Raw genomic sequence first — 57,671 nt, 5'->3', positions numbered from 1 at the left:
CAAACCTTCATACGCTTCGGCTGCTTGTTCCGGAGCCATCACGTGACTGATAAGCGGTTCCACATGCAGCTTATTTTGAATCATGAGTTCAAAGATAATTTTTGAGTTGCGAGCCAAAGAATGTTTCAGATGTGTATTGGCTTCAACCGGATAACGCCATTCATGAGCACCTTTAAACGTAATGCAGCCGTTATCAAAAAGATGGCAGTAGTTTAAAATATCCGTGACATTGGTGTTATATTCCCCTCGCGGGCTCCCAAGAAAAATAATTTCTCCAAGTTTAGAGATCAATTCAAGACTATTCACTCCAACTTGAGGAACACCGGTAGCTTCGATATGCGTGGAGACACCAACTCCTCCAGTTTTTTTCATTACATATTGCTTTAAGCTATTCTTATCACCGTTATGCGTATCCGTAATCCCACAGCGCTCAGCATTTTTCTTTCGCTCAGGTGACAAATCGATCGCAATTACATGTGCCCCTTGCAGTTGGGCCAATTGTGCCGCCATATTACCAACCAGCCCCAGTCCCGTGACACTTACAAAATCGCCCAATTCGATGTCGGATACACGAATGGAAGTCGCTGCTATTGTTGCCATACGGGTAAAGGGAACCCATTTAAGATCAAGATTTTCAGGAACTTTCAGGAAAATGCCCCGAGTCGAAACAACTTGATACTTGGAGTGGTCGCCGTAGTGAAATACAATATCCCCTTTTTCAAACGAATGCTGCCCATTGCCTACTTCGACAATTTCACTGACTGCAGCGTAGCCTGGCGTTTGGGGCATAGAAAACCAGAATTCATTGCCGGATAAACAAGCTAACTCTGTTCCAGGGCTAATTAAAGTGTATATCTTTTTAACCAGAACTTCTTCAGATGATAACGGCTGATGAGTGTATTCCTCTTCAATCAATTCAACCTGCCACGGACCAGTAAAAACGACTCGTTTATTTTGCATGATTACACTCCCTTAGTTAAATTCCTCTTAATTGTAGTCTCATGAAAATGGAATGTCTTTGGCTAGGAATCCGATTATTTGTTGTAGTATACGGATTTCGATGATTTTTTCATTAAGGTTCAGCCACAAACAATGAAGCTATCGTTGCTGTTCTCTCTAAGCAACAAAAAAAGACCTCTGACAAATTCAAAGGTCCTCCACTTTAAGTCAACCTCTTCCTGTGAGTATGGATGTTTAGCTTCGAAGCAATAATGGGTGAAGTTTTTCCTTTAACCAAATGATCGAGTTTAATCTCGGCACACCATATTCATATGCCGTATCGTAGCAAGGAATACCCGATTGTTCACACGAGAGCGTTATCATGCAAGATTAAATCCATCCTATTCAGCAGCAATGCCCAGATATTTGTATAATGCAGAGGCCATTAACTTATGTCCATGTTCGTTAGGATGAATGCTATCATTCATTAGCATCAGATGAGTGTTCGTATTTCCATTGACGTGAGCTGCCCATTCTGCACATAAATCACAAAGGGGTGTTCCAGTATCCGCAGCCACCTCACGAATAACAGCCGTGTATGCCGGATAATCTTTCCTCAATGTCACTGCACCTTCAACTACATTGTAATCCAGCATATTCTGTGTAAGCAGCAACACTTCGCTTCCTGACGATGCGATGTGATGAATAATGGTTTGTAGATTTTGTCTAAAATCATCAATGGTTACTCTTGCTGAATCATTCATTCCGATCATGACCATCACAAGATTCGGTTTAAACCGCAGTGCATCCCGCTCCAGCCGCTCTATAAGCTCCACTGTTGTATGTCCACTCTTCCCCGCATTTACAACCATCGAACGCCGACCATACTGCTCCATCAATCTCTCGGTTAGTTGTCCAACATAGTTCAGCTTGCTATGCAGGTGATAATTCTGTTCCGTAATAGAATCGCCAATGCACACTATTAAAGCATGTTCGCCATTGGCGAGCTTCTCCATCGTTATCAGCATATCGAATCGCTCCTTCAACTTGATTAACAACCATATTTGCACCTAGAATTCATTCACAAAAATACCGTCGCTCGGATGGCTTCGCAAGGGAGACGACGGCTAATCGCCTTCCATGCGTCGCGAACGACGGTATAGTTGACAGAATGATTTGACTTCTAAGCCCGCTGCTCGATGCAAATTTGTCTAATAAAGGGCACTAGCCATTTCTGACCTGCTGAATTCAAATGCACTCCGTCATTTTGATCTGTATAGTTATCACGATACAGCTGTCCATCGTGCAGAGTAGCCTCTGCAGTAATGGCATTCACATCCAAGTAACCTGTATCTAGCTCGACACTCATCTCATGAACGGCTCTCACATAGTTCAGCAGTCTAGTCTGACTTGCCTGTGTACCCGCAGAGTTCGTCTCCGTTACAATAAATGGAGGACTCATCAGCAATATATAGGGTGCCGCATTTCCTCTTTCGTGAGCAGAGACTCTAATTTGACGAACGATTTCACACAAGTTGAATTTGAACTGGTCTAATGAAACAGCTGGCTCTTCCTTCCCCTTATAGATGGCATGGTCATTCGTTCCCAGCATAATCGAAATAAATTGCGGCTGGTGCTGTAGGCATCTTTCTTCCAGCTTATCCAGCAGGTGAAGCGTGTTCCAACCGCCTATGCCGTTGTTGATCATTCTGCGGAAGCCAAGCGTCTCCCGCTCCTCCAACAGCCATTCCATATAAACCTTGACATTATTTCGATAGGCAGTAATAGAGTCGCCTAGTGCAACATAGGTTCTATCCTTCATGCAGAACCGCACTGCTTTTAATAGACTTTATTTGCAATCCCCCGCCTGCTTCGGCCATATGCAAACGTGCATAGGAAATACCGCGGCCTTGCTCTAACTGAGGAAGAACGCCGACACTCTCTCCATTTAGGAGTACATTGGCATGCTCTTGGCGGCAATCCCACTTTATTGTCATTTCTGCCCATTGATTGCTTTCGAGCTTCTTAGTTGTTTTCAGTGGGTAATAAGGTCCTTCATTCATGTATTGGACATGTATACTGCCGTCAGAAGTAATCTGAAGTCGGAAATGTCCTCCCTGCCGGTCACTTGGCTTCAGGAACGATTCGGATACAGAGAGATAACAACCGCCAAACTGCTCCTCCAGTAAAAGCATGAAAGTCACGGCACCTTGCTCGGAATACGGGAAATTGCGTGTCAAGCCAACGCTCGTCTCCGCTGCCTCTTTCTTCAGCCTAACCATCTTATCATGGTCAGTCTGCTCAACTATGACACCATCGTTTGTTACAGAAGAGCCCTTGAGGTCATCTTCCCAGTTCTCAAGCTGCTCCCTCTCGCCAACCCACTCCGGGTCGATCTTCACAAGCTTGAAATCTACGGTTCCCATCCAATCACGCAAATGAACGGACAAGTAACCTACCAGCACATTTCCATCCCCTAGCTCAGACAGCCAAGGATAACATACGCTATGATTCTCATGCTCTTCCTGACTCAAATGAACAATTTCCCGATAACCGCTCCATTCGCCATCATGATCGCGGATCGCCGCTACGAGTGATTGACGAGAGTAGCTGACACCATGACTAATCGGCTCACACTTGCTGTGATTCCAGCACATCAGCAACCGATCATCCTTCAGACGGATAATGCCTGCCGGAGCGTTAGAAGCAAAAAACCGCGTCGGCTCGGGAACGGACCACGTTTCACCCAGATCTGTGGAATACGATTCATAGAGTCGACCGGTCTGCGTACGAATAATCATCCAAACGCGGCCATCCGGCAGCTCCACCGTTACAGGCTCGACCGAACCCGATTCCAATGCCCCTCCACCGTTATCAATAACAAGATCCGCATGTGCATTGCGCCACGTAAAGCCCTGATCATCGGACAGGATTACCTCACTGACAAAGCACGCAGATGTTCGATTCGACAAGTACGAAAAGGGCATTACAATCCGGCCACTAGACAATTGTGTAATCGCATTCAACGAGCCTGTGTAACTGTGGCCATAGTCGATCATGTCCGGTCCTTCCCAAGTATGACCGTTGTCTCGGGAATAAAGATGGTACATGTCGATCTTTCTTTCCCGATACGGAATATCATTATCCCAATTTTTCAGAATAAATCCATAGAGATGTACGGTACCATCTGTTGTTACTAGAGGTGCATGATCCAAGTCGATCATTTTTATCGCTCCGGGCTCTGCTGCAAATTCAAACGCCAGCTCAGGATTACCCCAAGTGAGTCCATGATCTGTTGATCTGCGTACATAAAGTCGCTGAGGGATAGAGATATCCTTCCATTCATTCGGCTTCTTGCCGACCGTATAAATGGATAATACCGTTTGATCCGGTAGAGTTACGAAAGTTCCTAACTTTCCTGAAAAGTTGATCGGTGTTGGCGATTGTGCTGGCATCTCAGTTACATCTCCTTCACGCAATGTATCGTTATTTCATTACTCCGTATATATGTCACTAAGCAACACTTTTGTCATTTTCAAACGAGCTAAGCAAATGCCATCCTCTGGCTCTCCGGCGCAATAAGCAAGGAGTACAGCATCAGAGGTGAAGTGTATGGCCGTATAACAATAACCGCCATTATCTTCTTCCGTCTGTATGGCGAAATGATTCGTCCATGTTTTACCTTCATCCTGGCTGATCGCACCTACGAGGGGCGCTCTTCCCCAAGAATGCGTTCCGATTTTTCGCAGCTGATAGTTCGGAATCGGATTCCATACCGCAAGCAAATGACCATTTGATGGATTACGCTTGACACTCAAGGGCGATACCGGGGATGTGAATTGTGAAGGAACAGCCTCAGACCATGTTTCTCCCCCATCGACTGAGAAGCTCTCATATTGTCTGCCAAGATCGGTTCTATGGTACATCCACAGCGCCCCGTTCTCCAGCTCAATGATGCCAGGCTCCTGCAGACCGCTGCGGGTGTGAGGGACAGTGAGCGAGCAACTGTTAGTCGCTTCACGCCATGTCACCCCATCATCGTCGGAGATCATGACATATACCGTTCCTCGAGAATCAAAGGAACCCCACTTGATTGTATCCGTTGTACGCATTTTATGAAGTGCGGCAGGCACAAGTAGCCGACCAGATGACAATCGAACGACTCGATCGTTGTTCACAACGTAATATCCAAGCCCAGGCACGCAGCACACAGGTTCGCTCCAGGTAAGCCCCTCATCGCTAGAACGGAACAAATGCAGTCTAGCGTCATGCCATCCACGCCTAATAACGTAAAACAAGCCGATATCTCCGTTTTGCATGCGCAGCAAGGAGACACTCATAATATTTAAAGCCCCATGACGATCGGGATGATCGATCACCCTTTCATCCTGCCAGGTTTCACCGCCATCAGTAGAAAATACTGCGATGATACAGGCCTTGGCATCGTCACTATGGGATTCTCCGATAAAGCGGCTGTACACGAACATGATTCGCCCGTCTTTTAAATCAAGAAAAGCGCCCTCGCTATTCCGCGGATTGTTCACGCCTGGTCTATAATCCAGTACAGGATAACCTTTCTTCTTCATATCGACCAACATATCAATACCCCTCTTCCTTAGTTTGGAACAGCATTCGCTAATGGTCCTAACCCTTATTAACCTTTAACAGAACCAACCATTACCCCTTTAATGAAATGCTTCTGCAAAAACGGATATACGCAAATAATCGGAAGTGTCGTAATCATAATAATGGCACCTCTCAATGCTTGCGGAGTCGCTCTTTCCTCCATGTTGACCAAGAGGGAGGTGTCTAGATCCTGATTTGTCATCGTTAGTACAATTCTTCTCAGCAGAACTTGAACCGGCATCAAATCTGAATTTGTAATATAGATGGTTGCATCGAACCAAGCGTTCCAGTGATTAACGCCGTAGAAAAGTCCGATGGTCACAAGCATAGGCATACTGAGCGGCACAATGATACTGACGAGCACTCTGAATGGAGAAGCACCGTCAATCGTTGCGGACTCCTCCAAGCTTTCAGGGATTTCCTGAAAGAAGCTCTTCATGATGAGAAAGTACCACGCACTAATCAATGATGGAATGATCATGGCCCAGAACGTATTCGTTAAATGAAGGAATTTCATTAATAAATACGTTGGCACAAGTCCACCGCTGAATAACATCGTAATAAATATGAGCGTAATGAAAACACTGCGGCCCGGAAGTGTCCTTCGAGAAACGCCAAATGCCAGCATTGCAGTAAATAGAAGGTTAAGAGCTGTACCGATTATGACTCGCATAATCGTAATTCCATAAGCTTTATATAAGGTAGATCCTTGACTCAATAGTGTTTCATAGGCCGTAAAATCTAGCTTCTCTGGAATGAGAATAAAGCTGCCCCGTCTAATCAACTCTTGTTCACCGACTAACGAGGTAGATAAAATAACAAAAAAGGGAATGATAAACAACAGAGCAAAGAAAACCATCAAGCTGTAGTTAAAGTAATTAAAAATTCTTCCTCCTGCCGATTCCTTCAACCTACATCACCTACCATATTCCTTCATGTCCTAGCTTTTTAGCTAGTCTGTTAGCCCCAATGACTAAAATCAGAGCAATAACTGCTTTAAATACCCCAACTGCCGCAGCGAATGAGTATTGGAGATCAAGCAATCCTTTACGATATACATAAGTATCAATAATATCGGCCACTTCATAAACTGGCGGAGAATAAAGCAGGAAAATTTGTTCAAAGCCAGCATCTAAAATATGACCTATCTGTAAGATAAATAAAATAACAACAATAAAGCTGATACTAGGAAGCGTAATGTTCCACATCTGCCTAAAACGTCCTGCGCCGTCTACTTTCGCGGCCTCGTAAAGCTGTGGGTCTACGCCAGCAATTGCAGCGATGTATATGATACTGCTCCAGCCCACCTCTTTCCATATACCAGATGCCACCAGTACGGTGCGGAAAAATTTTGTATCTCCTAGGAACATAATCGGTTCCATGCCTAGTCGTTGCATCAAACCATTGATAAAGCCCCCATCCGTCGTCAGCAAGACGGTCACCAGCCCTGCCAATACAACCATAGAAATAAAATGAGGCAAATAGGAAATCGTCTGTATTGTATTTTTAAAGTATTTGTTTTTAATTTCATTTATTAACAATGCTAAAATAATCGGTGCCGGAAAACCAAATAGCAGCTTATATGCGCTAATCGTCAATGTGTTTCCTATAATATTCCAGAAGTAATATGAATTGATAAATGCTTCAAAATGCTTCAATCCTACCCATTCGGCAGAAAAAATACCACTCAAGCCATCAAACGGAGATATATCTTTAAATGCAATTATAATGCCATACATCGGTCCATACTGAAAAATGATAAAATAAAGCATTCCTGGGAGTATCAATAAAAAGTACAGCTTATGTCTTTTGATGCGACCCCAAATAGAGCTATTCAAATGCGAATCAACTCACTTCCATTAAGCTTCTCTTGCATATGTTCTTACTAACTACAATGCCGCCTCTGTATGCATGTGGAAAGAGGCGACATTGCGGTTAATTAATGTTTGTTCTATTGGTTCTTCAACGCGTTATATTCTTTCGTATACACTTCAATCCATTTGTTAATTCCGGCATTTTCAAGCTGGCTCAAGAAATTAGGATATTCGCTCAGCGGTCTTGCGCCCATAACAAATTTCGTAACCTCTTGTTCAATCATTCTTTCGATATCACTCAACGTAGGTACTTGTTCACCAATTTTCGCTTTGTCAAACAAATAGCTAACATCGAAGGTTCCTTCATATTTTACCTTTTCAGTTTCAGTCAAGTACTGTGCAAAGAAAGGTCTAACCCATTGGTCATTACTTTTCGGATCCTCTTCGCGGAATTGTACCGTCATTGCAAAAGAGAAGCCTGTCATAAATTCGCCTTGATAATCCTGATTGATTCTGCGATAAACACCTTTTTCTTTGTCTGTCCACTCCCAATGCTTTCCTGGAATTCCCCAGAATGCAGTCAAGTAGTTTTCAACATCGGATAACAGCCAATCCAAATAACGCATAGCGCCTTCCGGGTTTTGGGAATTTTTACTAATCATTGTACCGCTTTTGCCCACTGTTCCGACTAACCGCCCATAACCCTTAGGTCCTTGAATATCAGCGGTAACATATTCTGCATCGGGATCAATTTCCCTAATCATCGTTGTATTTGCCAAAGTACGAGAGTGCCATGTAGCAGCCACGCCTACACGATTGGACCGTACAAGCTCGATCACCTTCGTCGCATCCGTTGCAAAGGATTCACGATAAATATAGCCCTTCTTATACCAATCAGCCATAACAGTGAGGAACTCCAGGTAACCTGGGTGCTGGACAGTAGGTCTCACATTACCTTCTTCATCTATCCAGTTTCCATAACCATTCTCCATGAATAGCCCAGACAGCACCGCATTCATTTCATTGAAGGAGGTAATCATCGGGATTGTCTCCCCGTTGCCTACCGGATCCTTCTCCTTGAATGCTTTCATGACTGCTTCCAACTCTTCGAGATTCGTCGGTACACCAAGGCCTACTTCTTCGAGCCAGTCCTTACGAATCGTTATTGCATTCCCTGCCATTGGCGGAGATACAGGCGTCGCCCATTGCTCTCCGTCTTTCTGCAGTGCTTCCCACGAAGCTTCAGACCAGCTGTCAGGCCATACGCCAGTAACGTTCGACCCGTATTTCTCCAGCAATTCATTAAGAGGGTATGCCGCGCCATTGGCTTGATGAAGATCCATAGAACCTGTGAAAATATCAAGCGGCTCGTTACCAGCAAGAAGCAAGTTCAGACGATCTGCTTCCGATCCCTTAGGCGGGACAATTTCAATAACCTCAACGCCAGATTTCTCTTTAATATATTGGCGTACTTCTTCAAGAGCTTCTTTCTTGCTTAGATCAACAACATTACCAAGATGGCCATAGTTTGCATACACATACACTTTACCGTAATCCTTTACACCATTACCTGCGTCGCTATCACTGCCTGTGTTTGTGCTGCCAGTGCTTGCTGAAGGCTTCGGTTCATTATTATTAGAGGAACAAGCCGCTAGCAATGAGCCAAGCATACATAACGTGAGTAATAGCAATCCGATTTTTTTTGACATATTAACCCTCCTAGATAGTGTATGACACATCCCTCCTGGGCGCTGAAGCAAGTATTTAAGCGCTTACATATCGGGCTCAGGGTAAGATTGCTTGATTCAAATTATAGGCTTTAAACGCTTCTATTGGATATGCCTCAATCTTTACAAACATATAAAAATTATGACTTTTTAGCGTTATTACGCGCTTTGTGACCATTCTAAAAATATAAAGGGAGATTTCCGGATGGAAATTTCCCCTTCATAGTATAATCGCTCATCGTTGATTCAAGTAAGCTGTAAAAGATTATCCCACTTCATTGTCCTCTAAATCATTTGCAAGCCGATTCATAAGCTTGCGGTAATCCCCAGGAGTCAATCCCGTATGCTCCTTGAACAGCTTAATAAAATAATTTGTTTTGCAATAACCCACCTGCTCCCCAATCTCCTTAATCTTGAGATTCGTTTGAGAAATAAGCTGTTTGCTCCGAGCAATTCGAACTTCTGTTAAAAACTCCAGGAAGGTTACTCCCTGCTCATCTTTGAAAATACGGCTCAAGTAAGAAGGATTCAATCCTAATTGCTCAGCCACATTCGGGAGAGTCATCGTTTCACCACAGTTGTCGTCTATCATTCGCAACACCTGTTCAATATGTCGATTTTTCTTGTCTCGGACAGCATGAACCAAATAATTAGACAGCTTCGTTATGAGCTCATCGAACCAGCTTGTAATTTCAAACCAGTTGTTCTTTTGATGGAGCGAATTGAACAGATTCCCTTCTTCCTCCAACAGATCATTCAGATCAATCCGTATATCATTGGCCATCTTGACTAATCTGTTCAGTAATTGAACTAACGCATGCTTCATTTGGTGATAGTAAACTTGCCCCTCATGTGATTTGATATCATGAATGATTTGATTCAAAATTTTCCTCGACTGAGTTAGATCACCGTTAATGAGGGCTTGAATCAATATTTCCTCTTTGTCTTTAGGGTAATTAAAAACAGGTGTCCCGGTCATGCGAACGTCCTCGATATAGACAACCTCGCATGAGCCCGCCATTCTCCGATACCAGAGTGCTTCCTTCGCCTGCTCATAGCTGTGCGGCAATTGCAACATGTTCTCGCAAAATTGTGCAATACCAACCGTACAAATGATGCCGAATTTCGATTCCACCCTATTAATAATAAGCTCTGCCAGCTTGAAGTTTTCCTGCAATTCACTCTTTTCACCATTAAAGAGTACAATGATTTGATTTTCAACAATTTCCATTACGATATTAGGACGATTCGAAGGCAAGCTTTGCTCCACGTAATTAATCATGCGCAGCTTATTCAAGCTTTTTTCTTCTTCACCAGCGTTACGATCATGGAAATCCTCAATTAACATTAACCATACGTGAATTCCACTATATTTAAGCTCAAGCTCAAAAAAAGCCATTTTTTCATTCATTTCATCCCTGCTCAAGCTATGGTCATGTAGCAAGGTGTATACAAATTTCTCCTGATTTGCTGGCAGGCTTTCTCTCAATTTCTGTTGCAGGCTTTTACGGTCCTCCATAATTTCTTCAAGACTACCTCGAATCAAACGAAGTTCAGACCAATGTGAATTTGCTTTTTTACCGCCAGACTCGAAATTATGATGAATAAAATCGAGCAAATGGCGAATTGGATTGTATATATTTCTAGTTGCCGCGAAGATCAACAATCCGATGGCCACGACAAGAATGGAGCAGGTAATTAGAATCATATCTCCGATCCTGGATACGGCAGCGTAGACCTCATCAAGTGATGTGATCGTAACAAACTTCCAACCCAAGCTATTAGATGATTGTATGTTGATCAATACCGTTTCGCCACGATGCACATATTCAATGGAACCCACATTTCCCATTTTATGAATTTGTGTCAGCATAGCTTCATCCACAACCTCATGACGTGTTTGATCCTGGTCATGATCTTGCAGAAGCATCTTCCCACTGGATGAAAGTACAAAAAAAGTATTGCCAGGTTTACGTTCAAGCTTGCTGACGAATGCATGCGATAATGCTTCAACATCCAAATTCACAACAACATAATTGTTACTTTTATCCAACATACGTGTGCTGGAAACAAACACCATTGGAATAACCGTTTTATAGCTATGATCTTTTGCCTTAGCAAGCCTGGGCTCCATTATCGTCGGAAAATATTGTATAGATTGAATATCCTTGTCCCAATCCAAATCATAGAAGAGATTTTTTTTAAATTGCATCTTATCGGAGGTAAGTATCATTTCTTTATCACTGTCATACATATACACGGAATCAATATATTCATTAGAGCCTTGAAGCTTGCTTATTGTCTGAATTAACCGTTCCTTTGTTTGGATGTAAAAATAAAGTCCAGGTAAATCCAATGAGCGGTACTCTCCCGACAAGGACTCATAGTAATTTCCTCTAGGATAATTTTCAAATTCTTTCAATGCAGTATCAATGGATAGTTGGCGAAACTGATTGCTGATTTGTCCAATCATAAATTCCATTGTATTGGCAGTCTGCTGGATATGCTGCGAATTGGCAGCTAGAAGCTCTTCCTTCATGGAAGAACGAATATTGCGATCTAGGATCGTCCCGATAATAAGCAGCGGCAGCAAGGAAATAACAAGAAAAAATGAAATTAGCCTGATTAGCATTACGCGCTGCTTGGCTTTAGAAAGTAAGCGCTTACGGAACATAACATTAATCCTCCTATAAATTTCCATTTTGATACTCTTCATTATCAATCTTATTTAGTCATATCCCCTTATTTAACAATATTATAGTAAACCACAATATATCATTTCTATTTCATCAACGTCAAACCTTATAACGAGGACAAAAAATGACTCCTGTACCCTACAGGAATCATTCATTAAGTTTTCGTAGAGTTTAACTCCCATTCAGCATATAGTTGGTATCAATCTTAAAAATAGCCTTTCTAGCGTAGCCTGGTTGTTTATGAGCACAGCCTGGGCGATGAACATCATGGGGCAAGGTCACAATGAACTCACCCGCACGCAACTTGAGATGCGTCTCATTGTTCAGCTCATTATAAAGCAATGCATCTTGGTCAGATAAATCCTGTGTAATTACTAATTCCTTCGCGTTGCGAGTGAATCCGATGATCTCTTCACCCTCGATGATGTAATGAATATCTGTGTAGCGGAAGTGCCTCTCAGCCTTTCGCTCAGATGCATCCGTTGTGTGCACTTCTCCGATATTGACATAAAAAAATTCACCATCCAGCTCCACCCTACCATTAGGCATAGCAGACCAATCCGTTGCCTGTATGAATGCTAATGCTTTGCGAATGACTGGCGGATACAAATGCTGCTCTCGCTCAAAATCCTTAAGATCTCCAAATATCATTTATCCTACCTCCTTAAATTCGTCTAAGCCCGCCATCTAAGTCATCCATTAATGTTTGAATATCCTCTAGCCCTACAGACATCCGTATAAGTCCCGTGCCTAATGGCAAGCCTGTTGCTTCAGAGAACAGCTCTTGTATAGGTATACCGCTGATCAAGCTTTCAAATCCGCCCCAGCTAGGTCCCATTTCATATAATTGAAGACCTCGAAGCATCGTATGGATCTGATCATAGGTCCGGTCAACGATAAAGCTCATGACTCCTGAATAACCAGAGAGCTGCTTCTTGCCAAGCTCATAATCAGGATGGCTATTCAAGCCAGGGTACAGCACACGTGTCACCTTCGGATGCCCTTCCAGGAAATTAGCCATAATTAAAGCATTTTCTTGATGCTGCTTCATCCGTACTGGAAGTGTTCGCAAGCTGCGTATAAGCAGCCAAGCCTGATGCGGATCCATAATGGCCCCGAGCATCTCTCGTTCCCTAACACGAATATGATCTATTCTAGATTTCTTACCCACAATAATGCCGCCTAATATGTCACTATGACCGCCCAAATATTTTGTTGCCGAATGGATAACTAAATCGATTCCATGCTTTAATGGATTTTGAAACAAAGGTGTCGACCAAGTATTATCTATCGCTGTTATGATGCCACGCTGCTGTGCAAGCTTTGCAATTTCAGTCAAGTCCTGCATAGAAAATATAAGCGAGGATGGACTTTCCAAATAAATAAGCTTTGTATTGAATTGAATCGCTGCTTCAAACTGTTCTACAGTTCCCTTACTGATGTAAGTTACACTAATGCCAAATCGATTCATGTATGCATTCAATAATGCTCTTGTTCGCGGATACACGCTGCTTACACAAATGACATGATCATCCTTAGACAATGCATGAAAAATAGCAGCACTGATAGCAGCCATACCGGATGATAAACAAATCGCCGCTTCGCCTTCCTCTAAAGCTGCGATTTTTTGTTCAGCAATTTCAATAGTTGGATTGGAGGAACGTGTGTATATATAGCCATGATCCTTTGTTTTGTTCGTGAACAGAGTGGTTTGGAATATAGGAGGTACGATCGCCCCGTGAAAGCGATCATAATCATCCCCATGATGAAGGCATATGTGATGTTTATCCATTACGCAAATCTATCGCTTTCCATAAATCTTTTCCCTCACTCGAAACTACGTTGTCATAATCTTGTGTAATGGCGCAAATTACGCCACCCTTATCGACTTTAGGCATTACGGTAATGCCAATCATAATTCCATCCTGAGGTGAAATTACTTTCTCCTTGATCTCACCAAATAAACCATAGATGATACCTATCAAATCTCCAGCCTTTACCTCGTCAAGAAGCTTAACCGACGGGATAAAAAAGCCTTCTTCCTTACTCGTTACAGATAAATCAAAATTCCCATCGCCATATAGCCTATACTTTATCTCTGGACAAGCTTCCTCCGACAACCAAGCCTCCGGCTCCCGCAGCATCTCAAGATGATGAAGCAGTCGGTAGGTCCCTTTCCGATATTGCTGTTGTCCTTCTATACATACTCGGCGGCCACCTTCTGTCTCCGTATACAGCCATGGAATTCCTCTATCCGTAGCACGCGATACCGTTCGACCAGGTCCTACAGTTGAGTGTGCCCATATCGTATCCACTCCGAATGCTTCTGCAGCTGCTCTCGAGCGTCTTCCATGCTCATGTTCGTCATTGTGATAATATCCAGCCAAAGTCGGTACAGATGCAATCATGCCGCCACTATGAAAGTCAAGCAGGAAATCTGCCTTAGCCAGCAGCGTTTGATCTAGATGCCATGCAAGTCGTTGTGTATAGGTTCCCTCTGGGCTTCCAGGAAATTCTCTTGCCAAATTACGTCCATCTAATGGTGTTTCTCTGGATATTCCTTCGTACGATAGCTTATTCGTAATAGGCACCATCAGTACGGTTCCATTTATTTTTTCTGGAGTCAGCTCATGACATAATTCAATGACAGTTTGAACGCCATCATATTCATCACCATGTACAGCTGCTAGTATAAGCAGTGTAGGGCCTGCTGAAGCTCCCTTTACTACTCGTAATGGAATCATTGCTTCTACATCCTCAGCCGTCTCAAAGGTTAGCTGCCAGTTGCTGCACGACCCCGGAACGATCTGGTCTGGATTAAAATCCTTAACCGAAATGGTATTTGTCATCTTAGTCCTCCACTAAATTAGCTTTAATTGCTGCATGAACGCTTTCACTTTTTCTTGCTGCTCTGCGTTTAATGCAATCGTATAATCCGGAGCAAAGTTGCCTTCGAATCCCAGTAGGTTCATGGCATGTGTAAAGCCGCCAAAAACACCTACACTGACAAATAGATCACGAAGGTTCACAATATCATCCAATGTTTTAGACGCCGCTGCCATATCATGATTTGCCAGATGATCATACATCTGTATATTTAATGGAGTTGTACAAGAAAACATACCGTCTAGCTGTCTATTCAGTCCAAAACTATAGGCGGTATCGAACACATCAAGTCCGCTGAATAAGATGGAGAATTGCGGATCAACCTCGCCCTTCTGACGCTCTAGCATTCTAGCTGTTGGCAAATCGCCTGTTTTGATACCTGCAATGTTGCGATGAGCCATTAACTGCATGGCCGTATCTACTGTAATTTTCGTTTTGGTTACACCTGGCAAATCATACAAATAGACAGGATATGGAGACTTATCAGCCATTTGTTCAAAAAAGGTTTTCACTTCTGCTTGATTCATTCCAAAGTAGAAAGGAGTAGTTGCCACCACACCGCTAACATGCAAGCCGTTAAGACTTTCAATACGGTCAAGCACCCTGCCAATCGAATTATCCATTACACCAACCATGACCGGCACTGTATCCTTCGCAGCCTTAATTGCAATGGAGGCAATCTTGACATATTGCGATTGCCTCACTTGAGCTTCAATTCCCATCGAACCCATAACTAGAAGACCTGATGCTTTACCACGAATTTGATCCTCCACGTGAAGGGTCAAGCTTGATTCAATCACATTGCCCATTTCGTCTAGCGGTGTCCCAAGTGCGGGATAAAATCCTTCTCTCATTTTTGTCTCTCCTTTAGAAGTTTAATTTGCATGATAAGTGATTTAAACGATGCTCTCTGGTATGATTCCAGCATCAAACTGTTTAATGGCTTGATGTAGAGTAGCGCCTCTATCTGCTGGAAGTGGTTCCCAATGACCAGGATATAGATCTGTTATTTGTAATTTAGACATCTTACGTATCGATTGCTCTAATTCAACTAAGGAAAAGTCAGCTGCTTGCTGTATTGCTATTTTCCCCCCTGCAAATATAACATCACTGCAAAATAATGCTTCAAGCTCAGGACAATACACACTTATTTGATCAAAGCTATGTCCCGGCGTCTCCAAAAACTGAATCGACAGCTCACCTAGCCTGATTTGCTCGCCATCACGAACGATCAAATCAGGAGTAATCGGTATAAACTGATAATCTTTAGGATAAATACCTTGCTCTTTTGCTGCCTTTAAGCCCATGGCACTCTCACCGATTTGAACAATTGATGCGGTACGCTGCGAACAGATAAGCTTTGCTTCGGTGCGCAATCTTAGCTCGTGGGCACCACCAGAGTGATCGGCATGATTGTGAGTAACAACGATCCAATTGATGTCAGTTGCTTGATAGCCAAGCCTTTTCAAATTGGAAAGGATAGCTTCAACGCCCATGCCCGAGCCACAATCGATAAGCATCCGTTCACTTCCGCCATCTATAAAATAAATATTGCAATCGTAAGCATCCGTCTCATTGCATCCAAGGGCGCCACTTCCTACCAAATATACTTGCTCCGTTAGCCGCATATTTCACCCTTCTTCTCTCTCATTAATCTATCCCTATTCCGTCAGCTCAGCTGAATAGGTAGTCCCGTTTTGCTGGATTGAACTATCGCTTCCGCAACCTTTACTGCTTCTAGCGCATCGTAAGGATTTAAAATAGAGGATGGTTTGTTTTGACGAATGCATGCATAAAAATGATTCATTTCATTATGTAAATCGCCATAATATTGACCGTACACTTCATTCCAGGAATAAGAGGCTGGAGCTGTAATAGCATCATCGACCCAAAACTCTAAGGATCGATCTGGCTCTTGGAAATGAATGGTTCCGCTATCTCCAACAATCTCCATACGAATATCCATCTCTGCCGGTGTGTTGTCTGGCATAAGCCAATTATTTTCAATGACACCTATCGTCCCATTCGCATACTTGAGCATGGACCATATGAGATCATGTTCGGAGTCAGAGGAAGAGGAAGAGCGAGCGAACACTTCCACTACACGTGATCCTGTCATCCAGTGCATCAGATCAATGTCATGAATACCTAATATATAGATAGGATTAGAACGACGATATATCGAAAAATACTTTTTAGGATTATTTCGTCTTGCATAAATAGAGCGCAGTGGGCCTAGTCGTCCTTCCGTGATCGCTCTCTTCATCTTCAATAAACGAGTATCAAATCTTCCTACATGCCCAACCATTAACAATCTATTGGCTTGTTCGGCAGTCTGCACCAGCTTTGCTGCTTCTTCATGCTCCAATGCCAATGGCTTCTCGACAAAAACATGACAACCCTTAGATAGCGCTTTCAAAACAGGCTCAACATGATACATTTCTGGCGTTAATACAATAACCGCATCCATGCTTTCATTGTCAAGCATAGCATTCCAATCCAAGTACCCTTTGCAATTCCATTGTTCAACTACTTCATTCACTTGATCCTTGTTTAGATCAGCAACCGCTATTAGCTTTACATCTATTTGCTGACTTAAGCATATGAGGTGATATCTCGAAAATCTACCTAACCCGATTATGCCTAGACGTATCACTTGTCTAGCCTCTCCCACTGTCTGATCGTTGGCCTGCATCACCTTATCACCTACCTACATGAAGTCTTAATGCTTAATTGGCACGCAATATTGGTATTACCAAAATGGTATTACCAAATTGAATATAGCATTTTACTCAGGTCTTGGTCAATATACTTATTTTCAAAAAAAGGATTGACTGCAGGATAAGAGATCAAGTACATTGAAATTGGTAATACCAATCACCATTGTCTCTTATTCACGCTCATATTTCATGATGATCATCATTACTCTACGAAAGGAAGAAATCATAATGTCTAGTATGGGCTCACAAGGTATTTGGAAATATGCGCAATACTTACCAAGCGTTGCTGAGGAGAACAGAGTAACGTTGGGGGAGGGGCATACTCCTCTCATTCCAAGTGTATCCATTGGAAAAGAGTTGGGATTGACTAACCTATATTTTAAGCTGGAATCACTAAATCCAACTGGCTCCTATAAAGATCGAATTTCTGCTCTCGCTCTGTCGCTTGCCAAGCAGGCAGGTAAAACGGCTTGCATCGGAACTACCTCAGGTAACGCAGGTGCATCCCTTGCTGCTTATGCAGCAAGAGCCAGACTTCCTTATTATGTTTATGTGCAAGAAAATATCATTCCTGCAAAGCTGGAGCAAATTGTCGTTCACCAGGCCAAAGTATGTAAGGTAAAGGGCATGGGATATAGCCCGGAGATCGGAACAAAGGTATTTGAGATGGTAAGAGAAAAGGCAAAGCGTCACAATTGGGAGCCTGCAATTACTGCCTTCGCTTATGCGCCTAAAGCTATGGAGGCCGTTAAAACCATTGCTTGGGATATTCAGAAGGAGCTTGGCTGCACGCCCGATGCTGTATTCTCACCTGTTGGCGGTGGTGGTCTATTCAGCGGCATATACTATGGATTTCGAGACTTGCTTCTACGTCATGCCACCGACAAGCTTCCACGTATGGTCGCTTGTCAATCAGCTGGTTGTTCAAATTTAGTTCGTGGCTATAATGAAGGCTTGGATCGACCTGCTTCAGGATCCTCCACCTCGCTCATCTCCGGCATACAAGTACCGAGTCCACCAGATGCAAGTATTGCATTTGAGGCTCTCCGTGAAAGTAATGGCTTCGGTGAGGTAATTGAAGATACAATAACCTGGAAGTGGCAGGAAGAGCTCGCTGCCAAGGAAGGTATTTATGCTGAGCCTGCTGGTGCTATCGCTCTTGCTAGTGTGGTTCAAGCTATGAAAGCAGGCAAATTAAATCCGCATGACAAAATCGTTTGCATCGTTAGCGGAGCTGGGTACAAGGATGTAGATCGACAGCATAACATGGTTGCTCCTTACATGGATCTGCCACTTCATGATCTGGAGCAGCTTTTGAATGAATAAGATGTGCAGTACAGCGTAATTTTGCTACAATAGACTGAAAACATTTATTGAGGAGGAAGCAAAGCCACAGTGGAGCATCTGAACAAGGAAGACGTTACCTCTCTCTCTCGCATTGTGAGTGATAGAATTAAAGAATATATTGTGACCCATAAGTTAGAGCCAGGTGATCGCCTACCAACTGAAAGAAATCTAGCTGAAACTTTAGCTGTAAGCAGACCTGTCATACGCGAAGCACTTAGTCATTTGGAGACCTTGGGTCTGATTGATAAGAAACAAGGCAAAGGGCTTTTCATTAAAGAACAAAATATGTCCCGCTTATTTCAAGAAATGATGTTCATTACAAGAGGGGATCAAGTAAAGTTCACACAGTTACTTGAGTTTCGCACCGTGCTTGAGCAAGCCGCTGTCCTTCAAGCTATGGAGAATATCACCAGCTCAGAGCTCGAAGCATTAACTGCTATTATTGATCAAGCAGAGAAAGAAGACGCCTACACGGCGTTCACCCAGCTCGATCTACAATTTCACCGAATGATTGTAAGCCTTTCTTCCAATTATTATTTATTACATTTAACAGAGGTTATTGATAATTATTTCACCTTACTGGATACATCTGAAAAGAACGAGACCGTGTCTGAAGAGGTCAAGAAAAAAACGCTTGAAGGGCACCGTCAGCTTGTGAAACTACTGCAAAATCGTGATCGTCTCGCAGCTCTTGACCTCTTGAATGAGCATTTGCTGCACAAAACAAACAAGTAATGCTATCTCCCAAGTTTATTTGCAGGGTTTCCTTCTCCTTTAATTGAAAAAAGGGGCTGTCCAATAAGTCCCCAAAATAAAAAGGTTGGAAGGAAATCGTTATATTTTCCATTCAACCTTTTCTATTCTTTCGCTTTTGCAGGAAAGTGGGGAGGCGGATGCCTTTGTAGAAAAGGTCCCGAATGATTTTAATCATCGGGACCACGTCTTGGTAATAATATTTTATTGTTTTCAGATCAGCTATGGAACACCAACTATAATGTCCGCACACCAACATTAATGTCTAGGCACCAACATTAATGTCACTGGACAAAGTTTTCTTCAGACACCCATCTCCTACTCTACCGTCACGCTCTTCGCCAAGTTTCGCGGCTTATCCACGTCATGGCCCAGTGCCAGAGAGGCGTAGTAGGATAGCAGCTGCAATGGGACTACCGCGAGAGCCGGCGTAAGGAGAGGCAGCGTCTTCGGAATGGCGAATACTTCGTCGACCGACTTCGCCGCTTCCAACTCGAAGCCGCTGTTCACGATGCTCAGGACATGCGCTCCGCGCGCCTTCACTTCCTTAATGTTGCTAAGCGTCTTCTCATACAGCGCTTCCTGTGTCACCAATGCGATGACCGGCACGTCATCCTCAATAAGCGCCAGCGTGCCATGCTTCAGCTCGCCCGCTGCATACGCCTCCGAGTGAATGTAAGAAATTTCCTTTAATTTCAGTGAGCCTTCCTGCGCGACAGCGTAATCCACGCCGCGGCCGATGAAGAACAGACTCCGATGATGGGCGATCGATTCCGCCACCTGCTTCAAGACAGCAGCCTGCTGCAAAATCTCTTCCACTTGCTCCGGAAGCTGCTGCAGCGCAGTGATCATCTCTTCTTCTTGCGACGTCTCCTGCGTACCAAGCACACGAGTCATATGCAGCCCCAGCAAATAGAAGGCAATGAGCTGCGATGTATATGCTTTCGTGGACGCGACGGCAATCTCCGGTCCGGCCCATGTTACCAGCACGTCATCCGCTTCGCGAGCGACGGAGCTGCCCACTACATTCGTAATCGCGAGTACGCGCGCACCATTGCGCTGGGCTTCCCGCAGCGCTGCGAGCGTATCCGCCGTCTCGCCGGATTGACTGACCACGATAACTAATGTGTCCGGCGTAATAATCGGCGAGCGGTAGCGATACTCCGAAGCGACATCGTTCTCCACCGGAATACGCACAAGCGACTCAATCACGGTCTTGCCGACCAATCCGGCATGATAAGCGGTGCCGCAAGCGACGATCTGAACTTTGCGAATCGACTTCACGTACTCATCGCTCATCTGTAATTCCTTCAGCAAAACGGACTTGCCGTCCTCTCCGATTCTGCCCCGCATCGTATCGCGATAAGCCTTCGGCTGCTCATATATTTCCTTGAGCATGAAGTGATCGAAGCCCGCCTTCTCCGCTGTCACCAGATCCCATTCGACACGAGTTATTTCCTTGGAAATATTGTCGCCCTCCGTCGTCATCAGTTCGACACCTTCGCGTGTAAGAACCGCCATTTCCCCATCATTCAGTATAAATACATTACGCGTGTGCTCCAGAATAGCCGGTATATCGGAGCCGATAAAGTTCTCCCCATCCCCCACTCCGATAACGAGAGGGCTGGCGAACCGCACTGCGACAAGCTTCTCAGGTTCATAGGAACACAATACGCCTAGCGCGAATGCCCCACGCATACACTTCACCGCGCGCTGCACCGCTTCGACAATATTGCCTGTATATTGCTCTGCAATGAGATGCGAGATAACCTCCGTATCCGTCTCCGACACGAATACGTGGCCCTTTTCGATCAGCTCGTCTTTCAGCTCCAAATAATTTTCGACAATTCCGTTGTGCACGACTGAGAATTGAGCCGAGTTGTCCGTATGCGGATGAGAGTTCACATCGGATGGCTTGCCATGGGTCGCCCAGCGCGTATGTCCGATGCCGACCGACCCGGCAAGCGGATCGCCGCGAAGAATGTCCTCTAGCACGGCAAGCCGTCCCTTGGACTTCTTCAACTGCAGCCCGTCTCCCGTGAACACGGCGATGCCCGCGGAATCGTATCCTCGGTATTCTAATTTCTTCAGTCCTTCCAGCAAAATAGCCTGAGAGTCGCGTTTTCCAATATATCCAACAATACCACACATAATTTAATAGACCTCCGTTAACGGTAAATTTCTCCCGTCCGACGGATGCCAACGAATGCGCGGCTCAGGCCATATGAAGTTGTCACTATTTCGTTAGATTAAAGATTAGTGCGCAATCGTGCAACTCTTCTCCCGTACCTGGTGCCCGCCCCGCAAGCGGCATCGTGGACAATTGGGAGTGTAACTTGCTTCATTAACGGCAGCCCGCCGTACGTTTGTGCGATCGGTCGCCCAATCGTTTTGCGTAACGGCTTTCGGTCGGCCAGCCCATAACCGGAAGGTCCCCGCCGAATACTTCGAACACCTTCACCTCGTCAGCTTCCCGTATGAATCCGGCAGCAAGCCTTCCATCTGGACGGCACTGCGGCATTCATCACGCAAGCTCTGGCGCTTTGGAATCGCGTACAACCTCTATCCTCGCTTTCCTTCTTGAATCATACTACCTATCATATTCATAATTTCCATAAGATGCAACTACCAATTACACTTAACCGATTGTTCGCTTCTCAATGGGGCGACAGCATTCACCGGCCATCACCCGACTACTTCTCAGCGCTGAACCACTATTGTCTATACTGATTAGGACTGACCCCCACCGCTTGCCGGAACACTCTTGAGAAGTACTTCTCATCCTGATACCCGACCATGGCAGAGATAACCCCGATTCTCAAATCAGACTGGTGCAGCAGATTCTTCGCATGCTCGATCCGCAATTTCTGCACGAATTCCTTAATACCGATATGATACTTCTTGCGGAACAACCGGGACAGATGAAGGGGATGCATGTGAAATAGTTTGGCCAACTCATCGATCGTCTGAAAGCTGGCATAATGCTCCCGCAGATGCCGCTCCAGCTCCGCCACCGGATCCTCCCGCTCCATCGCTGCTTGTTCTTGCAGATTACGGAGGTGCCGATACAGACTATCGGCAAATTCCGCTTCGGAGAAGACGCCATCTTCGCTCCACGCATTCAGGCAGCCGTATTCAAATGCAGGATTCCCGGCCGCATGCTCTCGTCGATTCTGCCTCAGCCATTGCAACTCCTCGTTCCACAACTCGATCTGCTTCTGCGTGAATGCGCCTTCTCTGTTCCAGCAACTCTCTCCTGCCCGTACTTCTCCTCGCGTCCGACTTGCGGATAGGCTATATGCACGTAACGGCATGAGGCGCTGTAGTCAATTTCCTCCATCATGCGCATCTCTTCCCGGGACAGTTCCCCGAGTTGATCCGGGAGCTGGCGAACAGATGCAGCCGGTAACGGAACAGCCGATAGACCATATCATGAATCGCTTCGCAAGTCGCTTCCGCCGTATCTGGTCCCTGTAGCCACAACACCATGCAGTTGCCTCGAGGCAGATAACGGAATACCGCGCCCTTGTGACCAAGCAGCTCCAGCATACAATTCTGCAATGAGTAGTACAGAAGGTCGATGCGGTTGCCGTACATCCGCCGGATGCGCGGCAACCGCTCGTTAACGGGAATAAATACAACTCTATACCGTTGCCCCAGACTTATGCTGAATTCCCGTTCCAGTTCTACGGTGTGTTCTTCCATCACATCCGGTCGATCTGTGCATAAGGACAGACGGTCGTCCCAGTATGACCATTTGATCTGCTGCGCCTTGCTTCCATAGCCTGCCGCTCCCGCTCCTTAGACGTCTCCGCGTCGAGTTCCCGCACAGCCTCGATCAGCCGTTTGAACACTTCCTCCTCGTCGATCGGTTTGATGAAGTAGTCGAAGCCGCCGTATGCGATCGCTGTCTTCATATATGCATATTCATCATAACCGCTAATAACGATTTTGCGATGCGGATAACCCAGCTCCGTCAATGCCTGCAGCAGTCTCACACCGTCTTTCCCCGGCATCCGCATATCTGTTAGAATCAATTCGGGCCGATGCTCGAATATAAGCTGCAGCGCAGTCTCTCCATTATCAGCTTCCATCACTTCGGTCACACCGAGCGCATTCCAATCGAACACCGTCTGCAAAAAAATGCGCGTATGCCGCTCGTCATCCACTACAATCGCCTTCATCCGCTTCCCTCCTTCACTGTTAAGGTTCGTGATGTTCATAGGTTAAGTGTAGAACGCTCAGTCCTGTAGCAACACCGACAAACCAAACACAATTGGTGGACTTTTTGTACTGACAACATTAGCCTATAGAGCTGCTTTCATGACCAATCACGCTTCCCACGTCTCCTCCATGACAATACCGAGCCAATCAGCATAAAAAACCGCAAGCCGCACTCCATAAAAGAAGTGCAACTTGCGGATTCAAATAATCGTTGCTTTATGATGCCTTTTAATCGTTACTTTACGCCTGTCTTGGCTTCCTTCCGCTCGTACCAGTAGCCCGGAACGCCCTTCTCCAAGCGCATCAGCGCTTCCATGTAGTAATAGTCGCCCCAGATCATGTAGTCGTCCGGTCCGAGATCGCCCCTGATATGATAGGAGCCGTGATCGATCAGCCCTTCCGCATCCGGCTCTCCCATCGTGGAGTAGTTCGTCACGAGCGAGCGCATGGAGCGTTCCACCGCATCCTGGAAGTAAGCGCGGTCCTCGTCATCCTCCGCCAGATGCTCCAACAGCTCCAGCATGCCGCAGGCGGCAATGGCGGAAGCCGAGGAATCGCGCAGCGTATCCGCGTTCACTTCTACATTGAAGTCCCAGTAGACGACATCGTCCTCAGGGAAGCGCTCCACGAAGTAACGGGCGAGCCTTCGCGACGTCTCCAGATACTGCTTATCCCCCGTATAGCGATAGGACAAGGCGAACCCGTAGATGCCCCATGCCTGCCCTCTCGTCCAGGTGGAACCATCGTGGTAGCCTTGATGCGTACCTCCGCCGATCGGAATGCCCGTCGAAGGCTCGAAGTAGAACGTATGATACGAGGAATCGTCGCCCCGCACGAGGTAACGTCTGCTCTTGTCCGCATGCTTCACCGCCACTTCGCGGTACCTCTGATCGCCCATCTGCTCCGAAGCCCAGTACAGCAGCGGAATGTTCATCAGGCAGTCGATAATGATGCGTCCGCCGTTCTTCTCGTCGCCCTTCGGTCCCCACGCCTGAATATACTCCCCTTCCGGCCGCCAGCGCATCATCAGCTTGTCAGCCGCATCCAGCGCGAGCTGCTTCGCCGTCTCATCGCCTTCGATCATCCAGGCCGCCAGAGCGGACGGGCTGTAGAGGAAGCCGATATCGTGATGGTCCAGCGCGACGTCTTCATCCAGCCGTCGGCGATAATCCTTCACCTGCGCTTGCGCCATATCGCGGAATGCCGTATCGCCGCTGTATTCATAGGACAGCCACATCATGCCGGTATAGAAGCCTTCAATCCAGTCCGTGCTTGGTCCCCACTCATAGCATTTGCCTTCCGCTTGACGCCGGATGTGAGGGAATTGCAGGCCATGCTTCTCTCCATTTCGCTTCGTCTTCTTCATCGCATCTTCAATTGCTGCTTGCCACACTTCGCTAACACTCCTTTCCCCTTAACGGGGGATATCCTAACCTTTAATTGCTCCGATCATAACCCCTTTGACGAAGTACTTCTGCAAGAACGGGTATAGGCACAAGATTGGAACGGTGGCCACAATGATCGTTGCATACTTGATCGTCTCGCCCACCGGCATCTTATCACCGCCGCCAATTCCCGTCAACATGGAGTCCGTCGAGTTGGAGATCAGAATTTCCCGCAAGATAAGCTGCAGTGGATACAAATCTCTCGTCCGAATATAGATGAGCGCCTGGAACCAGGAATTCCAATGATACACACCGTAGAAGAGAATCATAACTGCGATGACGGGCATCGATAGCGGCATGATGATTCGGAACAAGACGGTGAAGTCGTTGGCGCCGTCCAGCTTCGCGGACTCCTCCAGGCTAACTGGAACCGCCTGAAAGGCCGTGCGCATAATGATCAAGTTATATGCGCTCATCGCTGTCGGAAGAATAAGCGCCCATCGGCTGTCGACAAGTCCCATATTTTCTACCAGCAAGTAAGTCGGAATTAGTCCCCCGTTGAAGAACATGGTGAATACGATCATGAACATAATCGGATTTTTCCACATGACATTTTGTCGGGACAGAGCATACGCGCCGAGTGATGTCATCAAGATGTTCAGAGAAGTGCCCGCTACTACATAAATAATCGTATTCATGTAGCCTGACAGGATGCTAGGATTCTGGAACACCAGTTTATAAGCCTCCAGAGTTGCGCCTTCCGGATACCAGATAATCCCCCTGACTTTCACAAGCCAGGCAGGATCACTGAGGGAGGCGAATAGGACGTAGAGGAACGGATACAGCGTAACGACGGACAACAGGAACATAAAGAATACGTTAGCGCCGTCGAAGATCCGTTCACCAATACTGCGATGTGACATCATAAGCCTTTCGCCTCCTTATTACCAAAGTTTATTGTCGCTCGTTCTTCTGCTGATCGCATTCGCTACGACAAGCAGTGTGAAATTAATGAGAGAATTGAATAGGCCGACTGCCGCACTATAGCTGAAGTTCGCCTCCAGAATACCTTTCCGGTACACGAATGTGCCAATGACGTCCGCTGTCTCGTATGTCGTGCTGTTATACAGAAGCAAGATCTTCTCCATGCCCACCATCATGAAGTTGCCGATCTGCAAGATAAGCAAGATCACAATCGTCGGCATAATGCCCGGCAGCGTAATATGGAACACCTGCTTGAAGCGACTGGCGCCATCCACCTTGGACGCTTCGTAGAGCGCAGGATCGATGCCTGACATCGCAGACAAATAGATGATGGAACCCCAACCGATATTCTGCCATATATTCGAAGAGACGAATACCGTACGGAACCATTCCGGCTCCATCAGGAATATGATAGGCTCACCGCCGAACCATGCGATGAGGTTATTGATGAGCCCATCTTGCGACAGAAAGTCAACCATGATCCCCGAGATGACTACAATGGATATGAAATGCGGCATATACGTAATCGTCTGTACCGTCCGCCTGATCAACACGCTGCGCAGCTCATTCAGCAGCAAGGCGAGTAGGATGGAAGCCGGGAAGCCGAACAACAGTTCATAGGAGCTGAGCAACAGCGTATTGCGCAGCAGCCGCCAGAAGTAATAGCTGTTGAAGAAATCCACGAAGTGCTGGAATCCTACCCAATCGCTGGCCCACATGCCAAGCCCAATGGAATAATCCTTGAAGGCGATCTGCAGCCCATAGATTGGCAAGTAGAAAAAGATAATGTAATAAGCAACTACGGGCACAAGCATGAGATAGACATATTTGTTCATCATCAGGTCACGGAACGCACGGTAGCGGAAGGCGTTCTTATCGACTCTTGCTTGCGGGAGACCCGGCTTCTTATTCAGCATCATTGACATATCGAGTCCTCCTGTCGGTTAGTACGTCAGTCCGGTCCTACCGGTTTTTGTAACGGTCAAGCGCAGCCTGTTGAGCGGCAATCGCTTCATCGACATTCATCTTATTGATGGTATCCACGAACTTGTCGAAGTTTTCGATCGGCTCCTCACCCATAATGAAGCGGTTAATCATCTCGTCGCGATACGTCTTCACGTCGTTCATAATGGAGGACACTTTGGAGCTCTCATCCGCAGTAAGAGTAACAGGCGGCATCAGCTTGGTATGGTCGGCTTGCGCCCATGTTTGCTGCGCTTCCTTCTGCGTATCCAGCTGCAGATACTGCTCCAGATAACGCTTATCCTGTACCATCGGGCCGCTCCAGCTCGCAATGAAGTTTTGCGCCATCGCTTGCGTAATCGGCAGACCGTCCGGGTTGTTCATAATGAGATCGGTATATTTGGGATATCCGTCGACCATCTCGTAGCTCTCGCCCTCGATACCGAAGTTGAACAGCATATGGCCTTCCTGGCTATACTTGTAGTCAAGCCATTTTACGATTTCTTCAGGATTTTTCGCACTTGTGGAGATCGCCGCACCGATCGTGCGGAATGGATGTGCGTAGAAGCCAATTGCATTGTCGCCGCCGTCCAGCGTCGGATAAGGTGCTCCAATGAACGATACCTCCGGTATTTCTCCCTTCATCAAGTCCGTGTAACGGCCGATGCCGCTGCCTGGATAGGTGGACAGCGAGCCCAGACGATTGCCTGTTACCTTCGCATCTCTCAACTTTCCATCAATTGTAGTGGGATATTCCTTATCAATCAGCCCTTCCTTATACCATCTTGCCATCGTCTCCAGGAATTCCTTGAATTCCGGCTGAATCGGACCGTAGTTAACTTTCCCGTCTACCTGATAGAATTCGGACATGATGCCCCAAGCTCCCAGGAACAATTGACCTGTATCCAGGGCGGCAATATCGAACAGGTAAGGAATCTCATCCTTCTCGCCATTCTTATTCGGGTCCTGGTCGCGGAATGCTGTCAGCACTGTCTCCCATTCGCTAATTGTCTTCGGTACTTCCAGATTCAAGTTCTCCAGCCAGTCGCCGCGAAGCACGGGACCGTAGAACACGGAGAGCATCGGGTCGCCGAGCAAGAATGGCATCACGTAAATATTGCCCTCATCCGTCGTAATCATTTTTCTGAATTCCGGATTATCATTCAGCACCTTCGTCAAGTACGGCGCATGCTCCTCGATTAGTTCGTTCAGACGTATAATGCGCTTCTCTTTAATGAGGCTATCTGCGCCTTTAGGAGCCGCGCTCCACGTATATTCAATGACATCGGGCATTTTGCCAGAAGCGATCATCAGGTTGAATTGGTCTTTCTCCTGTCCGGTTGGCGGATGCTGGAACTCTACCTTAGTGCCTGTTATTTTCTCCAGCTCTTTATATGCGGCAATGCCGTTGTAATCCTTCATTGTCGCTCCCGCATTGCTGTTCAGACCGACCCAGTAGCTAACTTTCTCCGGATAACCGATTTCCTTCGGAGTGGCTGATGCTTCCGTTCCCGTCCCTTTATTCGTATTATTCGGTTTTACATTGCCGCCGTTCTCGTTTCCGCTGTTGCTGCTGCAGCCGGCCACTACCATGGCACTGATCGTTAATGTCGTCAACACAGTTGAAAGCGTCTTCTTTTTATTACGCATAGATTTGAACCCTCCCAATTTTCATAATGTGTGTCGCGGCGCTAGGCCATGAAGCAAGTATAGATGGGTTCCTGTCATCTCGCCTATAATCTACTCTTGCAATCCCCTTACCAGATTTCATTTCGAGCACTAACCGATCTTCATATCGGCTAATATTTCTTCACTTATTGCCTGATTTATGCGGTAGCCACGCCCCTTCGCACATAGGATGAATTGAACGGCAGAATGGATTGTGCTACGATTATATCACTAAAAAAGTCCGTTACAGCATTTAGGGGGTATGAATGGTGAATCAACGTAAAACGGTGTTTCTAACCTTATGGCTGTCCTACTTGCTTATATTGGCTATTCCCGTCGCTGTATCTGCTTACTTGTACCATAATATGAAGGACGCCTTGGTAGATAATGCGAACCGTTCCAATATGGCGATGCTGGAGCAGGTAAGAGAGGTTGTAGAGAATCATCTGACAGATCTGGAACAGCTGTCCATGCAGGTTGCCAGCCACCCCAAGCTGCAGACATTATGGAACATGAACGACGGACAACGTTATATCGACTATTGGGAAGCGATGAAGGTGTTGAACAATATGCAATTAGGCAGTAAGTTCATTCATAACTTCTTCCTCTATTTGCACGATCAGGACATTCTCCTTTCGCAAAATATGAAAACGGATACAACTACCTACTTCAGCGATATTGTGCCCTACAAAGATAAAACGGTTGATGAAGTGAAGGAGCTGCTCTTCACGGGATATCACTTCAATTCATTCTGGCCGTCCATGACCGTATACGACCAATCGAAAGAGAAGAACATGATTACCTCTGCTATTACTCTTCCTATGGGAGAGAAGCAAAACGTGCGCGCTACGCTAGTCATGTATATCGACGAACAGCATATCTTCAATCTGCTGAATCAAATCAAATGGGCGAACTCCGCTTCCATGTACATCGTAGACGCAACTGGAGAGACCATCCTGTCCTACTCCGAGCATGGAATGGAGCTGGGGGAGGGCATCCTCACCCGTCTTCAGGGCACTAACCATTATGAGGCTACGTCCTATAACGGCGAGAGAATGCTTCTGTCCCATACGACGGGCAATAGCGGCTGGACCTATGTCTCGCTGGCGCCGGAGAAGGCAGTACTCAGCCGGGTAACGGACCTGCAGAGTCAGGCGCTTACCTTGCTTGTTATTGCCATTCTGGCAGGCACGGCGATCGCTTACGGGATGGCTTATCGCAGCTACAGCCCGATTCGCGATATGGTCTTGTCGCTGATGAATGGCCATGGGGACGCATCTGCATCCGCTCCTGCCGTCACGCGGATGAACGAATACGAATTCATTAAGTCTTCTATTAAGCACAATCTGGAGGAGGGCAAGAAGCTCCGTCAAGCGCTTGAAGGGCATACGCCCGTTGTGAGAGCCCATTATTTGTCCCGGTTGCTGAAGGGGCAGGTAACGACAAGCACATTCAAGCAGGATTCCCTCGACTTCATCGATGTGAAGTTCCATACCGACTACTTGAGCGTCGCGCTTATTGAAGTGGATGACTGCACCCGCTTCATCAAGAATAACAATGAAGAAGAGTGGGCGCTCGTGCGCTTTATTCTGGCTAATCTGAGCCAGGAGCTGATCAAGGAGAAGGGGCACGTCATCGAGACGGAGCATAATCAGCTGGCGCTGCTGCTACAGTCGCCGGATGCGTCGGGCACCTCCAGAGCGGAACGGGACAAGATTATTACGGAGCTGAAGAATTTGATTAAATCCCGCTTCAAGATGGACATTACGATCGCTTACAGCTCCATACGTGAGGGACTAGAAGAGGTGGGGCGGTGCTACAGCGAAGCGCTAAGTGCACTGGACTATCGAATCGTGCACGGTATCGGGAAAATGATCGACTACGAGGATATTAAAGGACTGGAGCGTCAGTATTACCACTATCCGATGGATGTCGAGACACAGCTGATGAATATGCTAAAAGCAGGCGACTATGCGGGCACCGAGAAGCTACTGGACGTATTATATGAGAAGAACATCGCCTCCGGAATTATGACGCCGGAGATGGGCAAGTGCCTATTCTTCGATCTGCTGAGTACCGTTTTGAAGGTAATGAATGCATTGAAGCTGGATACCGCCTCCGACGACTCCGGTTCCTTCGATCCTGCCAAGGAGTTCCTGAACAGCACATCGGCCATCGATATGCAGAGCAGACTGAAGGAGCTATGCCAAGGCATATGCAGTAGCGTACAGGAAGCGCGCTCTGCGCAAGGCGACCGCTTGAACAACGAGCTGCTCGCCTTCATAGAGCAGCATTACAAGGACAACAGCCTCAGCCTGACGATGATTGCGGATCACTTCAACATGACGCCGCAATATATATCCGGCTACTTCAAGAAGCACAACAACCGCAATTTGACGGATTACATCGTCGATATTCGCCTGACGGAAGCGAAGCGGCTGCTGGCGGAGAGCGGCTGCACGGTGCTGCAAGTCGCTCAGCAGGTAGGCTATGCGACGGACATCGGCTTTATCCGCGTCTTCAAGAAGCAGGAAGGCATCACTCCGGGCAAGTATAGGGAGATGAATGCCAGCTAGGGGCTCTGCTAGTGCAGAAGCCTCGGCTGGCTTCTTTATTCGTTACTACGTAGGTACTGAATTTTTCCACAACATCTTTTATCGATGTGCCACTTCAATTAAAACTAATGGATATATGGTTAATGAACATAGACTATTGAACGGAGTTATATTACATTAAAAACACGTTAGTTTAGATAGGATTTATTAAACTGGAGGTTGTTTAATGAAAAAAGTAGCATATGACGATTATTACAAGAAGCCCAATTATTTTGGGAATCCATATCCAGGTCTCATTGCATTTTTCGCAAATTTTCACCTAAAAGGAAGTATTCTTGACTTAGGGTGTGGACAAGGAAGAGATTCATTGTCCATTGGAGAATTAGGATATAAAGTTATTGGAATTGACCATTCAACAGTTGGGATAAACCAGCTTAATAAGGAAGCTAAAAAAAGAAATATAGATGTTGAAGGAATAATAGGTAACGTCTATGAATTTCCGATAACTAATGACATTGATTTTGTATTATTAGATTCATTGTTACATTTTTATAAAAATGATTTTAAAAAAGAGACCGAATTTGTAAACAAAATACTAACTGAACTTAGAGAAGGCGGAGTTTTCGTGAACTGCATCTTAAAAGGGGATGCACGTGAAAAGACTTTGAAAAAGATTATTAAAGAGTCTCCATATGAATGGGAAACACTAACCGATGCTTATACTGAGTACAGTGAAGCTGATGCAGAATACCATCTACTTGCCGTTAAAAAGAAAAAAAAACATTGAAACACTTCATTAACAATAGAGCGCATAAAGTAGTAAAAAGGTCTGATTTCCTTTTGCCTCCTCCGCTATATCCTGTCAGTGAATAACACGTCATAGCATCATCCTTCAGTATTACACCCTCGGCTACCAGAGGTTGAATAGCTAAAATAAACCCTGTCGCATGACATCCCGGGACGGAGACTCTGATTGAACTTTGAATCGTACTTCTTTGATTCTCATTTCATTCTGGCAATCCGTATGTCCACTCGGAATTCGTTCTAAACGCCGTACTTGCATCAATTACTTTTGTTTTACTATTGCTTATTATGGATACGAATTCTCTTGAAGCAGAATCTGGAAGACAAAGAAATACGACATCAGCTTCGTTTATTAGTGCCTTGCGCGCCTCATAGTCTTTTCGCTGATCCGACTCAATTTTGATGACTTCAACGTTTGGAATCACGGATAAGTATTCTTCGAATTTCAGCCCCGTTGTACCATCTTGTCCATCCACAAAAATTTCATGTTTCATACTCCCCACCCTTCACCAATTTCATTTATGTATAATGATACAAATTATATTGTATTTATACAATAATTAAAAGCAAAAGAGGCATGCCGGCCGCAATTCTTTGCAGCTAGTCATGCCTCTTCTTCTTAACGACATATATAATAAGTTCCGTTAACGCTTAACCCAGTTCACGCTTCACCACATTAGCGATTCGTTCGACATAAGCTTCCACCTTCTCTTTGTCCGGTCCTTCCGCCATTACACGGATGAGCGACTCCGTACCGGAGGGACGAACCAGCACGCGCCCGTTGTCGCCGAGCTCCGCCTCCACTTGCTGTACAGCCTCCTGAATCGCGGCGTTCCCCTGGTACAAGCTCTTGTCTGCTACGCGAACATTAACCAGCTTCTGCGGGTACTTGCGCATAAGCCCCTTCAGCTCACTCAGCTTCTTACCGGAGGAAGCCACGGTATCCACCAGTTGCAGAGCTGTCAGGATGCCATCGCCTGTCGTAATGTAATCCAGGAAAATGACGTGACCCGATTGCTCGCCGCCCAGATTATAACCGCCGCGGCGCATCTCTTCCATCACATAGCGGTCGCCGACAGCCGTCCGGGCCGTCTTAAGCCCAATGCTCTCTGCGCCCTTGAAGAAGCCGATGTTGGCCATGACAGTGGTGACGACCGTATCATGCTTCAGCTTCCCCTCGCGCTTCAAGCGATCGCCGATCATGCACAGCACATAATCGCCATCCACTTCTTCTCCTTGTTCGTCTATCGCGATTAAGCGGTCTGCATCACCGTCGAAGCTAAGCCCCAGGTCTGCGCCATGCTGCAACACCTGTTCCTTCACATATTCCGGATGCGTCGAGCCTACTCCCGCATTAATGTTGCGGCCGTCCGGCTCTGTGCCTACAGAGATGACAGTCGCCCCTAGCTCCCGGAACAGGACAGGCGCCATCTCGTAAGCCGATCCGTTCGCACAGTCCAGCACGATCTTCATTCCCTGGAAGCGATTCGCCACCGTCGTTGTCAAGTAATCCATGTACTGTCGCTTCGCATCCAGATCCGTCACGACTGTACCGATGTCTCCACCCGCCGGACGAGGCAGTTCATCCTGCACCGCATCGATCAGGCTCTCGATCTCCAGCTCCGTCTCATCGGATAACTTGAAGCCGTCTCCGGCGAAGAACTTGATGCCGTTATCCTCTACGGGGTTATGGGAAGCGGAGATCATCACGCCTGCATCCGCCCCCAATTCCTTCGTCAAGTACGCTACTGCCGGCGTAGATACAACACCGAGACGGACAACGCTTGCTCCAATGGATAACAGTCCTGCGACCAACGCCGCCTCCAGCATAGGGCCGGATATACGCGTATCTTGTCCGATTACCACTTTCGGTTTAATGGCCGTTCTTGTCAGCACATATCCTCCACAGCGCCCGATCTTGTAGGCCAGCTCCGGCGTCAGCTCTTTATTGGCAATGCCGCGAACGCCATCCGTTCCGAAATATTTCCCCATATCTCCTTAACCCCTTTAATGTTCATTATCTATTCCCAATTCATACTTTATCCAATTATATGGCAACAGTCATTCCATTGTTCTGAACACTGCCTCCATACTTCCCCTTCTTCTCTTCCCCGATGCTATCGCCATTATTACTTGCACCGTCATTATCGTCACTGTCGGATAGTAGGGTATTCTTGGAATCGGCATCCGTCGAACTGCCGGAGTTGTCAGTAGACGCACGCCGCTGGTCGCTTGCCGCTTCATCATCGGCATCCTGCTCGTCTCCCATATCCTCAGAACCGTCCGGTGTATCGGTCGGATTGGTCCCCACCTCGACATCCTCCGCGCCCTCGCTCGTCTCCAGCGACTCGTCCACGATCTCAATTGACGCCGTCAGCGGCTGTCCACCGTCAAGTACCGGCTGCACGTATGGCGGAAGGTCGATCTCCAGCGGTACTTTATGTATGCCGGCTTCCAGCCCGTCTACATTGGCGACGATCCGCACCTCCGAAGCGTTCAAGTCCTGGAGGACGGATGCTGCGCCGCTCACGACGAGATCCATCCTGCCTCCTACTGGCAAGCGAATCTCAGCGCGGAACCCTTCCGCCACACTGCTCACATCTACGTCAATACCGCTTAATGTACGGGTAATCGCCCGCTCCACAACGATCTGAAGCGCGACCTCCCCCGGAACTACCGCTTGAATGCCATCCAGCGGCGGCGTTTTCACCTCAATCACACCGGATTCCTTCACCTTAGACAGATCCAGAACAGCGCCGTCATACACCTGGATGCGGTCCAGTTCCTCTTGCTGGGCGTACACTGTCACTTGATCAAGCTCCGGCTTAACCGATACGAGACTCACATTTTCCGGCAAGTCCCCGGTATATCGGACCTGGAGCGGAACCTGCTTGAACGGAAGTGTCACCTGCACTTCCACGTGCAGCGAATCCGGCTTTACGATGGCCTCCGGCATTTCATTGCCGTCTTTGTCGTAGACGACGATTTTGGCCCGCTTGTTGGATACGGTCTTATCCGCACCTTCCACATTCATCGTAACGGCTGCCGTTCCGACCCTGCTCATATCGTCTCTTGGCAGCGTTACTTCGATTACGCCTCCGCCTTCGGACATGATCTCAGGCTCGCCCATGACGTAGCCCTCCGCCGGCTTTCCTTCCACAATAACTCCGACGTCTAAATTATTCGTTACAATATCCTCAATTCGGACCATCACCGTTCGTGGAGAGAGCTCAATTTCTTTTATCCCTTTCGGCAAAGTCACGCTAAGCGGGTATTCATCTATCCCCGGCTTTGCATCCGACAAGTCGACACTAACGATATAATCTGCATTGCCCGCGGCGAACAGTGACGATATGCGGCCTTCCACTACAAGTCGGGCGACCGATGGTTCCATCGCCGATAGTACATATTTACTGGTATCGAGCCCTTCGGCTTGGATTGCGATTGCTTCAATAATTTTCGTGTCGATGTTAGACGTGACCCGCTGCGGCGACGTCTCCGGATCGACATGAACAACCGCCCATAGCAGAAGGCCCAGTATAACCGATATAATCTTCAACGCGGTAGGATGATTCAGCAGCTTATCCATGACGATCACCCTTTCTCTTCCACCATGCTGCCAGCAGTCCGTTCTCCTTGCCTCCCGTCTTAGGCCTCAGTTCTTCGAACAGCTTGGATATGAGCGACTCTTCATTAATATCTCGAACAATCATCCCGTTCAAGGAGAGAGAGACTTGACCCGTCTCCTCTGATATGACGATGGACAAAGCGTCACTAACCTCGCTCACTCCGATCGCTGCGCGATGACGCGTGCCAAGCTCCTTGCTGATGAACGGATTCTCCGACAAGGGCAGGTAGCAGCCTGCCGCCATAATCTGGGAGCCTCTAATAATGACGGCGCCATCATGAAGCGGAGAATTCGGTGTGAAAATATTAATGAGCAGCTCCGAGGATATTCTTGACTCCATACTCGTTCCCGATTCGATCAATTCGCTGACGCCTGTCTGGCGTTCGAATACAATTAAAGCGCCGCATTTGCGCTGCGCCATATACTGAACGGCTCGAATGACCTCTTCAATGCTTTCGCTAATGACGGTACGCTCCAGAGAGGAGGAACGGGAGAACAGATTGCCCCTGCCTAGCTGCTCCAGCACCCGCCTAAGCTCCGGCTGGAAGATGATCAGAATCGTCACTATACCGAAGGTGAACATCTGATTCATGACCCACTTCAAGGTATACAGATTGAACCAGGTGCTAATCCCCCAAGTCGCCACCAGTACGAAAATGCCTTTAAGCAGTTGAACCGCGCGCGTTCCCCGAACGAGCAATATCATTTTATATATAATAAAACTTACAATCCCGACATCGATAATGTCCTTCAGCCAGTCGTGCCAAGTTGTATCTGTAAAGTAACTCATCGGTCAACCCCCAACCGCAGTTCACATGAATGCTCTCAAGTATGTCTTAACCTTATTGTTTTCTATATGTGCCTCTTAAAATCCTTTAAATAGAAAAGAAATTTACAAATCTTAATGTGGTAAAAAAAATGCTTCCCCTGCGGAAGGGAAGCCATTCGTTCAATGATCCAATGCGCTGCCGAGCGTTGATGTCACTTTATACCAAAACCAATCAAGAGCTTGATCGATGGTCCGGCTTTGTCCCGCGATATGCCCCGTAGAAGCCAGCACCATGGAGCCGTCTATGACGGTTACGTCGCCGCTCACAGCACCTTCCACTTCTATTATGCCATTCTCCACGGTTAAATTGCCAGTCACTTCGACTCCGGCGGGTACAATTACTTTATTGCCGTCTATAACCACATGCTGCAAATCCTCGCCCGAGACGACCATCTGCGTGCTCTGATCCCAGGAAGCGAATACGCTGCCCAGCATAACCAGAAGGAATACCGCTGCCGCCGTAAGGCCTGGATAACGGTAGATCATTCTGATCAAGCCGCTTCTCTTCCTGTTCTTTACAGGGGGAAGTTGCTGCATGATTCTCTGCTTCAGCTCCGCAGAAGCTTGTTCATCATAAACTTTTGCGGGCCTGACCGCTTCCAGGGCATGCATGACAGCCGCATCCGCCTTCTCCAATTCAGAAAATCTGGCTCGGCATTCCGGGCACTGATTCATATGTGCTTGTAAGACGGCAACCTCATCGCGAGTGGAATCACCGTCCAAATAGTGATGAATCTTGCTGATGGCGACTTTGCATTCCATAGCAGCCATTCCTTTCTTTCCAAATACTGAGTATACACTTAGGTTCGAAACTCGATATAGGATACGTGCTTGAACGAAGGATGTTTCATTTTTTTATAATTGCGATTCTTATTACAATCGATATTCCAGCTTCTTACGTAAAAATTCACGCCCGCGATGCACACGCGTCTTGATCGTCGTCACCGGCATGCCCAAAATATCGCCGACTTCCTGCAGCGACATATCGTGAATATATCGCAAAATCATAACCGACTTGTACTTGGGGGGCAACGATGCGATCGCTTCATGAATAATACGCTGTGTATCGGACAGAATCAATTCCGATTCCGGTGTCCGATTATCGCTAGGAATCATGGAGTATCCATCCAGTCCTTCGTATTCGCTGGATTCCGCATCCAATGAGTAGGTGGGTTTGCGCTTGCGCAATCGGTCTATACACAGATTGGTCGCAATACGATAGATCCAAGTCGAAAACTTCAACGAATCATCAAATGATTCCAAATTTTTGTATACGCGAAGAAAGGTGTCCTGTACGACATCTTCCGATTCCTGGCGGTTGTTCAGCATTCTGTATGCCATATGGAAAAGCTTGTCTCGGTATAAATCCACAAGCTCTTCGAAGGCCCGCATATCGCCTTTGAGCGCCAATCTTGCGAGCTGATTTTCTATAACATTCACTTCATGATTCCTCCAAACCTAGCACTCGTCCGTAGCACCCGTGAACCTTTAAGAAAATGGTAATCGACTCGCGCATAAAAAGCAAGGAAATATGACAAAACATGCGAGAAGACACGCCCATGCTGGGCACGTCATCAAGAAAGAGCTCACGCACAAGACGTCAGCTCTTCTCTATAACTTGTCCGGGTGAATCGGTTACATCATCTTGCTGCTGTATTGCTGCATCAATTCCTTGACGACCGACGTCGGAATGGCAAAGCCAATCCCTTGCGCCTCGGCATTGACGGCTGTGTTGATGCCTACAACTTCTCCGGCGCTATTGAGCAGAGGACCTCCGGAATTACCGGGATTAATGGAGGCATCCGTCTGCAACATATGCTCTTGTATCCGGACGCCATCTTCATCCTGAATCGTAATAGGACGTTCCTTCGCACTCAGTACGCCGATCGTTAGCGTACCGTCATAGCCGTAAGGATTACCGATGGCAAGTACCCAGTCACCAATATGGACTTGATCGGAATCTCCAAGCTGCAACGCATGGAACTTGCCGCCACTCGAGCTACTTACCTTGAGCAGCGCCAAGTCTTGCTCCTGACTGCTCCATAATACTTCGCCTCGCAACTGTTCATCCTGACCATGCACTGATACCATCACCTGCTGCGCATCGGCCACGACATGCTGGTTCGTCAGAATATAGCCGTCCTCGTCTACGAAGAAGCCTGTCCCTTCCCCATTCTTAACAAGCTCCCCTCACGCTCGACTATTCCGCCTCCGAAGAAGTAACCAAGCATGTCACTCTCCGTCATACGGGCGCGGTTCATTGTCTTGTAAGATTCGATCTTCACCACACCGGGCAAAGCCTCTTCATATACCGCGGACAAATTCGACTTGGCCTGCACAGGCGCGGAAGCCATCTGCAAGCCTGTATCCTCATTGTAACCGCTGCTCTCCTCCTGTCCGTTGGCCCCTCTGCCGCCAGTGGCGCCCGTGAACAAATTACTGCGATCCGATGCGAAGGCAAAGCCTCCGAATACGATGGCTCCCGCCAGGAAGGCGGCGAATAGAGATACGGAGGAATTCCTTTTCCTTTTGTTCATCTGACGCTGCTGACCCAATTCACGGTAATAGGCTTGGAAGAGCGGCTTTCCCGTTGGCTTGATCAACTCGTCATTCCATGAATGATGACTATCATTGCTGCCATATTGATTATAGTTTTGGTTAGAATCAGTCGTTTTATTAGTGTAGTTGTTCATAAGTTTGTATCCTCCTTATCCTCAGGTGACGATAATGTTCTTGTTCGTCGATTGGATACTTCTATCATGAAGGACACAGCTTAAAGCAACATTAAGCCCATTTAAAAAAACATTAAGCAAAAAACGCCTGACGGCGTCTGTTTATTACACTCTTCAGCTCGCATAACCTTTTCGGCGCTCCAATGTTGGCTGCATACACTGCAGGCACGCTCGCTCGCGATTCCGCCAACTTAGTGTTGGCTGCATACACTGCAGGCGCGCTGGCACGCGATTCCGCCAACTTAGTGTCGGCTGCATACATTGCAGGCACGCTGGCACGCGATTCCGCCAACTTAGTGTCGGCTGCATACACTGCAGGCACGCTCGCTCGCGATTCCGCCAACTTAGTGTCGGCTGCATACACTGCAGGCACGCTCGCTCGCGATTCCGCCAACTTAGTGTTGGCTGCATACACTGCAGGCGCGCTGGCACGCGATTCCGCCAACTTAGTGTTGGCTGCATACACTGCAGGCGCGCTGGCACGCGATTCCGCCAACTTAGTGTCGGCTGCATACATTGCAGGCACGCTCGCTCGCGATTCCGCCAACTTAGTGTTGGCTGCATACACTAAAAGGTGCACTCGCACGCACCATTTCGACGCTCCAGTGAGGAATCTCCTAACTCCTACACTCCCCGGCCCGCACCAATCAATCCAATGGCTTTCTAGTATGCAGCCTCAAAACAAACAACCAGCCACAGCAAACGCCGTGACTGGTTCATATCGTGCAGTTAGCCTGTATTCCTCAGACCTGCCGCAATGCCGTTAATAGTAAGCAGCACTTCACGCAACAGCTCCTGATCGTCTTCGTCGTTCGCACGCAATGCCCGCAGCTCTGTCAGCAGTTGTACTTGCAAGTAGCTAAGCGGGTCTACATAAGGATTGCGCAGTCGAATCGACTCCTGAATGACCGGTACATTGTCCAGAATCTCTACTTGGCCCGTAATGCTCAGAATCATCTCCGAGGTCAGCTTGTACTCTCGCTCGATCTGGCTGAAGATGCGGTCGCGGATAGTACCATCCGTAATCATACCCGCATATTCCTTCGAGATATGCAGATCCGCCTTGGCAAGTGCCATCTGTAAGTTGTCGATCAGAGTCCGGAAGAACGGGAATCCGGCATACATCTCGCGCAGCGTCTCCAGCTTCACGGAATCACCGCCGACAAATTGCTGCAGAGCTGTGCCTGCCGCATACCATGCCGGTAGCAGATAACGGCTTTGCGTCCAGGCGAATACCCATGGTATGGCGCGCAAGTCTTCGAAGCGATCGCTGTTCTTCCGCTTGGAAGGACGAGAGCCGATATTCAGCTCGCCCACCTCAGGCAGCGGCGTAGACTCCTTGAAGAATACCAGGAAGTCGGGATCGCGGAAGATGAGGTCCTGGTACTTCTTCAGCGCCGTCTCCGAGATCGACTTCGCAATCTCTTCCCACTGCGCATCTACGGCCAGCTCCTCCTGCGGCATCTTGGCCAGACGTGCAGCCGTAATCAGCGCCCATGTCGCCTGTTCCAGGCTGCGGTAAGCAATGCCTTGCATGGAGTAACGGGATGAGAGTACCTCGCCTTGCTCCGTAATCTTGATGCCGCCGCCGATCGTATGAGGCGGCTGTGCCAGAATGCTGCGGTTCAACGGCATCCCGCCGCGTCCCAGCGCTCCGCCGCGTCCATGGAAGAACTTCAGCTTCACGCCGTATTCGTTGCCCGCCGCCGTAATATCGTTCAGTGCGACACGCAGCTCCCAGTTCGCCGTCACCACTCCGCCGTCCTTGTTGCTGTCGGAGTAGCCCAGCATAATCTCGTGCATATTGCCTCTGGCTTCCGTCGCCTTGCGATAGACAGGCAGCTCGAACAATTGCTTCATAATGCCAGGCGCCGCATGAAGGTCGTCGACCGTCTCGAATAGCGGTACGGACTGCAGCGTACAGCTGACCGTGCCGTCTACCTCTTGACGGAATAAGCCGACCTCCTTGGCCAACACCATGACTTCCAGCATATCGCTTGCCGCTTCAGTCATGCTGATCAGATAGCTGGAGATGCAGCCGGTGCCGAATTCCTGCTGCGCGCTGTAAATCGTCTGGAATACATCCAGGCATTCGCGCGTCGATTCCGAGTAGTCCAGGTGACCGGACGTCAGCGGACGAGGGTCCTCCAGCAGCTTGCCCAACAGCCCTGTCTTCTCCTCCTCGGACAATGCCGCGTAATCTTCCACGATATGCATCTTCGCCAATATCTCCGCCATGGCGTTCTCATGCTCCTGGCTGTGCTGACGAACGTCCAGCGTCATGAGATGGAAGCCGAACAGTTCCACTTGACGGACAAGCTTGGCCAGATACGTCTCCGATACATAGTCTGCATAATGATGGCGCAGACTGCGATCGATGATAAGAATGTCCTCGCGGAACTCGCCAGGATGGTTATAACGCATCGGAGAGCCCTTCAATGACTCATTCGAAATATTCGCCAGCTTCTCCAGCATGAAGCCCAGCTTCACGCGATACGGCTCCTTCGTGTTGCGCCACAGCTCGACGCACTTCAATTGGACATGCTCGCGGTCGCGCTGAATGGAATTCTTCAGTTCGTTCGTGACTTCGACCAAGTTCGTGCTGAAGCTCAGCAGCTCCATCAGCTCATGCAATTGCTCTTCGTACTTGCGGATGGCAAGCTGACGGTGCAGCACCAGCGTCTCCCATGTCACCTTCGCCGTTACGGACGGATTGCCGTCGCGGTCGCCGCCGATCCACGAGCCGAAGCGCAAGTAATCCGGCACATGCCAATTCTCGTCCGGATAATACTTGTTCAGACAATGCTCAAGCTCCTCGTACACGCTAGGCAGCACGTCGAATAAAGTCTCATCGAAGTAATAAAGGCCGTTCCTGACCTCGTCGATTACGGTCGGCTTGCGATCGCGCAGCTCGTCCGTCTGCCATAAGATCAGCACTTCGTTAAGCAGCTTGTCCTTCAGCTTCTCCCGCTCGCGGTACGTAAGCGTCGGGTTGTCGAGCTCCATCACATCCTCCGCTATACGCTTATGGATGTCCAGCACCACACGCCGTGTCGCTTCCGTCGGATGGGCCGTCATGATCAGCTCCAGGGAAATATCCTTCAAAATTTCGCGTACAGCCTCTATTGCTATCCCGCGTTCCTTCAAATCCTTAATGGCGCTCTCAATGGAGCCGCGCTGCACTTCTTCCCCTGCCATCACCTCATAGTCGCGCTTACGCCTAATGCGATGGTTCTGCTCGGCAATATTAACCAGTTGAAAGTAGATAGCGAATGCTCGGATGACCTGATGACGAATCTCGGGGTTTAGCGAAGCTATCGTGTCTTTGAATTGCTGGAACTGCTCGGGGACGAAATCCGCGCGCAGAGATTTGCTTTGTTCGCGAATCCCCTCGACAATATCCAGGAGCTCGCGTCCACCCTGATGGACGAGCACTTCGCCAAGAATGTTGCCCAGAAAGCGCACGTCGCGTCTTAGCAAATTGTTCGTTCCTGTCCGGCTCGTTGTTGATACAGTTTGTTCAGACATACGGTTCCTCCTACAATATCTGTACAGCAAACTCACATGAAAGCATTTGCATCCACAATTGTATGCCATGCACCTACTATTACGTTGTAAGATCACTCTCAGTTTTTCGTCTATTTGCTTCTAACTATCATACTACAAAATGGCATGAGGTTGAAGCCCTACAACACAATCTGTTTGCTCTTAACTGAGCTCGCGGCGCTTCGTTTCACGAACGGGCTGCAATATTATACTCTCAGATTTACTCTTCTTCTTTCTGAGCTGCGCCTGTAGCATTCCTTTTATGAAGAGACCTATACTCGCCGGGCGGCATGCCGTTCATCTTTTTGAACACCCGTATGAAATTTTGCGGATTGTTGTAGCATAGACGTTCTGAGATTTGAGCGATCTTCAGGTCGGTATCTACGAGCATGGCGCGCGCTTTTTTCATACGGAAGGAAATCAGATAGTCACTGAAGGTAAGACCTACCTCGTCTTTGAAAATTTGGCTGAACAGGGACGGTGGCATCTCGCACAGCTCGGCCATCATAGGCTGGGAAAGCTCTTCGCCATAATGACGTTCGATATGACGCAAGACACGCTGAATACTCTTATTGTTATTATCGTTGCGGCAAGACTTGATATGACGGGACATGACCAGGAAGATCTCCTCTTGCATCCATTTCAATATGTCGGATATGGTATGCCATTCGTTCACGCGTTCATACGGGTTATAGGGGTACAGAGAGGGCCCCTGATCAGGGTCCAACTCATACAGCTCCCGCAAAGCCCTGGAGATCAACTGCATAAAACTCATGCGAACGCGATCGGCTGACAAACCTTCCGTTCGTGTAAGCTTGGTTCCGAATTGCTGTAGCAGCTCGGTAATTTGCTCTTCGTTGCCCAATTTCACTTGCAGCATAAGCTGCTGCTCCAGCTCATAAGGGTAGCTGAAGCTAGGGCTGCCGCTGCTAGGTTCCACCTGATCGACGGAGATGACTTTTCCGGCACCGACGATCAGCTTGTACTGCACGGCGTGATAAGCTTCATTCAAGGAATGCCGCATTTCCTGTATGCCTTCATGGCAGCGCCCAACGCCAATTGTCGTTTTGAATTTCAGCATATCCGTCACAACCGTATTTATTTGCTCAGCCAGCCGGAAAGTTTCGACCTTGTTCTTGATCGGGGACTCTTCCTCGCCATGGTTGACAATAAGCGCCAGTTGCTGGGATCGCAGCTTGACGACAACACCCGGGGCAACGGTTTCCAGCAGCTCTTCCGCAATATTTTTAACTCCATACAGCAGAAGGTTGACATCCTGCTCGCTTAACCCTTCGATCAATTCCAGTTCGATGCACATGACGGTATAATAAGGACTCCTTTGCGGGAGACCATAATATTCGAATTTCTCTTCAACGTCTGAGATTATCGCCGTCTCGGTCAGCATTTGCCGAACGAAGCTTGCCGCAAGCTCCGGCTTCGATCTCTCTACTTGCTCGTTCAATGATTGGTTGAGCTCATGAAGCGACTCCATATAATACTTGATCAGGCTCATTTCATCCCGCTTCTCGAGCGTGAGAGGCAGTCGGACCTGCTTGCCCCGAATAAAATCGACAATGCTGTTAATAACCTGATAAAAATGTTTGGATAATAACAAACTGATCAACAAACTGACAGCGATTAGGGTCAGACACAGCAGCAAAGTCACGTTTTTAACCTTATCAAGCTGATGCGACAGCTCGTGGACAGGTATGACGGATATGTACTTCCATCCGTTATAGGGAGACTTCACATAATTAATGAGCATGCTCTGCCCGTCAATTTGGTCGATATAAGACCCTTCCGGCTCCGAGTTCTGTTGAATCTCTTCAATGAAACCATAGGAACTAAAGTCATCTTGCAGGAGACTTTTTTTCCAATCTGAGAAAACGCTTCCAGAAGTTGTGGCAATAAGCATCTCGCCGCTGGAATCGCGATCGAGCTCACTATACACTTGGAAGAACACCCTGTCCGTCAATTTGACGATGATATAGCCGAGAGATTGTTCTGTCCGGACCGGAATCTGTCGAACATAAGTGATGTTTTTAAAATCACCGCGGGTCATGGGCTTATCAGACAGCTCCACGAACCAGAAGAAGGGCTCGCGATTCGTCTGCAGCTTGTCGCGCAGCTCTTGATTCATGGCGCTGCCTTCCTGCAGCCCCCCGACAACGGACATGACCAGGTCATGTTTGTTCATGTAGATCGAGGCCGATTCCACATTGTCGACAAGCACTTCAATGCTGTTCAGCATAGAGATCGTCTCCTGGTATAGCTTGAAATCATCATGTGGCATGTCCAAGTGCATGAATTTATCCAGTGTGCTTGCGAACAAGTGTTGAATGATCGTTTTGTTTAGGGTAATCAGCTTATCGTCGATTCGCTCTTGGACCTGCTTCATCGCTTCTCTTTTGGCGCGGCCGACTTCGGTCTGCAGGCTGCTGGAAGCAATGGAATAGAAGGCTACGCCAATAATCAATATAGGGATGGTGGAAAGCAAGCAGCCGGCCAGCATAAGCTTCAGCCGATATCTCTTATTAATAGAAAACCATGTCATGAAGATTCACCTGCTTGATTGAATGGTAGCCAAAATGAATAAAGAGGGACGTGAAAGTCCCTCATGCATTTATTGTTGTTGTTCTTTGTACCAGGCATTCACTTCTTCGGTCATTTGCTTGCCGCCTTTATCCAACCACTGCTGCACGTAATCATCGAATGTATCGATCGATTGTTGACCGATTACCATTGCAATGAAGTTTTCCATGGCCAACTTATCCAGATCGGCCTTCTTCTCTTGCATCGTTGGAGTCAGAACGGCAATTGCCGGATTAGATATACCTAGCTGCTCGATGTTTTTCCATTGATCAAGCTGAGCTTGTGCAATTTCTTCAGATGCGCCAGGAGTCGTATAATAGGGGTTGAATTTGTTATGCGCCACTAGATTAATGACCCCGTCCGCTTTAAATTGATCTGTAATAACAGGCTCGCCGTTCACCATGTTGTGGTGCACGCCTTCAATACCTCTTCGTTTGAAATCCAGCGCTTCGCTGGTTGCTTGCCAGTTCAGAACCTCCATGATTTTATCCAGCTTTTCGTCAGATACTTTAGCATTGATGACCCAGTGTCCATAGAAGCCCGCTGATTGCGGCGTCCCTTGCTTGCCTGTCTGGCCAACCGGAGGATCGATCATGATCAACTCCGCTGATGGATTCAATTTTTTGGCATCCGCTACAAATGCACCGTAAGTGGTCACGCCGCCTCCGATCAGAATCCCCATCTTCCCTTGAATAAACTTCTCATTAACTTGCGTATAGTTCGTTACAGGGAAATCCTTGTCCAGCACATTTTGACTGTACAGATCAGCTAACCAGCCAATTGCTTCCTTGCGGCCAGGCGTAATGTCGGCGCTCATCAGCGAGCCGTCCTCCATCAATCTCCAGCCATTGCCTGTATCGAATGCCATCCACAGCTGCTCCAGGAAGAGCAGATTTTCACCCACGCCGATGCCGAATGTATCCGCTTTTCCATTTTGGTCCGGGTCCATCGTCGTGAATTTAATCGCCGTCTCCGCGAATTCTTCTACCGTTTTCGGTATCGGCAGACCCAGGTTATCCAGCCAGTCCTTACGGATATACGTCGCATGTGTTTGAAGCGGACGAGTACGCGGAATGGAATAAAGCTTATTATTGATTTTTACATTTTCGAAAGTTTGCTCGGGTGTTTCCATAATATTGTCATACTTTACAACTACGTTGTCAAGTTCCCGGAAAGCGCCCTGTTTCACGTACTTCACAAGCTCCGGATCCGGATACTGCGTCCATACCATCAGGTCAGGAAGCTCCCCGGAAGCGACGGTAAGGCGAACCTTTTCCAGGTATCCGTTGGCAGGTACGGCAAGCAGATCAAGCTCAATTCCAAATTTTTCCTCCATCCAACTCCACGCTTCACTTCTTTTTGGCGCGTCGCCTGACAGCGGATACATCATACTGATCTTGATTTTATCCTTGCTGCCGCTATCTGGCTGCTCCCCTCCGTCCCCTTTCCCGCTTCCGGATTTGCCGTCATTGCCCGAACCGCTGCAAGCAGCCAGCATGGACATAAGCAAAGTCAGCGTACAAATGGCGATGAGCGACTTTTTAAGTTTGTTTTTCATGTTCGTTAGACCCTCCTAATGATGATTATATCTTCAGCAGCCGGTTACATCGGCAACCTTGCTGCGGCAGATCAAAATGAATTCCGGTACGACTCCGCTTTGAGATCTTTGCAGACTACCCTTTTACCGATCCCAGCATGACCCCTTTGGCAAAGTGCTTTTGCAAGAAGGGATATACGCACAAAATAGGTACAGTCGCTACGACAATGGCCGCCATTTTGATCGTAGTCGGCATCGTCTGAATGCTTTCATTGGCAATAGCCGCTTGAAATTCCTCGATAGAGCCTTGAATGATCATTTGGCGCAAGATGACCTGAATCGGCCATAGATTGGAATCCGTTACGTACATAATTGAAGAGAAGAACTGATTCCAATGCCCAACTGAATAAAACAAGGTGAAGGTCGCCAGCGCCGGCATGGAGAGCGGAAGTACAATCCGGACCAAGGAACCGATATTGCTGCAGCCGTCTATGCGGGCCGACTCATCGAGCGCATCTGGAATGCCCTGAAAAAAGTTTTTGAGAATAATCAAGTTAAAGGCGCTAATACCGGCCGGGATAATGACAGACCAGAATGAATTCAGCAGATCAAGCCACTTTACAACTAGAAAGGTCGGGATCATGCCGCCCGAGAACAGCATCGTGAACAAAACGAGAAAGAGCATGACTGATCGGCCTTTCAATCTTTTCTTGGACAACGGATACGCCATCGTCACTGTCAAAAATAAGTTCACGGCGGTTCCGACGATCGTAATCGCTACTGTGACCCAAAGCGCCTGCGTAAAATGAGAATTCGTCAAAATCATCCGATACGAATCCCATGTCACTTTCTCAGGCCAAAGAATAAGTCCGCCCCTCATGACCTGTTCCAGCGGGGAGAGAGAAACGGCCGCCACATATAAGAACGGCCCCAGCGTGGCCAGCGCGCAAATAATTAAAAGCACATAATTGACGCCATTGAACAGGAGCTCGCCGACATTCGCCGATTTCTTCATATCAGTACACTCCTTCCTCTCCGAATCGCTTGGCCAGTCTATTCGCCAGCACGACCATAATGAGACCGATAACTGATTTGAAAAGGCCGACTGCCGTTGTATAACTGAACTTGCCTCCAACTAAACCTTCTCGGTATACATACGTTTCGAATACATCCCCGACATTGTAGGTCGTTGCGCTGAGCATGAGGAAAATTTGTTCGAATCCGTTGTCAAGCACGTGACCAAGCCGCAAGATAAGCAAAATTAGAATCGTGCTGCGGATCGCTGGCAGCGTAATATGCCATAGCTGCCTCCAGCGGTTGGCTCCGTCTACAACAGCTGCTTCATACAATTGCGGGTCGACTCCCGATAATGCAGCCAGAAAAATAATCGTTCCCCAGCCCGCTTCCTTCCATATGCTCTGCAATACAATCAACGGTCTGAACCATTCCGAGGACGTCAGGAAATTGATTTGATCCCCGCCAAAACGTACAATGTACTCATTTACGACTCCGTCTTGCGTCCCGAGCATCAAATACGTAATGCCAGCTACGACAACCCACGAAATAAAATGCGGCATGTAGACAACTGACTGTATGAAATTTTTAAATACACGCTTCCGAACTTCGTTCAGCATTAAAGCTAATATGATGGGAATCGGGAAAAAGAAAACCAAATTAAGCATGCTCAATATAATGGAATTTCTGAAAATCCGCCAAAAACCGTCATATTGCAACAACGTTTCAAAATGCTGCAAACCTACCCATTCGCTCCCCCAAATGCCTCCGAACGGATTGAAATCCTGAAATGAAATGACGACTCCCCACATCGGCAAATATTTGAACAAGATGAAATACAGCGCTCCGGGCACAAGCAGTAAATACAAATCCCAATCTCTCCACGTTCTCTGCAATCGCAAACGCTTTGGAGAGAGCGACTTATTCTTAGCTGTTGAAGGCATGGCTTGCTCTATCTGCATAAGTAATTCTCTCCTTTGTTCATTCAAAAAGATCGCTTGGTATATCCATGCGGATAAGATCGCTCCCCTTGGCGTAATAAAGCCGTCCAGCATTCGTAATCGTAAAGTTGCCCACTATATCGTCATTCAGCGCTTGAAACTCCAGCGTATCCGGTTGAATCGCGATAAGGCGCCTTCCCAGAGAGGTATACAGAATTCCGTCTGCTCCCCAGCGCAAGTAGATAGGCCTCCATTTGCTGTACTGATAAAGGGTCGGCAAGACGACCTTGCTTTTCACTACCTTGTATGACAGAGATTCCATGGCGAATATGGTTCCGTCAATAGCTCCCCATATCAATCCATCCGGTCCGAGAGATAGATCGCCGATCATAAGCGGAGCCGCATCAATATTGGGAATGTCGGGAACGAATTCCGCTATTTTCCGACGCGCCTTCACATCCCATACAAAAATCCGGGCAGGCCCTTCCGCTGCAGCTGTCCCCAGTCCACCCCATACCGATGTGCCTCCGTACAGTAAACCGTCCTTATACGTCAATCCCAGTATACTTTGGTCTTCGACGATATTCGGGTACGTATCGAGAGCGCCCGTGGCCGTATCGTATACGGCTATCGCGCCGCCTTGCAGACCGTAATCAGGCACCGTTCCGGCGAATACAAGCCCGTCTCCCGACGTCATCGCGAATGGACGGTCTTGCCCATAATCGATCTGACCGATCCACCCTGGATTATGCTCCGGCGACTGCCCGAAGTCCACAGCTCTGCGGGGATCGAATCGATAAAGGTGAGCATGCGTATACGTCCCGTAGTAGGCAACGCCGTCCCAGAATGTTAATCCTTCCGTTTGCGGGAATAGTCCGATACTGAGCTCTATTTCTTTCGTTTGGTCATTATAAATGCTGATCCCGCGCTGATAACCTCCAAGATATAACTTATCGTCCGTTCCCGCTTCCAGACAGGTAATGATTATCGCTTTGGGAGTGATATTCAGTGTTCTGGTCGAGACCTTATTGTCCTTCATGGAGATGAGCGCCAACTCTGCATTCACCGTAACGAGTCCAAGCGTCGGCGGAAGTCCGTCCATCTTGATCCATTGCATCGCCTTGCAACGGCCTGCCGGCAATCCCTCAATCCCGGTCGCAGCCGAGGACTGCGCCTCCATATCCCAATACAACAGCTTGTCTCCATACTTGTAATACAATCGTTCCGGTGCGTAATCATCCGCTGCCGCCAACATATTGTCATAAGGAAACGAATCGATCGGCTGAAGCGTTTCTTTATGGAATACATTCATCGTTATATAATCGCACGATACGAACAGATACTCTCCGATGCTCCATATGCGGTCGACAAAGCCCTGCTCGCCGCTAATCCGGTCCAATACAAGCTCCGATTGCTCTCCGCTCTCGCGGTCAATACGAATGATATACTTATGGCTTCCGATTCCCGCGTAATACCACTTATCATCGATGCCTACGCCGCGTACGTAATCTTCACCCGGTTTTACAATACCGTGGTCTGTGAACGTCTCGGAAGCGATGTCATAAGAATAAAGCTTGGCATTCGGGTATGTGCCACCGGTAATGACACCATCCCGCTCTGCCAGCTGCCAGGTCCAATTCCCTGAGGGATTGCTACCTAAAGTCCGCAAGCCATCGGAGGAATAACGATAGAGCGTACTGTCATTTACTCCTGAGAAGTACACATCGCCGGATTGAGCCGTACAGATGCCCCATACGCAATCGGTGTTCGGAATTTCTTGACGGAATAGAAGCTCGCCCGTGAAGAGATCGAACTCATGGAATACTGCAGTTGCCCCATTGCTTACAAAGCATATAGAATACCGCTGGTCAGCGTCGTACTTAAAGGAAGCGCCTTGACCGAAGCTTGAGTGAATCATGGGTCCGAGATTTATGGATTGAATGGGACTCCTAGACACGGTAACCCCCCTCGCTTTCCAAGTTGTCGATAAGCAAAGTGTAGCTCAGCGAAAGCGGATAAAGAAATAATCACCTCATCTGATAACTGAAAAAAAGGAGAAGAAAAAGCGAAAAACAGCGTCAATTCAAGCGTTACGGGGACTTTTCACGCGAGGTATCATCTCATATGATAACTCTTTCGGACGCGCCGAAGAGAGCAACACTCTGCATAATGGAGTCGCTGCTCTGCCTTCTACTAGACGGCAAACGGAAATAAGGCCGGTTGCCGCCAGGAAAGTCTCGGGGTAATCAAAGGGATGACACGATGAATGCGCGCTCATGTCGAAGCACCAATGGCTTGAAGTCTATAATGATGTCGAAAAAGAGAAAACAAAAAAAGCCTTGCTGCGCAAGGCTTTCGGGCTCTTAAGTAACTGGAGCGGGTGATGGGAATCGAACCCACGCTATTAGCTTGGAAGGCTAAAGTTCTACCATTGAACTACACCCGCATATGAAGTGGTCGGGACGACACGATTTGAACATGCGACCCCCTGGTCCCAAACCAGGTGCTCTACCAAGCTGAGCTACGTCCCGAGAAAAGCATATTAGAAAAAGTGGCGCGGCCTAAGAGATTCGAACTCCTGACCTTTTGATTCGTAGTCAAACGCTCTATCCAGCTGAGCTAAGGCCGCAAATAGTATGGAGCGGAAGACGGGAATCGAACCCGCGACCCTCGCCTTGGCAAGGCGATGCTCTACCGCTGAGCCACTTCCGCATTTTATCACTTGTCAGCCACATCATCAGTGCAGCAGCGACAAGTAATAATATATCACCTGGCGAATGAAATTGCAAGTCCTTTTTAAAAAAAATTGTCTTGGCTAAAGTATGCGCCAATTGGGCAGGTTTTAGAACGTTGTCTCCATTCTAAGCAAGCTTGCGTTGTCGCTCTGCCCCTTGCTCGCTCATCACTTTATCGGCTGCAGACTGCCCTGCCAGCGCGAACGGCAGACATAATGGCACGCCTGTACGAGGGTCCGGCACAATGTCCGCTTCAATGTTGAACACTTCACGCATCGTCTCCGGCGTAACGACCTCGATCGGCGAGCCTTCGGCCTTCACGGTGCCCGATTTGATCGCCACCATATGATGAGCATATCGTGTCGCATGATTCAGATCGTGGACGACCATTACGACGGTACGATTGTTGATCTCATTCAGCTTCTGCAGTAAATGAAGCACCTCTAACTGATGAGCCATATCCAGGAACGTAGTTGGCTCGTCAAGGAACAAGATATCTGTCTCCTGAGCCAGTGCCATGGCAATCCAAGCACGCTGCCGTTGGCCTCCCGACAACTGATCGACTGCTCGATCCGCGAACTCCGTCATGCCCGTTGCTTCAATCGCCCACTGCACCACTTTGCGATCTTCTTTGCTCATAGAGCCGAAGCCCTTCTGGTAAGGGAAGCGGCCATAAGAGACAAGTTCAGCCACCGTCAGTCCGTCTGGAGCGGTCGGGTTCTGAGGCAGGATCGCCAGCTGCTTCGCCACTTCCTTCGTCGATTGCTTATGGATCGATCTCCCATCCAGCAGCACACTGCCTTTGGCCGGATTTATAATGCGGGCCATCGTCTTCAGGATTGTTGATTTGCCGGAGCCATTGGCTCCTACCAATGCGGTTATTTTCCCTTGCGGAATAGCCACATTCAAATCTTGTACAATCATTCGGTCATCATAGCCAATATCAAGCCCGGATGTTTGCAATCTGATCATGTTGTCCAATCACGCTCCCTTCACTCGAAATGATAATTATTTTCACACCCAACCTTAATGATAATCTTTCTCAATACATCTGTCAATATTCATCGCCCTCCGAAACTTCCAACTTCCAAACAACGTATAATCATTTAATTCAATTTATTTCCAGAAAGGGGATGATAACCATTCGATATAAGCTCCACATTTTCTTTAGCCTCGTATGCATTCTGTTGCCGATAGCCGCCACTATTTATGGCATATGGGACAGCAAGCAACCCAAAGTAGGCCCCATCGGCAATGGTCCCTACCCTTTTGAGCCGCCTCTCTCCTTCATTTTTTGCTTCATTACAGGAGTCCTTAATTTCCCTCTTGCCATCATTCAATACAGGAAACACAAGAAGGGGCAGAAGAAAAACGATGATGAATAGCGGTTAACCTGGAATGACAACTATCTAGCTTCGTGATCAGAGCGTGAAGATGTTTCTGTCAGCAGGCAACATCTTCACAATGTTGTGGTAAAATGAAAGCATGCATTCTACGAGTGATCGTATCGGAGTACAGAAAGAAGGAGACTGAACGGACGATGAACAAACCAGCAACCATTTATGATATCGCCAAGCACGTCAATGCCTCGCCCGCAACCGTATCCCGGGTGCTCAGCAATAGCAATTATCCCGTACGGCCAGCCTTGGCAGAGAAAATACGGAAAGCAGCCAAGGAACTGAACTATACTCCAAACAGTATTGGACGGCAGTTAAAAACGAATAAAACGTCCACGATCGGCGTCATCATCCCCTCCATTACGAATCCATTCTATGCTGCAGTCGTCTCCGGTATAGAAGAGACCGCGAGCGAGCAGGGTTACCAGGTGCTTCTGTGCAACTCTCAAAACGACCCCGAGCTGGAACTGCAGCATCTGAGAAATTTGCAGGAGAATCAAGTAAAAGGCGTCATCCTCTCCTCCATTATTGATAAAAATGACGCACTGCAGCAATATTTGAGCCGTGGCTACAAAGTCGTGACCATCGACCAAAACCACCCCGATATCAACACCTGCCGGATCAACTTTGATTACATCAAAGGGGGGGCTATCATCGCAGCGCATCTGCTGGAGCAAGGCCACCGCGATATTGCTTTCCTGTCAGCGCCGCTTGATCGTCCTAGCCGTCAACTCATCTACCAGGGTTACGCAGAGGCGCTTCACATACACGAAGTCGAGATGGACCAAAGCAGAGTGCTTATCTCTTCTCCGACAGATGCGGGTAAGCCTATCTCGGAATTTCAGCAAGGCAAGCAATTAACTCGCCAACTGCTGCAGTCGAAGCCTTGGCCGACGGCCATATTAGCAAGTAACGATATGCTTGCCTTCGGTGTGATGAATGAATTGATTAACCATGGTATACGCGTACCGGAAGAAATGTCCGTTGTCGGCTTCGATAATCTGGAGTTCGCCGAGATCGTAGCTCCCGCCTTAACGACTATCGAGCAACCCAAACAAGAGATGGGGGCAATCGCCTGCCGGATGCTGATCGACCTTCTTAACAACGCTGACAATCAACCAGGTGAAATCATGCTGCAGCCCCAGCTCGTGGAGAGAAAATCTGTCCATTCACTCATCTAGCATTAATTTTCACATCTCATCTTGTGCCGAAAGGATATCCATGGTATCCTTTCAGTAATCGATTTCAGAAATCGATTTCTAATATAAAATGTAAAGAGTTGTTTATTTCTACTGATTATTTTTAAAGGAGTGAATTTTTTGCAAATCCATATTTATCAAGATGCCGACACGATAGGCAAGCAAGCAGCCGCAGATGCTGCAGCATGGGTGAATGCATGCATTCAGGAGAAGGGGAGAGCTAGAATTGTTCTTTCCACCGGCGCATCGCAATTTCCCTTCTTCGAGCATTTCGTGCAACAACCGATCGATTGGGCTGCTGTCGAGATGTTTCATCTCGATGAATACATCGGACTATCCGATTCCCATGTGGCAAGCTTTCGCAAGTATTTGAAGGAACGCTTCACATCGCGTGTTCCCTTGGGCAAAGCTCACTTCGTCGATGGAGACAGCGGTGATGTAGCACTAAGCTTAAGCAGACTGGAGCAGCTTATTGCGGAAGCGCCTCTGGACCTGGGGCTTATCGGCATCGGCGAGAATGCTCACATCGCTTTTAACGATCCACCCGCGGACTTCTCGGCTCGTACAGCATACAGAGTCGTGGATCTCGATGACGACTGCAAAGCACAGCAAGTACGCGAGGGCTGGTTCCGTGATCTCGACGATGTACCGAAGCAGGCCATCTCCATGACTGTACGTGGCATTATGAGCTGCAGCAAAATCATCTCCGTCGTTCCCCACGAGGTAAAAGCCAATGCGATTAAGCGAACGCTGGAAAGCGATCTGACCAACCTTATTCCGGCCACAATGCTGAAGACACATGCCAATTGGTCTTTATACTTGGATCATGCATCGGCCTCTCTGCTTCCAATCCGTCTGGCAACGGCAACAAAGACAGTGTAGCTCACTGCCTCTACCTCAATGAATAAAGGAACCGTCAGAGATCACGCCACTCTGGCGGTTCACCTTTTTATAAAACACAGAAAAGCCTTCAGATCATCGCAGATCTAAAGGCTGTCATAAGTGTGGGTGGTGCGCGTAGAGGGACTTGAACCCCCACGTCGTGAAACGCCAGATCCTAAGTCTGGTGCGTCTGCCAATTCCGCCATACGCGCTTATTGTGTTCAGATTTATAATATACACCATTTCGAAGAATAAAGCAAGTACTCGCAATAACTCATGTAAAATCTAACTTAAAGGATATCGGCTCACTCATATCAAAATATAACCGAGGGGATGTTGAGTGAGCATGTCTATGCACAGCCGAAAAGAGTAGATGAAGATAATGACAGATCGTTATCGAAAAGCAAAGAATCGAAATGAAAACTCCATCATTATTGACGAAATCGTAAGCGTGACCGCATTCAATCGCAAGTATGTGTTACAGCAGCTGAACGGCTTACTGAAGCCGCCAATGCCTCATTCCCATAGGTGTAAACCGCTCATGTATCGAGAAGCGACACCAGCCATTCAAACCGTCTGGCGAGCCCTGGGTTACCCCTGTGCTGAACGATTGCATCCGGTTTTGCTCGAGATGGCCGACAAATTAGCTGGACACGGTCATCTATCTCTAACACCGCTCGTTCGTTCTCAGCTAGCTAGCATCAGCCGTCCCACACTTGGGAGAAGACTGGCTAAGTGGAGTAGCGAGAAGCCGACAGGCAAGTCGACACACTCTGTTAAATCGTTCTCCAGGCTACGCGCTGAAATCCCTGTTCAGCGCTACGATTGGGACGAGAAGCGCCCGGGGCACTCGAGATCGATTTGGTCGAACATAACGGCGGCTCTTCTCAGGGCCTATATGCCTATACGCTGACCGTTGTGGATATCGTAACCGGCTACAGCCGCCGCAGGGCCGTCCCTAACCGTAGTCAGGCTGCTGTCTTCCAAGCCATTGAATACATTTTGCATGGATGGCCTATGAAGCCGTGGGGAATTCATTCCGACAATGGCTCCGAGTTTATGAGCAACCATCTCCGGCGCTATTGCCAAAAAGAGGAACTCGCGTTCACCTGAAGTCGGCCCTACCGTAAAAATGACAATGCCCATGCTGAGCAAAAGAACCGTCAATACGTCCGCGAGGTCGTTGGTTACGAGCGGTACGGGACACCTCAAGAGATAGAGTGGCTGAACGCTGTCTACACCTGTCTCGACGAGTACGCTAATCTGTTTCTCCCCATGCGTAAGATCATCTCTAAATCACGTATTAATGGCAAAGTACGCAAAGGCTATGATACCGCACAAACGCCTATCCAACGCCTCATTGACAAAGGTGTTTTGGGGACAACTGTCATCGCAAGGATTCAAGCCAACAAAGAAAATCTTGATCCACTACGCCTTCATGAGCACTCAGAAAAGCTTATCCAAGATGGACCTGCACTTTACACACAGGTGGATAACTCTGCTGGGTGAGTCTCCTCCCCAGCAGCCCCACCTAGTTGTTTCGTCATAGCTCTATAGTTAGATTTTTAAATGAGTGATCCACTGTTGTTCGGTTAGATTTTTATTTAAGTTGACACGGTACTCATTTAGATAGTGGAATAAACCATTCCAATTGTAACAAAACTCAATTCACTCTACTACAGTATAAATGCATGCAAAAAACCCTTCTACACGAAGGGTTTTCTCATGAATGGTGCGCGTAGAGGGACTTGAACCCCCACGTCGTGAAACGCTAGATCCTAAGTCTAGTGCGTCTGCCAATTCCGCCATACGCGCGCTTGAGTGTTGCAAAAAACTGGTGAGCCATGAAGGACTCGAACCTTCGACACCCTGATTAAAAGTCAGGTGCTCTACCAACTGAGCTAATGGCTCATGATGAAATGGCTGGGGATATAGGATTCGAACCTATGCATGACGGAGTCAAAGTCCGTTGCCTTACCGCTTGGCTAATCCCCAGCAGAATCATGGTGGAGGATGACGGGATCGAACCGCCGACCCTCTGCTTGTAAGGCAGATGCTCTCCCAGCTGAGCTAATCCTCCATGAATGGTGACCCGTAGGGGATTCGAACCCCTGTTACCTCCGTGAAAGGGAGGTGTCTTAACCCCTTGACCAACGGGCCTTATTAAGTATGCTTGCTTGTCTGCCTAGTTAGAACATCGTGCGAAGTAAAGCTGGAGCTCTCAACCGGGATCGAACCGGTGACCTCATCCTTACCATGGATGCACTCTACCTACTGAGCTATGAGAGCAAGATGGCTCCCCGAACAGGACTCGAACCTGTGACAACACGGTTAACAGCCGTGTGCTCTACCAACTGAGCTATCAGGGAATAACAGTTTTTCGCAGATTCTGCTTCTCGACTCGCATCAGAAAAGACTGAACCATGCAATTGATGTTCAAGGCTTGCACCCTGAAAACTGGATACGAAAGTTGCTTACTTACTTTAGCTGGTTGCTCCCGATTCATATCGGAAAGCAGATAGGATAAGCCCTCGACCGATTAGTATTC

49 protein-coding genes and 12 tRNA genes (1 of these 61 running past the window's edge) are annotated in these 57,671 nt (G+C 47.7%); 8 read left to right on the top strand and 53 right to left on the bottom strand.

What is annotated here, in order from left to right; translation table 11 throughout:
* From ACFQ2I_RS17160 to ACFQ2I_RS17090, 15 genes are all read right to left on the bottom strand, one after another.
* On the bottom strand, window positions 1-960 hold the 5' portion of the coding sequence (locus ACFQ2I_RS17160) for a zinc-dependent alcohol dehydrogenase (protein WP_377566335.1). It extends 69 nt beyond the left edge of the window; the window shows 960 of its 1,029 coding nt (coding positions 1-960); its start codon is at window positions 958-960; its stop codon lies beyond the left edge, outside the window.
* Window positions 961-1,340: 380 nt separating this feature from the next.
* Complete coding sequence (locus tag ACFQ2I_RS17155) at window positions 1,341-1,967, bottom strand: SGNH/GDSL hydrolase family protein (protein ID WP_377566333.1); 627 nt, start codon at window positions 1,965-1,967, stop codon at window positions 1,341-1,343.
* Window positions 1,968-2,122: 155 nt separating this feature from the next.
* Window positions 2,123-2,761, bottom strand: a complete 639-nt coding sequence (locus tag ACFQ2I_RS17150; protein ID WP_377566331.1) for an SGNH/GDSL hydrolase family protein — start codon at window positions 2,759-2,761, stop codon at window positions 2,123-2,125.
* Window positions 2,751-4,394, bottom strand: coding sequence for a sialidase family protein (locus ACFQ2I_RS17145; RefSeq protein WP_377566329.1), 1,644 nt, complete (start codon window positions 4,392-4,394; stop codon window positions 2,751-2,753). The genes ACFQ2I_RS17150 and ACFQ2I_RS17145 overlap by 11 nt, the downstream gene beginning before the upstream one ends.
* A 39-nt stretch (window positions 4,395-4,433) precedes the next feature.
* Window positions 4,434-5,537 (bottom strand): sialidase family protein, encoded by a 1,104-nt coding sequence (locus ACFQ2I_RS17140; RefSeq protein WP_377566327.1) that lies wholly within the window; start codon window positions 5,535-5,537, stop codon window positions 4,434-4,436.
* 56 nt (window positions 5,538-5,593) lie between these two features.
* The gene (locus ACFQ2I_RS17135; protein WP_377566325.1) at window positions 5,594-6,475 is read right to left on the bottom strand and encodes a carbohydrate ABC transporter permease; all 882 of its coding nucleotides are present in this window, start codon (window positions 6,473-6,475) and stop codon (window positions 5,594-5,596) included.
* 10 nt (window positions 6,476-6,485) lie between these two features.
* The gene (locus ACFQ2I_RS17130; RefSeq protein WP_377566323.1) at window positions 6,486-7,403 is read right to left on the bottom strand and encodes an ABC transporter permease; all 918 of its coding nucleotides are present in this window, start codon (window positions 7,401-7,403) and stop codon (window positions 6,486-6,488) included.
* A gap of 113 nt (window positions 7,404-7,516) precedes the next feature.
* On the bottom strand, window positions 7,517-9,088 hold the full coding sequence (locus ACFQ2I_RS17125; RefSeq protein WP_377566321.1) for an extracellular solute-binding protein: 1,572 nt from the start codon (window positions 9,086-9,088) through the stop codon (window positions 7,517-7,519).
* A 283-nt stretch (window positions 9,089-9,371) separates the two neighbouring features.
* The gene (locus tag ACFQ2I_RS17120; protein WP_377566319.1) at window positions 9,372-11,780 is read right to left on the bottom strand and encodes a helix-turn-helix domain-containing protein; all 2,409 of its coding nucleotides are present in this window, start codon (window positions 11,778-11,780) and stop codon (window positions 9,372-9,374) included.
* 193 nt (window positions 11,781-11,973) lie between these two features.
* Window positions 11,974-12,453 carry a YhcH/YjgK/YiaL family protein gene (locus tag ACFQ2I_RS17115; RefSeq protein ID WP_377566317.1) on the bottom strand — a complete coding sequence of 160 codons (480 nt, stop codon included), beginning with the start codon at window positions 12,451-12,453 and terminating at the stop codon, window positions 11,974-11,976.
* A 13-nt stretch (window positions 12,454-12,466) separates the two neighbouring features.
* Complete coding sequence (locus ACFQ2I_RS17110; RefSeq protein WP_377566315.1) at window positions 12,467-13,594, bottom strand: trans-sulfuration enzyme family protein; 1,128 nt, start codon at window positions 13,592-13,594, stop codon at window positions 12,467-12,469.
* Complete coding sequence (locus tag ACFQ2I_RS17105) at window positions 13,587-14,651, bottom strand: succinylglutamate desuccinylase/aspartoacylase family protein (RefSeq protein WP_377566313.1); 1,065 nt, start codon at window positions 14,649-14,651, stop codon at window positions 13,587-13,589. The genes ACFQ2I_RS17110 and ACFQ2I_RS17105 overlap by 8 nt, the downstream gene beginning before the upstream one ends.
* A 12-nt stretch (window positions 14,652-14,663) precedes the next feature.
* Window positions 14,664-15,542: a dihydrodipicolinate synthase family protein gene (locus tag ACFQ2I_RS17100; RefSeq protein ID WP_377566311.1), complete on the bottom strand. Its 879-nt coding sequence runs from the start codon at window positions 15,540-15,542 to the stop codon at window positions 14,664-14,666.
* 42 nt (window positions 15,543-15,584) lie between these two features.
* Entirely contained in the window at window positions 15,585-16,316 is a 732-nt protein-coding gene (locus ACFQ2I_RS17095) for an MBL fold metallo-hydrolase (protein ID WP_377566309.1), read from the bottom strand.
* Window positions 16,317-16,357: 41 nt separating this feature from the next.
* Window positions 16,358-17,383, bottom strand: a complete 1,026-nt coding sequence (locus ACFQ2I_RS17090) for a Gfo/Idh/MocA family protein (RefSeq protein ID WP_377566307.1) — start codon at window positions 17,381-17,383, stop codon at window positions 16,358-16,360.
* A 163-nt stretch (window positions 17,384-17,546) separates the two neighbouring features.
* Between ACFQ2I_RS17090 and ACFQ2I_RS17085 the strand changes: the two genes are divergently transcribed.
* Window positions 17,547-18,734: a pyridoxal-phosphate dependent enzyme gene (locus ACFQ2I_RS17085; RefSeq protein ID WP_377566305.1), complete on the top strand. Its 1,188-nt coding sequence runs from the start codon at window positions 17,547-17,549 to the stop codon at window positions 18,732-18,734.
* A 69-nt stretch (window positions 18,735-18,803) separates the two neighbouring features.
* On the top strand, window positions 18,804-19,490 hold the full coding sequence (locus ACFQ2I_RS17080; RefSeq protein WP_377566303.1) for a FadR/GntR family transcriptional regulator: 687 nt from the start codon (window positions 18,804-18,806) through the stop codon (window positions 19,488-19,490).
* Window positions 19,491-19,826: 336 nt separating this feature from the next.
* On the opposite strand, the gene glmS is transcribed toward ACFQ2I_RS17080, so the two are convergent.
* The 9 genes from glmS to ACFQ2I_RS17035 form a co-directional block, all read right to left on the bottom strand.
* On the bottom strand, window positions 19,827-21,659 hold the full coding sequence (gene glmS / locus ACFQ2I_RS17075) for a glutamine--fructose-6-phosphate transaminase (isomerizing) (RefSeq protein ID WP_377566301.1): 1,833 nt from the start codon (window positions 21,657-21,659) through the stop codon (window positions 19,827-19,829).
* A 193-nt stretch (window positions 21,660-21,852) separates the two neighbouring features.
* Window positions 21,853-22,029, bottom strand: a complete 177-nt coding sequence (locus ACFQ2I_RS17070) for a hypothetical protein (RefSeq protein WP_377566299.1) — start codon at window positions 22,027-22,029, stop codon at window positions 21,853-21,855.
* A 193-nt stretch (window positions 22,030-22,222) separates the two neighbouring features.
* Window positions 22,223-22,822 (bottom strand): helix-turn-helix domain-containing protein, encoded by a 600-nt coding sequence (locus tag ACFQ2I_RS17065; RefSeq protein ID WP_377566297.1) that lies wholly within the window; start codon window positions 22,820-22,822, stop codon window positions 22,223-22,225.
* A gap of 25 nt (window positions 22,823-22,847) precedes the next feature.
* Window positions 22,848-23,216 carry a hypothetical protein gene (locus ACFQ2I_RS17060; protein ID WP_377566295.1) on the bottom strand — a complete coding sequence of 123 codons (369 nt, stop codon included), beginning with the start codon at window positions 23,214-23,216 and terminating at the stop codon, window positions 22,848-22,850.
* A complete protein-coding gene (locus ACFQ2I_RS17055) occupies window positions 23,213-23,692 on the bottom strand; it encodes a response regulator (RefSeq protein ID WP_377566293.1) in 480 nt (159 codons plus the stop codon). The genes ACFQ2I_RS17060 and ACFQ2I_RS17055 overlap by 4 nt, the downstream gene beginning before the upstream one ends.
* Window positions 23,693-23,967: 275 nt before the next feature.
* Window positions 23,968-25,125, bottom strand: coding sequence for a glycoside hydrolase family 88 protein (locus tag ACFQ2I_RS17050; protein WP_377566291.1), 1,158 nt, complete (start codon window positions 25,123-25,125; stop codon window positions 23,968-23,970).
* Window positions 25,126-25,161: 36 nt separating this feature from the next.
* Entirely contained in the window at window positions 25,162-26,043 is an 882-nt protein-coding gene (locus tag ACFQ2I_RS17045) for a carbohydrate ABC transporter permease (RefSeq protein WP_377566289.1), read from the bottom strand.
* An 18-nt stretch (window positions 26,044-26,061) separates the two neighbouring features.
* Window positions 26,062-27,021 (bottom strand): ABC transporter permease, encoded by a 960-nt coding sequence (locus ACFQ2I_RS17040; protein WP_377566353.1) that lies wholly within the window; start codon window positions 27,019-27,021, stop codon window positions 26,062-26,064.
* 43 nt (window positions 27,022-27,064) lie between these two features.
* The gene (locus tag ACFQ2I_RS17035) at window positions 27,065-28,714 is read right to left on the bottom strand and encodes an extracellular solute-binding protein (protein WP_377566287.1); all 1,650 of its coding nucleotides are present in this window, start codon (window positions 28,712-28,714) and stop codon (window positions 27,065-27,067) included.
* 287 nt (window positions 28,715-29,001) lie between these two features.
* Between ACFQ2I_RS17035 and ACFQ2I_RS17030 the strand changes: the two genes are divergently transcribed.
* Together ACFQ2I_RS17030 and ACFQ2I_RS17025 are read left to right on the top strand one after the other, a co-directional pair.
* Complete coding sequence (locus tag ACFQ2I_RS17030; RefSeq protein ID WP_377566285.1) at window positions 29,002-31,308, top strand: helix-turn-helix domain-containing protein; 2,307 nt, start codon at window positions 29,002-29,004, stop codon at window positions 31,306-31,308.
* Between the two features lie 205 nt (window positions 31,309-31,513).
* The gene (locus ACFQ2I_RS17025) at window positions 31,514-32,074 is read left to right on the top strand and encodes a class I SAM-dependent methyltransferase (RefSeq protein WP_377566283.1); all 561 of its coding nucleotides are present in this window, start codon (window positions 31,514-31,516) and stop codon (window positions 32,072-32,074) included.
* Here ACFQ2I_RS17025 and ACFQ2I_RS17020 read toward each other — a convergent pair.
* The 21 genes from ACFQ2I_RS17020 to ACFQ2I_RS16920 form a co-directional block, all read right to left on the bottom strand.
* Window positions 32,052-32,261, bottom strand: coding sequence for a hypothetical protein (locus ACFQ2I_RS17020; RefSeq protein ID WP_377566351.1), 210 nt, complete (start codon window positions 32,259-32,261; stop codon window positions 32,052-32,054). The genes ACFQ2I_RS17025 and ACFQ2I_RS17020 overlap by 23 nt on opposite strands.
* Before the next feature lie 33 nt (window positions 32,262-32,294).
* Window positions 32,295-32,585, bottom strand: a complete 291-nt coding sequence (locus ACFQ2I_RS17015) for a hypothetical protein (protein ID WP_377566281.1) — start codon at window positions 32,583-32,585, stop codon at window positions 32,295-32,297.
* 157 nt (window positions 32,586-32,742) lie between these two features.
* Entirely contained in the window at window positions 32,743-34,083 is a 1,341-nt protein-coding gene (gene glmM / locus ACFQ2I_RS17010; protein ID WP_377566279.1) for a phosphoglucosamine mutase, read from the bottom strand.
* A gap of 55 nt (window positions 34,084-34,138) precedes the next feature.
* Window positions 34,139-35,680 carry a CdaR family protein gene (locus ACFQ2I_RS17005; RefSeq protein WP_377566277.1) on the bottom strand — a complete coding sequence of 514 codons (1,542 nt, stop codon included), beginning with the start codon at window positions 35,678-35,680 and terminating at the stop codon, window positions 34,139-34,141.
* The gene (cdaA, locus tag ACFQ2I_RS17000) at window positions 35,673-36,509 is read right to left on the bottom strand and encodes a diadenylate cyclase CdaA (protein WP_377566275.1); all 837 of its coding nucleotides are present in this window, start codon (window positions 36,507-36,509) and stop codon (window positions 35,673-35,675) included. Before cdaA ends, ACFQ2I_RS17005 begins: the two co-directional genes overlap by 8 nt.
* 159 nt (window positions 36,510-36,668) lie before the next feature.
* Entirely contained in the window at window positions 36,669-37,310 is a 642-nt protein-coding gene (locus ACFQ2I_RS16995; protein WP_377566273.1) for a zf-HC2 domain-containing protein, read from the bottom strand.
* A 111-nt stretch (window positions 37,311-37,421) separates the two neighbouring features.
* Window positions 37,422-37,988, bottom strand: a complete 567-nt coding sequence (gene sigW / locus ACFQ2I_RS16990; RefSeq protein WP_377566271.1) for an RNA polymerase sigma factor SigW — start codon at window positions 37,986-37,988, stop codon at window positions 37,422-37,424.
* Window positions 37,989-38,183: 195 nt separating this feature from the next.
* Window positions 38,184-38,660, bottom strand: coding sequence for a S1C family serine protease (locus tag ACFQ2I_RS16985; protein WP_377566269.1), 477 nt, complete (start codon window positions 38,658-38,660; stop codon window positions 38,184-38,186).
* A gap of 35 nt (window positions 38,661-38,695) precedes the next feature.
* Window positions 38,696-39,241, bottom strand: coding sequence for a hypothetical protein (locus tag ACFQ2I_RS16980; protein ID WP_377566267.1), 546 nt, complete (start codon window positions 39,239-39,241; stop codon window positions 38,696-38,698).
* A 112-nt stretch (window positions 39,242-39,353) separates the two neighbouring features.
* Entirely contained in the window at window positions 39,354-39,848 is a 495-nt protein-coding gene (locus ACFQ2I_RS16975; protein WP_377566265.1) for a hypothetical protein, read from the bottom strand.
* Window positions 39,849-40,009: 161 nt separating this feature from the next.
* Window positions 40,010-42,808 carry a phosphoenolpyruvate carboxylase gene (gene ppc, locus ACFQ2I_RS16970; protein WP_377566263.1) on the bottom strand — a complete coding sequence of 933 codons (2,799 nt, stop codon included), beginning with the start codon at window positions 42,806-42,808 and terminating at the stop codon, window positions 40,010-40,012.
* Window positions 42,809-43,046: 238 nt separating this feature from the next.
* A complete protein-coding gene (locus ACFQ2I_RS16965; RefSeq protein WP_377566261.1) occupies window positions 43,047-45,380 on the bottom strand; it encodes a helix-turn-helix domain-containing protein in 2,334 nt (777 codons plus the stop codon).
* A 69-nt stretch (window positions 45,381-45,449) separates the two neighbouring features.
* Complete coding sequence (locus ACFQ2I_RS16960; protein WP_377566259.1) at window positions 45,450-46,976, bottom strand: extracellular solute-binding protein; 1,527 nt, start codon at window positions 46,974-46,976, stop codon at window positions 45,450-45,452.
* A 115-nt stretch (window positions 46,977-47,091) separates the two neighbouring features.
* Entirely contained in the window at window positions 47,092-47,970 is an 879-nt protein-coding gene (locus ACFQ2I_RS16955; protein WP_377566257.1) for a carbohydrate ABC transporter permease, read from the bottom strand.
* Between the two features lies 1 nt (window position 47,971).
* A complete protein-coding gene (locus tag ACFQ2I_RS16950; RefSeq protein WP_377566255.1) occupies window positions 47,972-48,931 on the bottom strand; it encodes an ABC transporter permease in 960 nt (319 codons plus the stop codon).
* Between the two features lie 19 nt (window positions 48,932-48,950).
* On the bottom strand, window positions 48,951-50,867 hold the full coding sequence (locus ACFQ2I_RS16945; RefSeq protein WP_377566253.1) for a hypothetical protein: 1,917 nt from the start codon (window positions 50,865-50,867) through the stop codon (window positions 48,951-48,953).
* A gap of 415 nt (window positions 50,868-51,282) precedes the next feature.
* Window positions 51,283-51,356, bottom strand: a tRNA-Gly gene (locus ACFQ2I_RS16940).
* Between the two features lie 8 nt (window positions 51,357-51,364).
* Window positions 51,365-51,441 (bottom strand) — tRNA-Pro (locus tag ACFQ2I_RS16935).
* 21 nt (window positions 51,442-51,462) lie between these two features.
* Window positions 51,463-51,539: transfer RNA gene (locus ACFQ2I_RS16930), tRNA-Arg, on the bottom strand.
* A gap of 8 nt (window positions 51,540-51,547) precedes the next feature.
* Window positions 51,548-51,622: transfer RNA gene (locus ACFQ2I_RS16925), tRNA-Gly, on the bottom strand.
* Between the two features lie 149 nt (window positions 51,623-51,771).
* Window positions 51,772-52,617 carry an ABC transporter ATP-binding protein gene (locus ACFQ2I_RS16920; RefSeq protein ID WP_377566251.1) on the bottom strand — a complete coding sequence of 282 codons (846 nt, stop codon included), beginning with the start codon at window positions 52,615-52,617 and terminating at the stop codon, window positions 51,772-51,774.
* A gap of 568 nt (window positions 52,618-53,185) precedes the next feature.
* Here ACFQ2I_RS16920 and ACFQ2I_RS16915 point away from each other — a divergent pair.
* Together ACFQ2I_RS16915 and ACFQ2I_RS16910 are read left to right on the top strand one after the other, a co-directional pair.
* Window positions 53,186-54,223, top strand: coding sequence for a LacI family DNA-binding transcriptional regulator (locus tag ACFQ2I_RS16915; RefSeq protein ID WP_377566249.1), 1,038 nt, complete (start codon window positions 53,186-53,188; stop codon window positions 54,221-54,223).
* Between the two features lie 138 nt (window positions 54,224-54,361).
* A complete protein-coding gene (locus ACFQ2I_RS16910; RefSeq protein WP_377566247.1) occupies window positions 54,362-55,123 on the top strand; it encodes a glucosamine-6-phosphate deaminase in 762 nt (253 codons plus the stop codon).
* Window positions 55,124-55,250: 127 nt separating this feature from the next.
* Here ACFQ2I_RS16910 and ACFQ2I_RS16905 read toward each other — a convergent pair.
* Window positions 55,251-55,335 (bottom strand) — tRNA-Leu (locus ACFQ2I_RS16905).
* A 613-nt stretch (window positions 55,336-55,948) separates the two neighbouring features.
* Here ACFQ2I_RS16905 and ACFQ2I_RS16900 point away from each other — a divergent pair.
* Window positions 55,949-56,236, top strand: coding sequence for an integrase catalytic domain-containing protein (locus tag ACFQ2I_RS16900; protein WP_377566245.1), 288 nt, complete (start codon window positions 55,949-55,951; stop codon window positions 56,234-56,236).
* Between the two features lie 162 nt (window positions 56,237-56,398).
* Window positions 56,399-56,632 (top strand): hypothetical protein, encoded by a 234-nt coding sequence (locus tag ACFQ2I_RS16895; protein ID WP_377566243.1) that lies wholly within the window; start codon window positions 56,399-56,401, stop codon window positions 56,630-56,632.
* Between the two features lie 221 nt (window positions 56,633-56,853).
* Here ACFQ2I_RS16895 and ACFQ2I_RS16890 read toward each other — a convergent pair.
* From ACFQ2I_RS16890 to ACFQ2I_RS16860, 7 genes are all read right to left on the bottom strand, one after another.
* Window positions 56,854-56,938, bottom strand: a tRNA-Leu gene (locus ACFQ2I_RS16890).
* Between the two features lie 20 nt (window positions 56,939-56,958).
* Window positions 56,959-57,034, bottom strand: a tRNA-Lys gene (locus ACFQ2I_RS16885).
* A gap of 9 nt (window positions 57,035-57,043) precedes the next feature.
* A tRNA-Gln gene (locus ACFQ2I_RS16880) sits at window positions 57,044-57,118 on the bottom strand.
* Between the two features lie 9 nt (window positions 57,119-57,127).
* Window positions 57,128-57,203: transfer RNA gene (locus ACFQ2I_RS16875), tRNA-Val, on the bottom strand.
* 5 nt (window positions 57,204-57,208) lie between these two features.
* A tRNA-Glu gene (locus tag ACFQ2I_RS16870) sits at window positions 57,209-57,283 on the bottom strand.
* A 53-nt stretch (window positions 57,284-57,336) separates the two neighbouring features.
* Window positions 57,337-57,412, bottom strand: a tRNA-Thr gene (locus ACFQ2I_RS16865).
* 4 nt (window positions 57,413-57,416) lie between these two features.
* Window positions 57,417-57,492, bottom strand: a tRNA-Asn gene (locus tag ACFQ2I_RS16860).
* Between the last annotated feature and the right edge of the window lie 179 nt (window positions 57,493-57,671).

This window comes from Paenibacillus chungangensis (assembly GCF_042675905.1).
Lineage (GTDB): Bacteria > Bacillota > Bacilli > Paenibacillales > Paenibacillaceae > Pristimantibacillus > Pristimantibacillus chungangensis.
Note: the sequence above shows the minus strand (reverse complement) of the source record. Positions and strands in the feature narration are given on the sequence as shown.

Bases quoted from the DNA above. Each gene is read 5' to 3' on its own strand.
- ACFQ2I_RS17115 (WP_377566317.1), bottom strand. From the start codon at position 12,453: ATGATATTTGGAGATCTTAAGGATTTTGAGCGAGAGCAGCATTTGTAT.
- ACFQ2I_RS17110 (WP_377566315.1), bottom strand. From the start codon at position 13,594: ATGGATAAACATCACATATGCCTTCATCATGGGGATGATTATGATCGC.
- ACFQ2I_RS17150 (WP_377566331.1), bottom strand. From the start codon at position 2,761: ATGAAGGATAGAACCTATGTTGCACTAGGCGACTCTATTACTGCCTAT.
- ACFQ2I_RS17125 (WP_377566321.1), bottom strand. From the start codon at position 9,088: ATGTCAAAAAAAATCGGATTGCTATTACTCACGTTATGTATGCTTGGC.
- ACFQ2I_RS17100 (WP_377566311.1), bottom strand. From the start codon at position 15,542: ATGAGAGAAGGATTTTATCCCGCACTTGGGACACCGCTAGACGAAATG.
- ACFQ2I_RS17095 (WP_377566309.1), bottom strand. From the start codon at position 16,316: ATGCGGCTAACGGAGCAAGTATATTTGGTAGGAAGTGGCGCCCTTGGA.
- ACFQ2I_RS17145 (WP_377566329.1), bottom strand. From the start codon at position 4,394: ATGCCAGCACAATCGCCAACACCGATCAACTTTTCAGGAAAGTTAGGA.
- ACFQ2I_RS17090 (WP_377566307.1), bottom strand. From the start codon at position 17,383: ATGCAGGCCAACGATCAGACAGTGGGAGAGGCTAGACAAGTGATACGT.
- ACFQ2I_RS17005 (WP_377566277.1), bottom strand. From the start codon at position 35,680: ATGGATAAGCTGCTGAATCATCCTACCGCGTTGAAGATTATATCGGTT.
- ACFQ2I_RS16915 (WP_377566249.1), top strand. From the start codon at position 53,186: ATGAACAAACCAGCAACCATTTATGATATCGCCAAGCACGTCAATGCC.
- ACFQ2I_RS17070 (WP_377566299.1), bottom strand. From the start codon at position 22,029: ATGCCGCAGTGCCGTCCAGATGGAAGGCTTGCTGCCGGATTCATACGG.
- ACFQ2I_RS16960 (WP_377566259.1), bottom strand. From the start codon at position 46,976: ATGAAAAACAAACTTAAAAAGTCGCTCATCGCCATTTGTACGCTGACT.
- ACFQ2I_RS17055 (WP_377566293.1), bottom strand. From the start codon at position 23,692: ATGAAGGCGATTGTAGTGGATGACGAGCGGCATACGCGCATTTTTTTG.
- ACFQ2I_RS17035 (WP_377566287.1), bottom strand. From the start codon at position 28,714: ATGCGTAATAAAAAGAAGACGCTTTCAACTGTGTTGACGACATTAACG.
- ACFQ2I_RS17140 (WP_377566327.1), bottom strand. From the start codon at position 5,537: ATGTTGGTCGATATGAAGAAGAAAGGTTATCCTGTACTGGATTATAGA.
- ACFQ2I_RS16955 (WP_377566257.1), bottom strand. From the start codon at position 47,970: ATGAAGAAATCGGCGAATGTCGGCGAGCTCCTGTTCAATGGCGTCAAT.
- ACFQ2I_RS17120 (WP_377566319.1), bottom strand. From the start codon at position 11,780: ATGTTCCGTAAGCGCTTACTTTCTAAAGCCAAGCAGCGCGTAATGCTA.
- ACFQ2I_RS17065 (WP_377566297.1), bottom strand. From the start codon at position 22,822: ATGCCGTTACGTGCATATAGCCTATCCGCAAGTCGGACGCGAGGAGAA.
- ACFQ2I_RS17105 (WP_377566313.1), bottom strand. From the start codon at position 14,651: ATGACAAATACCATTTCGGTTAAGGATTTTAATCCAGACCAGATCGTT.
- ACFQ2I_RS17155 (WP_377566333.1), bottom strand. From the start codon at position 1,967: ATGCTGATAACGATGGAGAAGCTCGCCAATGGCGAACATGCTTTAATA.
- ACFQ2I_RS16995 (WP_377566273.1), bottom strand. From the start codon at position 37,310: ATGGAATGCAAAGTCGCCATCAGCAAGATTCATCACTATTTGGACGGT.
- ACFQ2I_RS16920 (WP_377566251.1), bottom strand. From the start codon at position 52,617: ATGATCAGATTGCAAACATCCGGGCTTGATATTGGCTATGATGACCGA.
- ACFQ2I_RS17025 (WP_377566283.1), top strand. From the start codon at position 31,514: ATGAAAAAAGTAGCATATGACGATTATTACAAGAAGCCCAATTATTTT.
- ACFQ2I_RS16950 (WP_377566255.1), bottom strand. From the start codon at position 48,931: ATGCAGATAGAGCAAGCCATGCCTTCAACAGCTAAGAATAAGTCGCTC.
- glmM (WP_377566279.1), bottom strand. From the start codon at position 34,083: ATGGGGAAATATTTCGGAACGGATGGCGTTCGCGGCATTGCCAATAAA.
- glmS (WP_377566301.1), bottom strand. From the start codon at position 21,659: ATGTGTGGTATTGTTGGATATATTGGAAAACGCGACTCTCAGGCTATT.
- ACFQ2I_RS17015 (WP_377566281.1), bottom strand. From the start codon at position 32,585: ATGAAACATGAAATTTTTGTGGATGGACAAGATGGTACAACGGGGCTG.
- ppc (WP_377566263.1), bottom strand. From the start codon at position 42,808: ATGTCTGAACAAACTGTATCAACAACGAGCCGGACAGGAACGAACAAT.
- cdaA (WP_377566275.1), bottom strand. From the start codon at position 36,509: ATGAGTTACTTTACAGATACAACTTGGCACGACTGGCTGAAGGACATT.
- ACFQ2I_RS16965 (WP_377566261.1), bottom strand. From the start codon at position 45,380: ATGACATGGTTTTCTATTAATAAGAGATATCGGCTGAAGCTTATGCTG.
- ACFQ2I_RS16895 (WP_377566243.1), top strand. From the start codon at position 56,399: ATGCGTAAGATCATCTCTAAATCACGTATTAATGGCAAAGTACGCAAA.
- ACFQ2I_RS16980 (WP_377566267.1), bottom strand. From the start codon at position 39,241: ATGAACAACTACACTAATAAAACGACTGATTCTAACCAAAACTATAAT.
- ACFQ2I_RS17040 (WP_377566353.1), bottom strand. From the start codon at position 27,021: ATGATGCTGAATAAGAAGCCGGGTCTCCCGCAAGCAAGAGTCGATAAG.
- ACFQ2I_RS17045 (WP_377566289.1), bottom strand. From the start codon at position 26,043: ATGATGTCACATCGCAGTATTGGTGAACGGATCTTCGACGGCGCTAAC.